Annotated in this window: 44 protein-coding genes (2 of these 44 only partly in view); 22 read left to right on the plus strand and 22 right to left on the minus strand. The window is 62.1% G+C overall.

Features of this window, described 5'->3' with window-relative positions; translation table 11 throughout:
- On the minus strand, nt 1-664 hold the 5' portion of the coding sequence (locus ACWEQQ_RS15475; RefSeq protein WP_452348659.1) for an alpha/beta hydrolase family esterase. 332 nt of this gene lie to the left of the window's left edge; 664 of the gene's 996 nt are visible here — the first part of the coding sequence; the start codon lies at nt 662-664; the stop codon falls past the left edge of the window.
- Between the two features lie 165 nt (nt 665-829).
- Here ACWEQQ_RS15475 and ACWEQQ_RS15480 point away from each other — a divergent pair, with 165 nt between their 5' ends.
- A complete protein-coding gene (locus ACWEQQ_RS15480) occupies nt 830-1,057 on the plus strand; it encodes a hypothetical protein (protein ID WP_452348660.1) in 228 nt (75 codons plus the stop codon).
- Nucleotides 1,058-1,299: 242 nt separating this feature from the next.
- On the opposite strand, the gene ACWEQQ_RS15485 is transcribed toward ACWEQQ_RS15480, so the two are convergent.
- Nucleotides 1,300-1,923 (minus strand): antibiotic biosynthesis monooxygenase family protein, encoded by a 624-nt coding sequence (locus ACWEQQ_RS15485; RefSeq protein ID WP_452344571.1) that lies wholly within the window; start codon nt 1,921-1,923, stop codon nt 1,300-1,302.
- 180 nt (nt 1,924-2,103) lie between these two features.
- Between ACWEQQ_RS15485 and ACWEQQ_RS15490 the strand changes: the two genes are divergently transcribed.
- Nucleotides 2,104-3,942: an AMP-dependent synthetase/ligase gene (locus ACWEQQ_RS15490; protein WP_452348661.1), complete on the plus strand. Its 1,839-nt coding sequence runs from the start codon at nt 2,104-2,106 to the stop codon at nt 3,940-3,942.
- Between the two features lie 39 nt (nt 3,943-3,981).
- Here the strand turns inward: ACWEQQ_RS15490 and ACWEQQ_RS15495 are convergent, their stop codons facing one another.
- On the minus strand, nt 3,982-5,115 hold the full coding sequence (locus ACWEQQ_RS15495) for a CapA family protein (protein WP_452348662.1): 1,134 nt from the start codon (nt 5,113-5,115) through the stop codon (nt 3,982-3,984).
- A 456-nt stretch (nt 5,116-5,571) separates the two neighbouring features.
- Here ACWEQQ_RS15495 and ACWEQQ_RS15500 point away from each other — a divergent pair, with 456 nt between their 5' ends.
- A complete protein-coding gene (locus ACWEQQ_RS15500) occupies nt 5,572-6,189 on the plus strand; it encodes a YbhB/YbcL family Raf kinase inhibitor-like protein (protein ID WP_452348663.1) in 618 nt (205 codons plus the stop codon).
- A gap of 159 nt (nt 6,190-6,348) precedes the next feature.
- Here ACWEQQ_RS15500 and ACWEQQ_RS15505 read toward each other — a convergent pair whose 3' ends face one another.
- Nucleotides 6,349-6,606 carry a hypothetical protein gene (locus ACWEQQ_RS15505; protein WP_452344567.1) on the minus strand — a complete coding sequence of 86 codons (258 nt, stop codon included), beginning with the start codon at nt 6,604-6,606 and terminating at the stop codon, nt 6,349-6,351.
- A gap of 778 nt (nt 6,607-7,384) precedes the next feature.
- On the opposite strand from ACWEQQ_RS15505, the gene ACWEQQ_RS15510 reads away from it, so the two are divergent.
- Nucleotides 7,385-7,675 (plus strand): hypothetical protein, encoded by a 291-nt coding sequence (locus ACWEQQ_RS15510; protein ID WP_452348664.1) that lies wholly within the window; start codon nt 7,385-7,387, stop codon nt 7,673-7,675.
- 7 nt (nt 7,676-7,682) lie between these two features.
- Here the strand turns inward: ACWEQQ_RS15510 and ACWEQQ_RS15515 are convergent, their stop codons facing one another.
- From ACWEQQ_RS15515 to ACWEQQ_RS15525, 3 genes are all read right to left on the minus strand, one after another.
- A complete protein-coding gene (locus ACWEQQ_RS15515) occupies nt 7,683-9,350 on the minus strand; it encodes a DUF262 domain-containing protein (RefSeq protein ID WP_452348665.1) in 1,668 nt (555 codons plus the stop codon).
- Between the two features lie 568 nt (nt 9,351-9,918).
- A complete protein-coding gene (locus ACWEQQ_RS15520) occupies nt 9,919-10,119 on the minus strand; it encodes a DUF397 domain-containing protein (RefSeq protein WP_452348666.1) in 201 nt (66 codons plus the stop codon).
- Nucleotides 10,116-10,997, minus strand: coding sequence for a helix-turn-helix domain-containing protein (locus ACWEQQ_RS15525; RefSeq protein ID WP_452348667.1), 882 nt, complete (start codon nt 10,995-10,997; stop codon nt 10,116-10,118). Before ACWEQQ_RS15525 ends, ACWEQQ_RS15520 begins: the two co-directional genes overlap by 4 nt.
- A gap of 1,154 nt (nt 10,998-12,151) precedes the next feature.
- Here ACWEQQ_RS15525 and ACWEQQ_RS15530 point away from each other — a divergent pair.
- Nucleotides 12,152-13,918 (plus strand): GmrSD restriction endonuclease domain-containing protein, encoded by a 1,767-nt coding sequence (locus tag ACWEQQ_RS15530; RefSeq protein WP_452348668.1) that lies wholly within the window; start codon nt 12,152-12,154, stop codon nt 13,916-13,918.
- A 912-nt stretch (nt 13,919-14,830) separates the two neighbouring features.
- Here ACWEQQ_RS15530 and ACWEQQ_RS15535 read toward each other — a convergent pair.
- The 6 genes from ACWEQQ_RS15535 to ACWEQQ_RS15560 form a co-directional block, all read right to left on the minus strand.
- A complete protein-coding gene (locus ACWEQQ_RS15535) occupies nt 14,831-20,176 on the minus strand; it encodes a DEAD/DEAH box helicase (RefSeq protein ID WP_452348669.1) in 5,346 nt (1,781 codons plus the stop codon).
- Between the two features lie 2 nt (nt 20,177-20,178).
- Entirely contained in the window at nt 20,179-21,201 is a 1,023-nt protein-coding gene (locus tag ACWEQQ_RS15540; protein WP_452348670.1) for a hypothetical protein, read from the minus strand.
- A gap of 11 nt (nt 21,202-21,212) precedes the next feature.
- Nucleotides 21,213-23,291 (minus strand): hypothetical protein, encoded by a 2,079-nt coding sequence (locus ACWEQQ_RS15545; RefSeq protein ID WP_452348671.1) that lies wholly within the window; start codon nt 23,289-23,291, stop codon nt 21,213-21,215.
- Nucleotides 23,288-24,832, minus strand: coding sequence for a hypothetical protein (locus ACWEQQ_RS15550; RefSeq protein ID WP_452348672.1), 1,545 nt, complete (start codon nt 24,830-24,832; stop codon nt 23,288-23,290). The genes ACWEQQ_RS15545 and ACWEQQ_RS15550 overlap by 4 nt, the downstream gene beginning before the upstream one ends.
- A 412-nt stretch (nt 24,833-25,244) precedes the next feature.
- Nucleotides 25,245-25,619, minus strand: coding sequence for a hypothetical protein (locus ACWEQQ_RS15555; RefSeq protein WP_452348673.1), 375 nt, complete (start codon nt 25,617-25,619; stop codon nt 25,245-25,247).
- The gene (locus ACWEQQ_RS15560) at nt 25,616-28,111 is read right to left on the minus strand and encodes an AAA family ATPase (protein WP_452348674.1); all 2,496 of its coding nucleotides are present in this window, start codon (nt 28,109-28,111) and stop codon (nt 25,616-25,618) included. The genes ACWEQQ_RS15555 and ACWEQQ_RS15560 overlap by 4 nt, the downstream gene beginning before the upstream one ends.
- 199 nt (nt 28,112-28,310) lie before the next feature.
- On the opposite strand from ACWEQQ_RS15560, the gene ACWEQQ_RS15565 reads away from it, so the two are divergent.
- The 5 genes from ACWEQQ_RS15565 to ACWEQQ_RS15585 are packed head-to-tail and all read left to right on the plus strand — an operon-like array spanning nt 28,311 to nt 38,316.
- Nucleotides 28,311-30,320 carry an N-6 DNA methylase gene (locus tag ACWEQQ_RS15565; RefSeq protein WP_452348675.1) on the plus strand — a complete coding sequence of 670 codons (2,010 nt, stop codon included), beginning with the start codon at nt 28,311-28,313 and terminating at the stop codon, nt 30,318-30,320.
- Nucleotides 30,317-32,314 (plus strand): type I restriction-modification system subunit M, encoded by a 1,998-nt coding sequence (locus ACWEQQ_RS15570; protein WP_452348676.1) that lies wholly within the window; start codon nt 30,317-30,319, stop codon nt 32,312-32,314. The genes ACWEQQ_RS15565 and ACWEQQ_RS15570 overlap by 4 nt, the downstream gene beginning before the upstream one ends.
- Nucleotides 32,311-33,513, plus strand: a complete 1,203-nt coding sequence (locus tag ACWEQQ_RS15575) for a hypothetical protein (protein WP_452348677.1) — start codon at nt 32,311-32,313, stop codon at nt 33,511-33,513. Before ACWEQQ_RS15570 ends, ACWEQQ_RS15575 begins: the two co-directional genes overlap by 4 nt.
- A 6-nt stretch (nt 33,514-33,519) precedes the next feature.
- Complete coding sequence (locus tag ACWEQQ_RS15580) at nt 33,520-36,684, plus strand: type I restriction endonuclease subunit R (protein WP_452348678.1); 3,165 nt, start codon at nt 33,520-33,522, stop codon at nt 36,682-36,684.
- Between the two features lie 42 nt (nt 36,685-36,726).
- Nucleotides 36,727-38,316, plus strand: coding sequence for a serine/threonine-protein kinase (locus ACWEQQ_RS15585; protein WP_452348679.1), 1,590 nt, complete (start codon nt 36,727-36,729; stop codon nt 38,314-38,316).
- A gap of 21 nt (nt 38,317-38,337) precedes the next feature.
- Here the strand turns inward: ACWEQQ_RS15585 and ACWEQQ_RS15590 are convergent, their stop codons facing one another.
- The 3 genes from ACWEQQ_RS15590 to ACWEQQ_RS15600 are packed head-to-tail and all read right to left on the minus strand — an operon-like array spanning nt 38,338 to nt 40,800.
- Nucleotides 38,338-39,195 carry a GmrSD restriction endonuclease domain-containing protein gene (locus ACWEQQ_RS15590; RefSeq protein WP_452348680.1) on the minus strand — a complete coding sequence of 286 codons (858 nt, stop codon included), beginning with the start codon at nt 39,193-39,195 and terminating at the stop codon, nt 38,338-38,340.
- Nucleotides 39,137-40,393: a DUF262 domain-containing protein gene (locus tag ACWEQQ_RS15595; RefSeq protein ID WP_452348681.1), complete on the minus strand. Its 1,257-nt coding sequence runs from the start codon at nt 40,391-40,393 to the stop codon at nt 39,137-39,139. The genes ACWEQQ_RS15590 and ACWEQQ_RS15595 overlap by 59 nt, the downstream gene beginning before the upstream one ends.
- Nucleotides 40,394-40,440: 47 nt before the next feature.
- Complete coding sequence (locus ACWEQQ_RS15600; RefSeq protein WP_452348682.1) at nt 40,441-40,800, minus strand: hypothetical protein; 360 nt, start codon at nt 40,798-40,800, stop codon at nt 40,441-40,443.
- 216 nt (nt 40,801-41,016) lie between these two features.
- Here ACWEQQ_RS15600 and ACWEQQ_RS15605 point away from each other — a divergent pair, with 216 nt between their 5' ends.
- Nucleotides 41,017-42,312 (plus strand): protein kinase domain-containing protein, encoded by a 1,296-nt coding sequence (locus ACWEQQ_RS15605; protein WP_452348683.1) that lies wholly within the window; start codon nt 41,017-41,019, stop codon nt 42,310-42,312.
- 338 nt (nt 42,313-42,650) lie between these two features.
- Here the strand turns inward: ACWEQQ_RS15605 and ACWEQQ_RS15610 are convergent, their stop codons facing one another.
- The 4 genes from ACWEQQ_RS15610 to ACWEQQ_RS15625 form a co-directional block, all read right to left on the minus strand.
- Nucleotides 42,651-46,406 (minus strand): AAA domain-containing protein, encoded by a 3,756-nt coding sequence (locus ACWEQQ_RS15610; RefSeq protein ID WP_452348684.1) that lies wholly within the window; start codon nt 46,404-46,406, stop codon nt 42,651-42,653.
- A 308-nt stretch (nt 46,407-46,714) separates the two neighbouring features.
- The gene (locus ACWEQQ_RS15615) at nt 46,715-46,864 is read right to left on the minus strand and encodes a hypothetical protein (protein ID WP_452348685.1); all 150 of its coding nucleotides are present in this window, start codon (nt 46,862-46,864) and stop codon (nt 46,715-46,717) included.
- A 137-nt stretch (nt 46,865-47,001) separates the two neighbouring features.
- Nucleotides 47,002-47,133, minus strand: coding sequence for a hypothetical protein (locus tag ACWEQQ_RS15620; RefSeq protein WP_452348686.1), 132 nt, complete (start codon nt 47,131-47,133; stop codon nt 47,002-47,004).
- Nucleotides 47,134-47,571: 438 nt separating this feature from the next.
- The gene (locus tag ACWEQQ_RS15625) at nt 47,572-47,934 is read right to left on the minus strand and encodes a YbaB/EbfC family nucleoid-associated protein (RefSeq protein WP_452348687.1); all 363 of its coding nucleotides are present in this window, start codon (nt 47,932-47,934) and stop codon (nt 47,572-47,574) included.
- A 180-nt stretch (nt 47,935-48,114) separates the two neighbouring features.
- On the opposite strand from ACWEQQ_RS15625, the gene ACWEQQ_RS15630 reads away from it, so the two are divergent.
- Together ACWEQQ_RS15630 and ACWEQQ_RS15635 are read left to right on the plus strand one after the other, a co-directional pair.
- A complete protein-coding gene (locus ACWEQQ_RS15630; RefSeq protein ID WP_354847673.1) occupies nt 48,115-48,432 on the plus strand; it encodes a WXG100 family type VII secretion target in 318 nt (105 codons plus the stop codon).
- Nucleotides 48,433-48,464: 32 nt separating this feature from the next.
- Nucleotides 48,465-48,770: a WXG100 family type VII secretion target gene (locus ACWEQQ_RS15635; protein ID WP_452348688.1), complete on the plus strand. Its 306-nt coding sequence runs from the start codon at nt 48,465-48,467 to the stop codon at nt 48,768-48,770.
- Nucleotides 48,771-48,788: 18 nt separating this feature from the next.
- Here ACWEQQ_RS15635 and ACWEQQ_RS15640 read toward each other — a convergent pair whose 3' ends face one another.
- Together ACWEQQ_RS15640 and ACWEQQ_RS15645 are read right to left on the minus strand one after the other, a co-directional pair.
- Nucleotides 48,789-49,241, minus strand: a complete 453-nt coding sequence (locus ACWEQQ_RS15640; RefSeq protein ID WP_452348689.1) for a hypothetical protein — start codon at nt 49,239-49,241, stop codon at nt 48,789-48,791.
- A 59-nt stretch (nt 49,242-49,300) separates the two neighbouring features.
- A complete protein-coding gene (locus ACWEQQ_RS15645) occupies nt 49,301-51,067 on the minus strand; it encodes a hypothetical protein (RefSeq protein WP_452348690.1) in 1,767 nt (588 codons plus the stop codon).
- Nucleotides 51,068-51,193: 126 nt separating this feature from the next.
- Between ACWEQQ_RS15645 and ACWEQQ_RS15650 the strand changes: the two genes are divergently transcribed.
- The 9 genes from ACWEQQ_RS15650 to ACWEQQ_RS15690 all read left to right on the plus strand — a co-directional run.
- Complete coding sequence (locus ACWEQQ_RS15650; protein ID WP_452348712.1) at nt 51,194-51,358, plus strand: HNH endonuclease; 165 nt, start codon at nt 51,194-51,196, stop codon at nt 51,356-51,358.
- A 398-nt stretch (nt 51,359-51,756) separates the two neighbouring features.
- The gene (locus ACWEQQ_RS15655) at nt 51,757-52,038 is read left to right on the plus strand and encodes a hypothetical protein (RefSeq protein WP_040863297.1); all 282 of its coding nucleotides are present in this window, start codon (nt 51,757-51,759) and stop codon (nt 52,036-52,038) included.
- Nucleotides 52,035-52,457, plus strand: a complete 423-nt coding sequence (locus ACWEQQ_RS15660; RefSeq protein WP_452348691.1) for a hypothetical protein — start codon at nt 52,035-52,037, stop codon at nt 52,455-52,457. The genes ACWEQQ_RS15655 and ACWEQQ_RS15660 overlap by 4 nt, the downstream gene beginning before the upstream one ends.
- 337 nt (nt 52,458-52,794) lie before the next feature.
- Nucleotides 52,795-52,932 carry a hypothetical protein gene (locus ACWEQQ_RS15665; protein ID WP_452348692.1) on the plus strand — a complete coding sequence of 46 codons (138 nt, stop codon included), beginning with the start codon at nt 52,795-52,797 and terminating at the stop codon, nt 52,930-52,932.
- Complete coding sequence (locus ACWEQQ_RS15670) at nt 52,926-53,081, plus strand: hypothetical protein (protein ID WP_452348693.1); 156 nt, start codon at nt 52,926-52,928, stop codon at nt 53,079-53,081. Before ACWEQQ_RS15665 ends, ACWEQQ_RS15670 begins: the two co-directional genes overlap by 7 nt.
- The gene (locus ACWEQQ_RS15675; RefSeq protein ID WP_452348694.1) at nt 53,078-53,407 is read left to right on the plus strand and encodes a hypothetical protein; all 330 of its coding nucleotides are present in this window, start codon (nt 53,078-53,080) and stop codon (nt 53,405-53,407) included. Before ACWEQQ_RS15670 ends, ACWEQQ_RS15675 begins: the two co-directional genes overlap by 4 nt.
- A 366-nt stretch (nt 53,408-53,773) precedes the next feature.
- A complete protein-coding gene (locus tag ACWEQQ_RS15680; protein ID WP_452348695.1) occupies nt 53,774-55,228 on the plus strand; it encodes a DUF3375 domain-containing protein in 1,455 nt (484 codons plus the stop codon).
- A complete protein-coding gene (locus ACWEQQ_RS15685) occupies nt 55,225-55,818 on the plus strand; it encodes a DUF4194 domain-containing protein (RefSeq protein WP_452348696.1) in 594 nt (197 codons plus the stop codon). Before ACWEQQ_RS15680 ends, ACWEQQ_RS15685 begins: the two co-directional genes overlap by 4 nt.
- Nucleotides 55,815-57,671: the 5' portion of an ATP-binding protein gene (locus ACWEQQ_RS15690; protein ID WP_452348697.1), read on the plus strand. The gene runs 1,512 nt beyond the window's last position; 1,857 of the gene's 3,369 nt are visible here — the first part of the coding sequence; its start codon is at nt 55,815-55,817; the stop codon falls past the right edge of the window. The genes ACWEQQ_RS15685 and ACWEQQ_RS15690 overlap by 4 nt, the downstream gene beginning before the upstream one ends.

The raw sequence follows: 57,671 nt of genomic DNA on the forward strand, positions 1-57,671 counted from the left end.
TGGGATCCGTCGGGTCGGTGCCTTCCCACGAGGTGACAGCGGCGAACAGGTCCGCGGCGTCGCAGGCCATCCGCTGAGACATGATCGCTCCATCGGACCAGCCGTCGGCGTAGACGCGGTGGGTGTCGACACACCAGGTCGATTCGATGTCGGTGACGACTTGCTCGAGGAAGGTGACGTCGACAGACCCCTGCTCGAAGTGCCAGGTTTTGTCGAACTCGGTGCCTTGCGGGTAGGCGACGATGAAATTGTGAGCCGCTGCGTAGGAACTCCATCCGGTTTCGCGTTCGATGCCTGCCGAGGTGTCACCGGTGCCGTGCAGGCTGATCAGCAACCCAACCGCCGGGCCTGCCAATCCCTGCGGCACGTTGAGCGTGTAACTGCGAGTGCCGATCATTCGTGTGACAGTGCCGCCGGTCGGTGCGAGCGTGCAGCCGGCCGCCGAAGCCTCCCCAGCGATCGGCCCGGTCGGCACAAGGACGGCAACAATCACCCCAACGGCTGTCAGGAAGGTGCTCAAAACACTGCCGACGCGTAGGGAACTCATCGCCGAACTCCTCCTCGTCAGGGCTGGCCGCCCAGTGTTGATCCAATAGGCAATCCCGCGGGTGATGATGATGACGACGAAAATATGGGTACGGGCGCGAGCATCCCCGCCGATCACATGTCGTAGTGATCGGCGATGTGGGTTCCCGTCGAGCTGGGATGATCGCCGTGCTCAGGCAGGTCTAGAAGGGCACTGCGGGGGCAAGTTTCGCATATGTTCGCCCGGAGTCAGCGGTGCTCGATGATCTAGAAACGCGTGTCGCGGGCCGGTCCGCTGCCAGTGATGCGGCTGGCCGAGCAGCCCAGACCGGGTGAGATGCAAGCGAGGAAGCTTGCGACACTGATCGCCCGGATGTGGGTGCGCACGGAAAGCATCGATGATGTCGACGTGCCGCACGGCGACGGCATGGGCAGGGTGTTCGACCGGGTGTATGCGCCGTCAAAGATCGGAACCTTGTTGCGGGAGTTCGGTTTCGGGCCTGACCGTCAATCAACTGGAATCCAGTGCTGATCGAGATTGCGGGCAAACATGTCCTGCGCAAAGAGCTTTCGCCACCGGCGATCGCGATCAGTCACCGGCCTCGCCGCGCCGCGCCGGCGATCGTGGAAATGCGGCTGCGCGCCGGGAAACTGCCCCGACCGACCGAGCACGGCCGCGCGCTGCGGCCGTGCTGCGGTGACCACCTGCTCGAGGACGGACCCGACGTGTCGAACCTCCGGTCTCGGCCTGCCGTTTCGCTGACCCGCTCGAGGTCAGACCAGTTCGGGGACACGCAAATGCGCCAATGCCAAGTCGAATTCGCGGACGTCGATGGCCTCGACGCGTGCCTGCCGGGCGGCGTCCACGCGCAACGCGGCCGACGCGATCCGGTTGCGTTCCATCGCCTCGGCATTCTCGTAGACGCTGGACGAGACGGCACGACCCGACGACCTGTTCACCATCAGGCTCGCGCTGCAGAACCCCTCGAGCTGCTGCTCCATACCGGGCAAGGTGTGGTCCCGGTAGACCTCGATGGCGTTGTCGATCCTGCTGGGATCGGTCTTCACCCAGGTGACACGCGCACACGCACCCTGCGGCGTCAGATGCGCGCGATGCATGGCCACGATCTCCCATTCCTCGACCATCGGACTGCCGCCGAATATCTCTGCCGCGCGATTGCGAAGCGGGATCGCCTGCTCAGCGCTGGCCCGCATGGCATCCTCGGATTCCCATGAGGTCGTCACGATGCACCGGCCGGTGTGCCGATCGACGAGCAACGAAAGCCCTATACAACCGGGAATGCCCTCCAGCCCCGGCATAACCTCGTCCCGCACATGTGCGATCCCGGATTCGAGAGCGGAAAGTTGCGCCTGAAGCGTGGTAGACCGTGCGAACACGATCCACCTCCTTTCTGCACAGAGGCAGCGCCCGGTGGCGCCACCGGTGCCTCTCACAGTGCCCCCTCCCGATCACCAGGGCAATAGCGGCCGACCCCGACGGCCTCGGGCAGTCCCCACTACACGATTTTCTCGTCCGAGCGCCTCATCGATCGGCCGGGGAATCCCTAGAATCAAGTGATGACGTTCCTCCGGCAATCCGAGGAACTTCCCGATCTCAGCAAGATCGAGGACCGGGCATCATCGGTTGCCCAGATACTGGTCGACCGCATCGCCGAGACTCCAGAGGCGGAGGCGTTCCGATTCCTCGAGGGCGAGCGCTGGACCAGTGTGTCCTGGAAGCAGTTCGGTGACCGCGTCGACATACTCGCCGCCGGGCTGATTGCACTGGGAATCCAGGCCGAAGAACGGGTCGCGCTTGCGTCGTCCACGCGTTACGAATGGGTGCTCGCCGACTTCGCCGTCATGTGCGCCGGCGCGGCCACTACCACCGTGTACCCCACCACCAACGCCCCCGGCGTCGCGTTCATTGTCGCCAACTCGGGCAGCCGGATCGTGGTTGCCGAGGATCAGGCACAGGTCGACAAGCTGATCGAGCATCGCGCCGAGTTGCCCGACGTGCAAAAGGTGGTGATCTTCGATGGCGAAGGCGACGGCGACTGGGTAATCACGCTCGACAACCTCGAAGAACTCGGATACCGACTGCTCGCCGAATCCCCCGACGCGATCGCCGACCGCATCCGCGGCATCCGGCCCGAGCACCTGAGCAGCATCATGTACACCTCTGGGACGACCGGCACCCCGAAGGGTGTTCGGCTGCCGCATTCCGCATGGACGTACAGCGCCGGAGCAATCGACGCGTTGAATGTCCTCCGCCCCGACGACCTGAACTTTCTGTGGTTGCCGCTGTCCCACGCTTTCGGCAAAGTGATGTTGGCGCTGTCACCGCTGATCGGATTTCCCACGGCGATCGATGGCCGGGTCGACAAAATCGTGGACAACCTCGCGATATTGCACCCCACCATCGTGGCGGCCGCCCCTCGCATCTTCGAAAAGGCGCATGCCCGTGTCGAGGGCATGATGGCGGAAGAAGGCGGGATCAAGAAGAAGCTCTTCGACTGGGCGGTCGGGGTTGGCCTGAAGGTCTCGCGTGCCAGGCAAGCAGGCAAGGATCCGTCGTTGCTGGTTTCCTTGCAGCACAAAGTCGCCGACAGGCTGGTGCTTTCCAAAGTCCGCGAACGCTTCGGTGGCCGGCTGAGGTTCTTCGTTTCGGCAGCGGCCCCCTTGGACCGCGATGTCGCGCAGTGGTTCGACGCGATCGGCATCATCGTTCTCGAAGGCTACGGCCTGACCGAGACCGCCGCCGCCTCGTTCATCAACCGACCGGATGCCTACCGCTTCGGAACCGTAGGCAAACCATTCCCCGGCACCGAGGTCGAGATCGCCGAGGACGGCGAGATCCTGCTCAGAAGTCCCGGTGTGATGAGTGGCTATCACGACCGCCCGGAGGCCACCGCCGAGGCTTTGGACGCGGACGGCTGGTTCCGCACCGGCGACATCGGCGAGATCGACGCAGCAGGATTCCTGCACATCACCGACCGCAAGAAGGACCTGTTCAAAACCTCGCAGGGCAAGTACGTCGCACCCTCCGCGATTGCCGCCACGTTCAAGGGAATATGTCCGTACGCGGCGGAATTCATCGTCTACGGAGAGACACGACCCTATTGCGTCGCGTTGGTCGGCCTCGACACCCAGAGCATCACCGAATGGGCCGGCAAGCACGGTCTGGCAGACAAACCGCTCGCCGAAATCGCACGGGACCAGAAGACCCACGACGTGATCGAGGCCTACGTCGCCCACCTCAACACCCAACTCAATCGCTGGGAACAGATCAAGAAGTTCGACATCATCGACCACGAATTGTCCGTCGAGACCGGTGATCTCACTCCGAGTATGAAACTGCGCCGCAAGATAGTCATCGAGAACCTCGCCGACAGCATCGACGCCCTCTATGTCTGAAGTCGATCGATGACTTTCGCTTCGAGGCGTGAGTTCGGCTCAGTCCCAGCGGATCTCGAGCAGGTCGTCGGCTCCGCGGTCGATATGGGTGTGGAATCGGCGGCTGATGTGAGTGAGCGTCTTACCCAGCCAGTCGGCCTCGGCCCGAGAAGCATGTTCGAGCCGCATGCGGCGTATCCGCATGGGCAGCATCCGGATTCCGGTCGGCTGCCCGCCGGGCTCGACCGAAACCAAGTAGAGCAGCCGCAGTTCGGGACGGTAGGACTCATATCCGGGGATGCCTTCGTAGTCGTCGATGACATCACCACAGCCGTAGAAAATCGGTCTGCCGTGGTAGATCTCGACGGGGCGAGGATGGTGCGATGAATGCCCATGCACGATGTCGACGCCGGCGTCGATGAGCCGTTGCGCGAATTGGATTTCGCTCCGTCCGATCCCGTAGCCCCAGTTCGGGCCCCAATGCACGGACACGATCAGAGTATCGCCGGGACGCTTGTGCGCCAACGCTTCCGCCGCGACATGGTCGGCGGCACTACGACCCAACGGATCACCGGGCAGCCACACTCCCGGCCGATCATGCTGCGCGGCCCACGCCAGCGGCACGCCGCTGCTGGTGCTGGCAACCGAGACGATGACCACCCGTAGCCCGGTGCCCAGCTCCACAACCACAGGGCGGCAGGCCGCGTCGATGCTCGTTCCCGCCCCGGCTGTGCCGATGCTCGCCGCGTCGAGCGCGGCGAGAGTATCGCGCAGGCCGCTGTTTCCGAAGTCGAGGACGTGGTTGTTCGCCAACGCGCAGGCATCGGGCCGAAACGCTTTCAGCGTCGCGATATTGGCTGGGTTCATCCGATAATGGATGCCCTTGGCGGGCGCAAATACGCCGTCGATGGTGATCGACGTTTCGAGGTTTATCAGCCGGACCTCGGGTGCCAATTGGTCGAGCATCGGCCCGACGTCGCCCCACGGCCAGTCGAAGTCGACCGGGTACGGTATCGGCCCGTTCGTTTTCTCGGCCAGCTCGACGTAGCGGCGGGCATCATCGACCCACGGTTCGTACAACAGCGGATCACCCGGATGCGGCTGGATCTGGTCGACGCCGCGACCGAGCATCACATCACCGCCCAGCAGCACGGTGACCGGACTCTGTTGCGGTGGACTACTCGTCTGCGTCATCGCTTATCGATCGATTCACCACCTCAGGAAGGGCACCGGGTTTCCCGGGCTTCAATGATTCACGGCCCCAACAGGATTCGCTCGAGCCGAAGGTCCCTCGACCCAGCGACCGAATGTCATCTGACCGTTCACGACCGACTCGAGAGCGGCTGGCCACGGTGATTCTCTGCCGCTGAGTTGGCGGGCGTGTGCAGTCCGTAATGGCCATTGTACCGGTGGGAATACCGTTCCGATGACCTTCGCTTCTGGGCGGGGTCGGGGCAGAAGCGCAGAATCTATGTATCGCACGAATCGATTCGCCCAGGCAGAGGTTCGGACGACAGTGTGGTCGACCGACAAGATGAGATTCCCCCAATGGCGCGGGAACGCCGCAGAATGATCCCACCGACGAGCTGTGTTGATTGCGTCCTCATCGCCATCGCCACCTGAATAGCGGAGGCTTTGCGGGCCGCATGAGTGGAAGGCATCGTTATGAAGGTCCGAAGTGATTCATTCGACGCTAATGCGCGCATTCCGGCCGCGTTCGCCTACGGCGTGCCTGATGCCGTGCACCATGTCCGGGCGGGCGCCAATCGCAACCCGCATCTGGCGTGGGACGAGGTGCCGGCGGGAACACGATCGTTCGCGGTCGTGTGCTGCGACCCCGACGTACCCCGCACCGGCTCGGACGTGAACATCGAGGGGCGAACGGTGCCGGAGGAATTGCCGCGCAACGACTTCTACCATTTGGTGCTGTTCGATATCCCAGCCGACGTGCGACAGATCGCCGCAGGCAGCCTCCAGACCGCGCACGGCGGGGCGGGTCCGGCTGCACCCCATCATGCGCGGTACGGCCTCAACGACTTCAGCAGTGCGAAAATGGATCATTACGGCTACGACGGCCCCTGCCCACCCTGGAACGACCAGCGCATCCATCACTACGTGTTCACCGTCTGCGCCCTGGATGTCGAACAACTGCCGCTACAGCAGGCAGTGACCGGAAAACAGCTGCGCCAAGCGATGATCGGCCACGTCCTGGGGCAAGCCGACCTCGTCGGCACTTACACGCTCAACTCCGCCCTGAGCTCGAACTGAGCCACCCGAGCGCATGGCACGCCGGAGCGACCGCCTGTTCAAGGGCGGGCGGGAGGGTCGCGGGGAGGAGTGCGCTGTGGACGGCTACTGGCTGAGCTTTCGCGGGCAGACCGACGCCATACCGCTGGTGACACACGGCTACTGCGTTGTGATCGCTGATCAGGGCAGCAGAATCTTGTGCTCGTGGTTCGCGACGGCTTCCTGGAGCCGGAACCGCGACAGTGTGTGCGGCCCGCACTCGCAGGAAGCGGGCAACGCGTCATCGACAAAGCCATCACCGGCAAGCAGATCCGTGAACCGGGTGCCATGCCCGCGAGCGCTGTGCGCAGCATCGACGAAATCACGCGACCCATGCGCGTGCGGCCCGGTCGCCGACTGATACACCGCACCGGCCGGCGTATCGAACACCGCCGCCACGCGGTGACCACAACCGCACCGCACCTGCGTCAACGTATGCCCCGCCCGGTCCGTCAGCGAGTCCAGCGTGTGCTGGGCCAGCTGGCGTCGTTCCGGCGCGGTCAGATTCGAGACATTTGTCATCAATCCACGATCACTCCTCTAGGTCTCAGCAGCAAGGCCCAAATGCCCGAGAGAAAGGACGATCGGCCCGCTTTTTCCATGTGACGTCGCTTGCTCCGAACCACGTCTGCTCGAGAGCCCCTTCGTCGAAGAGATCAACTGGGCTCTGGCCCGCCAGTTCGGCTACGGCAAAGACCCGAAGTAGGCCATCCACGCCGACGTCTTTCGGTCGCGGCTGGTCAGCCCGCCGCCTCCCACTGCTCACCGTCCACGATGAACCGGGCCTCCATCGCCGAGCGTGAGGAGCACGCAACGTACATCAAGGTCGGCGCTAGCTACGTTTAACACCTATAAAGTAAGTCAAGCGCAGAGTTGGTCGACTGACTCGAATGAGAACGAGTGAACTGGCCACCACACCGCAGCGAAGAGCGCGTCTGGAACCCAGGTCAGCGTCACAGCTCGCGGACGGATCGGACCCTTGATCGGATCACGGTCGCGATTCCGCCCAGAATAGGCGAGCTCGACTGCGATCCGACCGGGCCCGTTGCTCGTACCCGCGAAGCGGCGTTGATTGCGATAGCCCGTCTCGAGGCCGGGTACGGCGAGCACCTCATGCCACTGGCCAACTTCCTACTGCGCAGCGAGTCTGTCGCGTCCTCGAAGATCGAACATATCGATGCGGGCTGGCGAGCTTTCGGCAACGCTGTTGCCGGGGGTAAGGCCAGCGACGATGCGAAGGCAATCGGCGGCGGTCAAGGCTCTGATCGCGATGGTCGATGCGGCCGGTTCAGGCAGCATCGGGCTGGACGATCTGCTCGAAGCACATCGGATACTGATCCCAATCCCCCTCCGAGAACAACAGTTCCGGCTCACGGGCGATACGAACCGACCGGGCCTGCGCCAACTCGTCCAGGAATCCCGCAACCGCAACGACTCGATGTTCTCCGGGGCCAGCGCCCGGACGTAACCCGTGCCTACGACAGCGCGACCGCGTCCTCGACGATCCGGCGCGCGACCTCGAAGCGAACCCGCACGCGTTTCGGGTCGGCGGTAGAGGCGCTGATCGCGGCGATGTACTCGTTGTTCTTCGCCATGGCCGCGCGAGCCTCGGCGACGATTCGGGGTCGAGCGCGCTCGAGCTGGTCGGGGTGGTAGGCGGACAGAACGACACCCCAGCTTTCCAGCAGCGCCCGGTTGATCGGTGAGCGCCGATCGTTGCCGGCGGGCCAGCGCCGGAAGGCATAGTCGCCGAAAATGATTCGCGCGTTGATCATGCCGCGTTCGAAGGCGGCGAACCAGGATTCGAGGTGCGCGTCGGAGATCTGGCCGACGTCGTCGATGAGTTCGGTGGTGGCGTCGAGCAAGTTCTCCAACGACCCGTAGGAGTCGTACTCCTGCAGATCCGGAAGGGTGTAGAAGGCCAGGAAACGCAGGACGGCCTCGCGGTCGTTCATGCGGACGTGATTTCGCAACACGCCACCGGTCGCCGCGTGGAAGACCTCGGCGGAGGCACACCGTTTGAGCAGGTTCCGGCTGCGCGCACTGCTCATGCAGTGCCGGATCTCCATGGCGTTCAACGGCTCTCCACCGGTGTTGATGCGCTTGAAGATGTCGTATTTGACGCGGTTGGGCGTGGACGGCTCGATCACGTGCACCACGATCTGGGCGTTGTGAAGGCGGCGACGCAGTGGCGGATCCAGTTCCGCGAAGGTCTTCTCGCGCTCGCCATCGAGGTACTCGAGCTCGTCGAGAGCGAAACCGCCCTTCACGAACTCGTGCACCGTGGACAACCGCTGCAGGCCGTCCACCACGCGGAACATCCCGCCCCGGTCCTCGGCGAAATAGAAGGCGGGCAAAGGAATCTGCAGCAGCAGGCTCTCGATGAGCCGAGACTTCTGGCGGCCCTTCCACACTCGGTTGCGTTGAAAATCGGGGGCCAATTCGAGATCGCCGTCGTCGATCATGTCGAGGACATTGCGCAGGGAGAACGTGCGGGTCGAGATCCGAATCTGTTCGGGATCCCAGGGTGCCGCCGGGCGGCCGTCGAACGGGTCGTCGTCCCGCTCGATCTCGACACCGGTCGGCTCACCGTAGAAGACCTCCTCCACCACGGCTGGGGCCTGATCACGCAGGGTCACGGTGGTGTCGGCCGGTGATGTCGCGATTGCCGGTGCGCTGGAACGGAAGTAGTGATCGAAGACGCTGGCGGTGCGGGCGTCCAGCTCGGCCGCAGCGAGCCCGGCGAATGCCGCGACGTCACTCATGGCGGGCAGCCACCGGTTCTCCATCACCGCCCCCAGACGGTGCGCGAATTGCTGGCGCCGCTCGGCCTCGTCGAGGAACGGCGGCAGGAAGCAGCCGAAGATCAGCCGCAGCGAGGGGCCACCCAGACCGAGGAAATACAACCAGTAGGGAAACTCATCGTCGAGCCGTAGCACGAACTGACGGACCGGTTCCATCTCGAACAGTTCGGTCGGGATGTGCTCGTAGCCTTCGATGACCAGTTCGACTGCACCCATGAAGATTTGGGCGCGCTCCGGCGAAACGAAGCACGAGTTGAGAGCCTCGAGGGCGGGCCCCAGGTCCCCCCTTTCGATGTCCTCGCGGGGTATCACGACAACCAGCTGATCGGGAGAGAACACCAAGCTTCCTTATGGTTCGAGTAGTCCGCCGAACCACCCTACCGAGGCGGCCGCGCACACGGATGCTTCCGACAGCCGCTGACCGGAAAACACCAGCTCGAGCATCTTCCCGCTGAATCGGTCACCGTATCGGTCACCCGTCGGCGCCTTCGTAATTAGTGCCGGGCGGTTGGTCCCGACAACCTGACATGAGAGTCCGCCAACCTCCGAAACTCCACCCTTTCGACCTGATCATCGGGAACAATTGCCCCTGACTGGAGCCCTGTGGGCAACCGCCGAGCCCGAGGCGTCAACAGGCAACTAGGAGGCCGACCTACAGACGTACCTGAACCATGAACGGATCAAGTCCGTCATCGTCGATTCCGTCCGATACGCCAAGGTTCTGGCGGAGGGCAACCGATCCCCCGAGCAAGAGGGAGCGCTGGTAACCAACCGCAAAGGCAAGGTTGCTCTTGCACATCAGGTTTGGGGTCAGGATGCGCATTTCGAACCGGAGTTCATCGAGTCGGCGTTGCGTGCTTGCGGATGAATCTGCAGGTACAAAGCCGACTCAATCCCAATCTGCGACCTAACGCCGATCGAACCGTCCGGCCTTCACCGCGTCGTTGAAGACACCCCACTCCCCCGCCGGGAACATCAGTTCAGGCCCGCCTGGGTGCTTCGAATCACGGACACCCGTCCGATCCGCGAAGTGCGCAACTTCGATACACGCGTCTTGTTGTGCCGAACGGCTGCTCTTGAACCAGACCGCACCGGATCGGGTACTCATCCGATGTACTCCTTCGCTCTCTGCGCCAGCATGTCTCGTGTGTCTTGTTCATCCAACGCATGCCGTTTGATTTCCACAAGAGCACTCCGATAACTGTCGATCTCGCTGTCCTTCTCCAGGTACAGAGCGCCGGTGTAGCCCTCGACGTAGACGACTGGCGGCTCGACCCATTTGGTACGCAGGTCAGGAGATGTCCGCGCCGGGAACTCCAGCAAGACGAACGGTCCAGTCTGCAACCCCAGATGCGAGCCGACCTGTTGCGGTACAACGCGTATCGAAACGTTCGGAGACTTCCCGAGCGCCACAAGATGACTCAGCTGACCACCCATCACCCCTGGACCGCCGACCTGATGGTGCAGGACAGCCTCCGAAAGCAGCGCCGTGGTCACGAAGTCCGCTTCATGCAACCGTCCCTGCCGCTTCACGGTCATCTCCACCCGCTGCTCGACCGCAGCAGTGGGCATCCCCGGAAACACCGTCCAAATCATGGCGCGGCGATACTCAGTGGTCTGGAGCAATCCCGGCAGCAGGGTGACCTGCCACGTGGTGAGTCGTTTGGCGGCTTCCTCGAGTCCGAGGTACAGATCGAAATGCACTGGTACACAATCTCCGTACGAATGCCACCAGCCGGTGCGCTGCGCTTCCTCGATCAGCCCGAGCAGAGTCGCCGTATCGTCGTCCGACGCCCCGTATAGCCGGCACAACGCCTCGATGTAGACCACCTTCAGCTTAACCGACTGCCCACCCTCCATCCGCCACATAGTCTGCGGCGAAACCTCAATAGCCTTGCACGCCTGGGTCATACCCACCCCCGCCTTCTCACGGAGGTGGCGCAACTGGCGACCCAGCATCCTGCGCGGAACGGTCGAACCGGTCATTCCGTTAGCCTCACTATCTGCTCGGCGTCGTTTTGGAATGGTTTCTTCCTGAGATTTGGAAGTTTGAGAAGTGCCCTGGAAACCGCGGCACTGAAATCTTCCAACATCATCACGCCCCGTGTCTACTGAGATTCGTTCGGAAAGCAAGACCGATTAGCTCGAATAACAAACTCTTCCAACACGTTCTGCTCCACGAGAGGATGCCGCAATGTCTTGGGACGCATGGGCGCTCCTGTCGATCCTGACTCTCTGCACCGCCGTCATCGTCTGGTCTTGCTGGGGCTTCTACTTGGACAACCACTCGGGAAACCCCAGCTCCCTTCGACTTCCACTCATCGGAGGCGGACATCTCAATGTCCCCAATCGAAGCGACCACCCCACAGGAAGACACCGATCCCGGAAGCCGAAGGTGATCGAACAATGAACCCCTGCCGCGGTGGCCGTCCTGGCCGCACTCCACCCCGACAACACGCTGACCGCAGCTCCAACAGACCTCAACCCTGACCAGCTGGCGAACCTAAAACGCCCTCACCCAACTCGAATCCCGCGGCCTGATCATCCCCAGACCGCGGCGACCGCTGGCGAATCAGCCCGCGCGGCCGAGGCCGCCCTGATGACCAAGGGAGGGCGCTTCACCTTAGGACCGTCTGCAACTCAGCCCACCCAAGACCGGCCCTGACTCTCGACTGCTGGCGTGTAAAACCAGTTCAGTGGTGGACGAAACCAACACAGAGTCTGCCTGCGAGTTCAATACAAAAATTGGCGCAGGTCATCGGACTCGGAGTCGCTAGACCTGAGGACTCAATGGGACGCTGCATCGCACCTCTGGACAGATGTCTGCCCCAGATCTGCCCCACGCTTGTCTGTTAGCTGCCCCACGTTCAAACCGCCCTGTCTGCGGGTGTGCCAACAACCATGACCGCGCCGTCCTCAGGCGACAGTCACGAGTGGTCCGGCATCAGGCGAGATATGGGTACCCTGCTGAGCCGGCGCATGATCAGCAGCTGTCATGTCTCCCGATGTCAGCTACCTGCGCTTCCCCTGGAACGGAGCTTGTCCACCGTTCGCCGCCCATCGGGGTGGTCCGGAAATACTTGGAAGCTCCGATCGGCATAGCTTCGCCGTGGTACCGAGCGGCCCCCTAGAGTATTGGCATGGCCGAGATAGATGCGCAACCTAAATCCGTACAGGTTTTGTACGAATGGTATGTAAACAAACGCCTCCAGGTGAATCGGCGGTACCAGCGAAAACTAGTCTGGACGTTGGAAGAAAAACGCGAACTCATCGAATCCGTCAGAAGTAATTATCCAATCCCTTCTGTCTTGGTTGCGGAAATTTCCGAGAACCGATATGAGATTATCGATGGACTGCAACGCCTGTTTTCTATCTTCTCTTTTCTCGAAAATGCCTACTCAACCACAGACAACAAGTATTTCAATATAGATGAATTCCCGGCCGCCAAGTTGCGATCCGAAGAGATTCAATTTCCCGATACCTCAGACGGGGAGAAGATCTCCCGAGCCGAAGTAGTCGCTATCATCGGCTACAACTTCCCAATATCAATCATGCGAGATGCTTCAGAAATTGAAATTAATGAGGTATTTCGTCGAATCAACACTTATGGCCGCCGACTGAGTGAGCAGGACCGACGCCAGTCGGGCGTACAGGACAAGTTCGCAAACATGGTCAGAAGGATCTCCTGCTCATTCCGTGGGGATTCCTCCGCCGACCTTATTGATCTCGGTTCCATGCCCTCCATCAGTATTGACCTTCCGAAAACAAATCACGGATATGCGATCCAATCCGATCAGACATTTTGGGTCAGGGAAGGAATTCTTCGATCCACGGACTTGAGGGATAGTGAAGATGAACAATGTATCGCCGACATCGCAGCTTGCATCGTCGGCGGACAGCTAATTAACCGCTCGAAGGAGGCTCTCGATGATGTCTATCGCGAGCACAGCAGCGAGAACGTTCGCCTACAGGAAGCACTGGCGTACTATGGCGAAGAAAAGTTTGTTGAAGAACTTCAGTATTGCGTCCATGAGCTTGAAAAGTGCTGCGAAGCCGGTAAGCCTACAAAACTGAAAGCGCTCTTGTTTGAAACACCCAGCAATAACAGTTTTTCAGCCATATTTGCAGCTGTCATCATTACCCTTCACGGAATCCTGATAAAAGAGAAACGTAAGATATCAAATTATACGGCAGCAAAGGAAGCACTCAATAACCTGAATAAGCACATCGATACTGGCCGAGGGGCGACTACGGTCGCTAAGCGGGAACGCAATATTCAGATTATATCAGGCCTGATAAAGCCACACACAGTAGCCGACGACCTCGGCGCGGTGTACACGAACCACTCCTACATTCAGATAGACGAACTCATCCAACGCTCGCAGATAGAATCTTCCGGATACGAACTTAAGCAAGGTCTTTTGACACTTTCCGAAATCGGCCGAAAGAAGGATCCATCCATTATTGAAAAGGTTTGTATGAATATATGCGCGATTGCAAACAACGGACCCAACCAAGATGGTGTCGTAATGATAGGGGTTGCGGACAAGAAGCCAGACGTTGACAGGATTGAAAAACTCGACGGCATCAGCCCGAAGCTTGTGGGAAAGAAGTATGTGGTTGGCCTCAGTCGAGAGGCTAAACAACTAGTGATATCCAATGAGGACTATTTCTCCCTTTGGAGGGATGGCATTGCGAGTTCAGCATTGAGCGACCCATTGAAGTCGGACGTACTGTCTAATATGACTTGGAACAATTATCATGGTCTAGGTTTGATCGTCATAACGATACCAAAGCAGAAGGACACGTCATACTTTGATGGTGCTATTTTCACCCGAGTGGGGGACACTCTAAACAAGGTCACAACACCGGTGGATATCGTTAACGTGTCCAGGAGGTTTACATAGCAGGGATCATCTGTGTTTGGGTAGTTCACTGACTCCGCATCGGACAGCACCGATGCCGTCTCATCGCGCGCGGTGCTGCCCCGCCCCACGGCACGGTCCCTAGAACGCGATACTGGTTCAATCCTAGTATCGCGCACCAGAGTTCGACCAGATCAGGCCCGGTTTCCGCCGGGTCTTTCTGTTGTCGTGAACTCAACATGAACTGAGGTCTGTGAACTCAATCTGAACTGAGGCCCGGCTCTCAGGTTCGCTCTCGACCGCGAACTCCCCACCGCAGCTACCGCAGTAGATCGGCCCGGCTTCGAAGGTGGTTCGGGACACTCGGATCTTGCGCCTGCATAAGCACTCCGCGGACAGTCCGTTGTTGCTCGACCTGCGCCCGCCCCGCCGACTCGGCTCGCGCCGGCGGTAGGCGACGAGCGCGAACGCCAGCTCGTCCAGCGCCTCTCGGTAGCGCGACCAGTTGAAAACGGTCCAGACGAGGTGATGAGCCGACCGAGCGCAGTCGAGAGCAACAGCACCCAGCGTTCCAAGAACTCCCCAAATCTTCGAGGTCACTACATGCGACTTCCTGCGCAACCACACAGGTTGCGCACCGACTCTGCCTGCATCTACTTGATCCCAGAACCGACGCCTCACGCTGGAATTCGGGAACTGCCCGTGCATTGACAGGAACTCTCGATCAGCGGGTTCGGGGTTCAAGTCCCTGATGGCGCACCACAAGATGGCCCCTGACCTGGCATTCCAGTCAGGGGCCATCTTCGTTGCAGACGGTCTACGGGACTCGCACCAAAAACACCAAGAATTCGCTACCGAACATTCCGCCCGCTGGCCAACGGCCCGTCCAATTGCCCCGCACACGCACGCCGAGCGGTCAGGTCTCGCCGATGGTCGTTCAAAGAGTCTTCTATATTAGGCAAGTGGCGCGCCGCTGATCACATGGCGATGTACGGCAGGCAGATCACGCACAAGGGCAAAGTCCGGAATCGCGACAGCGCGTTCGCCGAGGTTAGTCGACAGGCGGAGTGACTCTAATGCATAGCCCTCGTCGAGCAGTGCGGGGTACGCGCCCACGACCACATTCGAGTTGCCATCAGAAACCGAAAGTGGCCGGGATGCAGGTCCATTGGAATCAACGGACCACCCTTCTAGCTGGAAGTACCGCTTCAGGGGGTCGAGTAGCTTCTCTTGCCGTTCTATTTCAGGAAGGGCCGGGATCGCTCCGCCGATCGAATAGTCGAAGAGGCTCAGCGCGAGATGCCGGTCGAGGCGGCCGTGCATGAATCTATTCCGGTAGTGGCGAAGGCACCGAGTGCAAGAACGGACGCATCCGGCGGGACAGTCGGCGAGTATAGATCGCACCTGCCGGATAACAGAGTCGATTTCGCGGCCGGCATCGGCGGAGTATCCGGCGCCACCCGACGCGGTGTCATATAGAAATATCTCGGAAACGCGCATTCCCGGGTCGGGAGAAATTCGATGTGAGTAACCGGCGCTGATTTCATTGGGGTCGATGTCGAGATGGATAGTTGCGCCCAGGGCAAAGGCCTCTGCGAGCGTAAGCAGTGCGTCGTTCACCCACGGCTGCGTCGGCCCAAGGGCTATGGGCCGCTTTGCGATGATCTGCAAGAGCAGTGAGTCGGTCCTAAATCGGTGAGAAAGGAATATCTGCTTTCGGATACGACCGTTACACGTCGAACGCAAAGCTTGATTTGTCGAAATCAAGAATGGAACACTATGTTTCCCGTCTGACGGAATAGTCGCGTTCGGCCATGCCGCACCGCAAACCTCACATATGCCGAAGCCTTCATCGTCGTCGCCGCGATTGACGACGATCAGTTCGACATCATGCTGGAAGCAAGTGCGAAGATTTTTCCCGAAGTCAACGCGCCACTGCAGTTTCGAGCGGTCCACGAACTCGGGCATCTGGGCGTTACCAGCATTGGTATAGATTTGAGTCTCATAACTTTCGTCGACCGGCGATGCACCCTCTGGATAGAAACCGCTGGGTGACAATAGGTCCCTTGGAATAAGATCTGCGCCACAAACCGGGCACTTTCCGGCCTGATTAGTACTGAGACGAGTGTCGTCGAGTCGAACATATGGGCATCGGGTGCATCCAATGTACTGCTCAAGCGGAGCCGCAAAATAGGGCGCTGCGGGTCGCCAGCGGTGCGTTCTATCTCTTGGAGGGAAGTAGAGTCCGCCACTGCGATAGGTCCGCTTGTTGACGACGATCGTACGTCCGGGAGCATATTCGCTCAGGGCTTGGATCTTGGCCAGTTGTGGACGCTCCTCGGTGATGATCCGGTTCTTTTCGTCTCGGCTCTCGATGTAGAACGAGCACACATCAGTCGGGAATGCATACTTAGGTAGCAGGCCGGCGTCGAATAGCACATCAAGAAGATTGATTCGGGTGCCTCCGTCCTGCGGAACGATGACCTCTGAACTGCCGACTTCCTCCAACGATTTCAGAAATTCGCGTGCGGTCTCTGCGACATAGTTGGCAAGTCCGGCTCGCCGATCGGGGCCAAGCAGATTGCCTGGGAGCCAGGCAGTTATGCGTAGGACCGCCGGCGAATCTATTGAGCCAAAGTTACGTTCAGTCCACTCTTTGAAAGCTTGAAACGATAATTCGTCATCCTCGTTTTTGAAGAAGTCGAGCGCTGAACCCAGAGATGACATGACCTCGCCGGACTCAACCCTCGGGTGGTTTGGGTGAATGGTTTCGTGGAAGAACGTTTGCAGGATGTAGGAGTGGACGTGCCGTCGCGCCAGTTTCTGGTTGTCATCTTTGATTCGAAGCGCTGAGACGGGCCCGCTGATCATTGCGTGCGGATTCTGGAAGTAATAGCTGTCGTGGGGTGCCCCGTCGGAGTAGGTGAGAACGGTCGATACGGCGCTTCCTCGTCGGCCCGCGCGACCTGCGCGCTGTTGGTAGTTCTCACGCATCGGTGGCATTGTGCGTAATGCGACAGCGGTGAGCCCACCGATGTCGATACCGACTTCCATTGTCGTGGTACAGCTCAGGACATCCACAGCTGGTGCGCCATCACCCAGCTCTACATTCTGGAATCGGAGTTCGAATCTTTCTGTGGTCGCGAACGCTGCAGTGTCGTCACGTTGTGAGAGTTGGGCCGTGTGCTCCTCCGCGTTGATGTGCATCGGTGTTCGTCCGTTGAGTACTTCAAGAAGGGGAGCCCGCAAGTGATTCTCGGGCGTCCATGCGGAGGGATGGTCGTGACCGCATTTCTCCAAATTGACCGATTTGCAGTCGTAGTTGAGGCACTTACCGAGGAGCCCCATCGGGGCGATATGTCCACAGTCTGAACAGCGGATCCAGGTTTTGTTGAGTGCGAGGTCAATTTGGAATCGGCTAGGATCCAGCACATCTGCTGATGCACTGTCTGTTTCGGTCGGTTGAGTAAATACGGCAAAAAGTTGCTCACGCAGTTCGTCGATCGGCCGCCCAAGTCGTTCACCGATCTCAGCGAAGAACAACTTGAATGCGTCGGCCCTCCGGAGTTCCTGGTAGTAAGGAAGTGTTTGGCGGCGAATTGCGTTCGGCAGACGTGGGTCGAGACCGCCATGCTCGAGCATCTGCAATGTCCATGCAGAAACTATCTCATCTATCGACGCCTCTGGTAACTGGATCCCTCCGTCGCGTAATTTCTTCAGCAGTAGACGCCTTGCATTCGGTGGCGGTGATAGCCGAACGGCATGAGCCATCGTGAGAGATTTCGTGGGGTGGCACAGCTGGCGGAACACCGCGCCACGGAACTTGAGTGGGGCGTTTGGTTGCCAGTCGAACTCGAATGCCGTCGCGAGGTCTCCTTCATAGGTCTCGGCGTACTCGGTCGTGTCGTTCTTCAGCCGGATTTGGTCGTCGCCATCGAAGAAGGAGAGGCTGTGCTGGTAGCAGATGGCAACGAAACCGGAGTAGAGCCTGTTCAATGTTGGCGGCTTGGTGCATGTGACAGTCAGTTCGCGGATGGCCAGAACGAGAGCTTCGCGCATCGTAGAATCTTCGACGTCCCATGGCAGGTCCCTAGCGAGGCGGGCCGCCTTCTGACGACCGTCGGAAAACACCAGTACCTTTCGTCCGCCATTTGGATTGTGCGGACTGCGCGGAAGGACAGCGGGTTGCGCTGTGAACTGTTGCCGGATGAGGTTTGCGAACGCTGACTCGCCTGTCGTGGCAAGGCTGGACAACGTCGAGTAGTTGGCGCGCTCTGCCGACTCGAGGCACCGCACACACCGAGAAAATTGTTCGGCAGCACCCTTTTTGGTCGGGTTGGCCCGGAATAGCACACGTGCGCCCGACGCGCCTGGCTCCACAAGTCGGCCCGTCCTTACATCCAGACCAACTGGAATCACACGTTTCAGGATCCCCGGATGCGGGTCTCCAAGGTACAGCTTCACTTCCTTGAGCGGTTTTCCTGCGCCGATTCGTCCACCTGGTTCGTGCCATAGGAACGTTGGCTCTTCGGTTGAGGTGTAGCCGCGGACATAGATTGCACCGCATTGCTTGTGCGAGAGGATCTCATAAACACGGCTACCGCAATCGCATTGGACTCGCGGGCTTTCATATATCTGTCCAAGAAGCTGGTCGATACGGGTTCCGGCAACGGCTGTGCAGTCAGAATTTATACAACCGAACAGTGCGGGCGCGGCTCGGTACATCATATGGATTCGCGAAGGAAGAATGGGCTGCTGTCCGCGGCCCGGCTGCGGGCGACGGGCAAACGCCCCGAGCACCAGCAGACCGTCGATAGCCTTGTTCTGGGCCTCGACTTCGGCGCTCTCGAAGATTTTGGTGGCGAGCTCCCGAAGCTCGATCGCATGGCCAGAGCACTCCTCGATGACCATGTTCGCAGGACCGAACTTGCCGAGGGCCTCGCCAACGGCCTGCCGTGCACTCTGGAGAGTTGCGTTCTCGTCGAGATTCACCAGGGCACTGAACTCACCGAGGGCCGCCTGTACTTCGTCAACTGACTCAGCAAGCGACAGTGCAGTACCGTCAACTGTCGCCAGCATCGCCGCCTCACGTGGAGTGGCCTTCGCGCTTCCGGCCACCTTCTCGACGGTCCCGCGCACCACTGCGTACTTCCTCGTCGTACTCTCAGCCGTTAGTGCACGTGCGAATTCGATCGCACCGGTGTCACCATCATTGACCTGTAGGCTCGCGCTTGTGAGTATGCACCGAATCCGGTCGCGAGTGATGCCGAGACGAGCGCCGAGGCGTCGAATCAAGAGTCCTACCTCGGCGCCGGTCGCGCCTCGGTACATGTGAGCTTCGTCGAGAACGAGAAGGAGCTGATTCCGTTCATCGGACTTCAGCCACGTCCGGGTCTGGTCGAAAATCGGACGCTCGATCGGGCGGAGCAGCATGTACTCCAACATCGAATAGTTCGTGACGAGAATATCTGGCGCGGTGAGCTGCATCTCGTGGCGGGTGAGCAGCTCTCGGTCGTAGGGGCCTGTCGTGTACTGATCTGCCCCACGTTTCGCGAAGCGGGCCAGATCCTTGGCCGGCCAGCGACCGCGGTCTTTCAGCTCCTTGACGAGTTTGTCTTCTCGACTCTCGAGCTCTGTGTAATACCGGATCAGATCTGCGAGCCGACGCTTGTCGCGTTCTGTGGTACGTGTGTTTGGGTATGGAGTCCGTCCCGTATACATACCGAAGTACGGATGTCGGCCGCCTCGGTCTCGAAAGTACTGAGCCACCCGTTCGTCGCCAAATAGTCTGCGTAGGCGAGATGTTTGGTCGCTGACGAGCGCATTGAGTGGATAGAGCAGTAGTGCCCGCACTCCGGGTTGTGTGAAGCTCGGTTGTTCAGCCTCGCACGCGAGCATCCCGAGGATCGAGTAGAGGAAGGTTTCGGTCTTTCCCGAACCAGTACCTGTCGCGACGATGAGATCGGAGGGCTTGTCGAGATCGAAGAAGCCTTCGAGTGCCTGGGTTTGGTGCAGATATGGCGGATGGATGCCGACACTCGGAGTGAACTCGTGCAGTTCGGCCAGTACTTTGCGGACGGCGCCAGGAACGTTGAGTTCATTGAAGTGCGGTCCGTACATGTACGACGGAGTGATCTCGATGTGTGGCGTTTGGGCGACAACGCCTGGGCATTCGAGTAGCCTTCGTCGGCGTTCGGCCAGGTCGGCGTCGTCGATGGGGGAACTGGCTTCGATTGAACGCAGGAAGCTCTCTCGAATCTGACGCACAACCTGAGTCGCGCCGATATCTCCTTCAGCCATTGCTACCTCCTCACCAATTGGATGCCTAAGTCCTCAACGGTCTGTCGTACTTGCTCTCGGTACGTCGCCGCAATGAATCTGTGCTCGAACTTCTTGGCGGGCAGCCGTTTCGCGAGTGCAGTCAAGAAGCGCATCTCCGGCGCAGGGACCGGGTTGTGAAGTATGAGTTCCGCACTGCTGCTTGCGGATTCGTTCCAAATGGCCGTCGTGGGATTGCCCGCCAGCATGTCGTAGCCAAACATCAATCGATGCGCATCCTGGCGATCGATCTCGCATGTACCCTCGACGGTCCCCGCTGTGACGTCAGCGAGACCATGGAGTCGCCAGTGGTTGAGCACCGTCTGCCGGTAAAGGTATGTGCCAGTCAGATTCCTGGCCGTTCGCTGCCAGCGATCGTGTTGGAGGCATCCACTTCGTGCGGTCTCGGGGAGATAGAACTCCAGCGAATCCGTCGGCGCACTGGCGACAATACGGATCGACTTGCCGAATTGTCTTGTCCACGTCTCGAGATCGGTTGACTGGCGACGGGCCCAGAGCTGAAGTCCTACTTTCGGTAGCTCTAGTTTGTCGGGGACGGAGCCCGTTGCGAGGTGGCGCGTGGCGCCCGAATACGTTATTGCATCCCTTATTTCCTGGTCCAATATTCGCAATGGAACCCCGCTGACGAATAGGCATGGTTGATCGTTTCCTAGTTCGACGATTACACCCTCGACGCTTACCCAGTAACCATTCCCGAGCTCGGCGAGATCACCAATGGAAGCCAGATCCTCGAGTTGCTCCCGGAGTATCTGGCGGCGATCGGTTTCAGAAATCCCGGCATCACCAAGATTGAGCAATTTGTCCACGGATACTACACGATCGAGAAGAACCCGGACGTAAACAGGTGTTTGAGCGTGCGTCGATGCCCACGCCACGGCGCGGAGCATTTCGTAGCGGCGCTCGTCGATTTCGAGTTCTGGTTTCAGTGCCAGACTTCTCTCCAACTCCCGTTTGGCAGTCGCGCGATCAATTGTTTCGAGTCTCATATGGAGGTGATTCATCCCAGGCGCATGCGCAGTCGCTTGGCCAGATTATGGTATCTCGAGGCCGTTTCGTCTACTAGGGAAAGATTCCTCGCCAGTCCGGCCACAAATACCTCGTATTCGCCCTCAGTGAGAGACGTAGCCGCGACTGGAAGAAGAATGCATTCAGCCACGGAACAGCTAATCTCTTCTTCAGTCTGGAGGGGGCTTAGCGCGGCTGCGAATCGTTCTGCGGCCTTTTCGATATCATCCGAAATCGGCCAGAGGGGTTTGATATCCGTCAGCAGGTAACTGACAACTTCGTCGTTCGTAGGCTCCGTCGATTCTGCGAGCCTGATATATGAGAACTCATTTGCAACTGGCCACGTGAGGAGCCGTGGTAAATCAACCGCTATCGCGTACCCCCATAGGTCCGGGCTGATGCGTGCCGAGGTCACCCCAGTCGCGATTGTGCCGGCGACTTTCAGATTCGGGTGCGGGTCCAAGGAGGTAAACGCTGTGTCTTCCCAGCGACTTTGCAGCCACGGGACGAGATAGGACTCTGTGGGGGCTTGGTTTATGCCTTCGAGTACGACCATGACCTCACCTGCCGCAGCTTCGGAGTTTGCGGCCTCGAGAATTCCATGGTGGATTCGGAATGCGCCGGGCTTAGCTGAGTGTAGCCCTTGCAGGTCCGCCGGGTGCAGGAAGTCGTGCGCGACCGGAATTCGAAGGACGCGGCCGCTGCACATAAGGGCAGCGATCGCCGACAGCGCGGCCGGACCGCCGTTGCCCAACGTAATCGGCAGGAGTCCCGCGCTGATGGCCGCGAAGAGGCGCCGGGCTTCAGTAGCCTTCATGCCCGTCGCCTTCGCGGCTGTCATCAATTGTTTCCTGACGGCACTCCTTTCCGCTAGAGGTGATTTGGCAATCGGCCTCAGGTTGATGGAAGTCTGCGATGGAGGGCTGGCCGCCTGCGCACCGGACCTGGTCAGCGCCTGCGCGATAATCGATGATGCGAGACGCTCCCGCGTGCCGGTGACTAGCTCCTCGACAGCAATCGCGACATCGCGTCGTAATTCCTCGTTGCGGGCGTTCACGATTTCTTGCGCGCTGATGACCTCGCGCCCTGCGTGGGCGATTAGGTCGTTCAGCTGCTGGAGTTCTGATTGCGCAGCGTGCAAATCCTTGTCGAGGTCGGCCAGCTGTTTGGTTCCCCCCGCGACCCTGTCGGCGATCTGATTGAGCTCGGCCCTCTCGGCATTGGCTCTTGCTTCTTCGATCGCCTGGTCCATCAGCGCCACAACCGTCGGCAGTCCACTCAGGGTGTTCGCGATCCGCGACGCCAGGCGGCGGGCGGTATCAGCGTCCTCGCACGCCTGCAACGCTCGCTGAACGCGCTGACTATCAAGAGAATCGCCATTCGTACTGGACCGATCGCTTATCCAGTCGCGGACCTTCGCTAGCGTCTCCTTCGTTGATTGAATGTTCACTTCAGCAAAATCGAGGCTGGTGAGTGTTGACACCGCCAGTTCGGCGACGACGTCCACAACCTCGTCGAGCGGGCGACAGTCGACGTAATCGACGACTGGCAGGCGGTCGATCCGGTCACCAACCATGTACCCGTCGAAGTCGGTAACAACCATGCCGGCCGAGCTGCGCATCTCGAGCTTTTCCGGGGATGGTGCGACGGTCTTTCGCTTGCCCAGTCGGAGCGGGCCGAGGAGAACTTCACCTTCGCACAGGGCGTGAATTTTCGTATTGCTATTTGCCCAACGAGGGACACGTAGCTCGCCGATCTCTTCGGCAATGCGGTGCGCCGGTCCTGCGGCGCGCCGATCGATCACCACATCGGCTGGCCGAACTGACGTAAGGCTAAATCGCTTCTGATCCTTACCGGGCAGCTTCAATTCTTCGACAAGTTCTGCAATTACAGGGGCCAGGTTTTCTGCTTGCAAATCACCCGGCGCCTTCAGTGGCGAACTTGACTTGAATGCGTCGACGTCGACTGGATCCCACTTATTGTCGACAAGAATAAATAACGGTTCTATTCGCTTGCTATTCCGAGTCTTGAGGATCTTGCCAAGCACGAGTGCTCCCGTTTCCAGAGTCATCGTTCGATTCTCCAATCCCCAGTCGTATCCCGCCGACCGTCTGACATCCAATAAGGCCTCGACAATTCGTCATCGGCGCGAAGAGCCATAAAGGCAGAACTCCATTGCGGTCGCTTCAACGCATCGAGTGCCGATCGTTGACTGCGGCGAGTTCCTGAGGTTGCCGTATTTCGAGGCAACCTGTGGCTCGCGCCGGAACCGTCATCCGTCTCAACAGGTTGGTGCGGTTGCTTAACGCTACTGATCCGTATTATGCCGAAGCTGCCCGCGTCCACTTCGAGCGAACACGCGGTCGAGTCAACGAGTTTAAGCCATTTTCTCAGTTCTTCCGAATTCACGTGCGACAGCCGTTTGACGGGCTTACTCGGGTACTGCACCGATGCAACGAAACGGAGAGAGATTTCAGTATCGACCTGAAGCTCCGGGGCCCTGATCTCGTCGATGTTGTCAGCCGAGTAGGGCCAGTGGTCTCGGCCCCCAATCGTGATGCACCAGAGTCGTGAGTGACCGAACGGCTGCCGCGACTGTGCGAGATTAGTGACATGCATTTGGTCGCCTGAACGGGTACGCAGGCGAGCATCGCGGAAGCTTCCGGACAATCTCACGAAATCGCCTGGTTCGCTCAGCTTCAGTAGATGAAACTCCTGGCTTGACTCGGCAACGATCGCAACAGCTGAGGATGACGGCGCAATGATCGCGCAATCATCGGCTCGAATGACGTGCGTCTCATCGTTCCGGTAGTCAATCGGTGGCGTCAGGAATGTCGATGGATCGCAAATTTCAGCGAGCGTGGTGCCAAGGCTTGTCAGCCACTGCGAGTAGCGAGAATCGGCATCCCGAGGGGCTACAAAGTGCCAGGCGGTGAATCCGTCGTGGCTCTCGAGTTCACGGGTCATGATCCACTTCGGCGGCGACACCGGCTGCTGAGCAAGGAACACCACTGATCTACCGAGGTAGACAGGCCGGCTTGCGGTGCACAGGATGTAGTCGCCGCCCATTTCTTGGCAGAACACGGCGCCCATCGCTGGGATGTTTTGGACGGCGTGGTTCCAGCGCATAGGATCCCCCGGCCAGTCCCCTCGAGGATAGGCACGGAGAATCTGGTTGGCAGGGTTGAAGGTAACAGTCGATCTGCCAGATCCTGGCCAGAGCTCGAGGCCGTTCACGATCGTTGGATCGCCGCCGTTCTCGTGCTGTAACGCAACAGCTAGGCCTTTTAGCAGCTGGGGAGTAACTTGCGCTATCTCGGTGGTCCGGAGTTCCGGCAATTTGATATAGAGGGTCCATTTGTCGTCAGCGTGGGCAAGTCGGAGAGCGAACCGCGAGTCATGCTGACTAGTCCACTGAGAAGAGCTGATGCCCGGGTGGTAGTCGGGGCAGCTTGGTGATTCGTCTGTGTGACGGAAGTAGGCCGCATTGATTTTGCCGCGCGCGAGTGTGACTTCTTTCCAGCAGTTCGGGCACTCGAACCCCGGATGGCTCTTCTCTGCAACTTCCGCATCAACCAGCGATCCGAAGTGCCAGTCTATTGCGTGCTTCAACTGTGGCGCCCTCCGCTCGTAGCCGAGCGATGCGTTCCGACCACTGACGATGACCGTTCCCTGTTCGGTTCCGACGCAAGGGCATGTAGCGTCGCGACTGCGTTTGCCGACGGGAATTCCTCGAGCGACCAAAGAAACATGCTGAACTCACAGAGGCCTTCTCTGGGCATAGTTCCCCCTGGGTTTGTGCTGCGGACATGTGACGTCCACGCCGAATCGTAAAGGAGGGCAACGTCGTTACCGGATGCGAGCGGCACGGTGTCGGGTCTCCGCATCGAACCCGTGGCGACCCGGGTTCGTCGCGCGGTAAACGTGTCTCGTTCGCCGGCCCGCGAGCACTCTAGACATGCTGACCGACGGTTCTGCCGTCTCATCAGCGGGTTGTCGATGCTCGGCACATGCTCGGAACCCATCAACGAGGGGCGGCCTTTCCTTCGGCGGACGGGACTTGCGGTCGGCTGGTCTGCAGACTGCGGACGATCTCGAGTAGGTGCTGCACTTCCTGGTATGTCGGTGACAGCTGGTACGCGTGCTGGTGGCACGCCTCGGACAACCGCGTCCACGCGTACTGAGATCGGGACGGGACGTCACTCTCATCGCGGTAGGCGATTTCGAGGCAGGCCAGGCGGGTCCGGCTGCTGGCCCTCCCCGGGTTGATCCCCTTCGCGCGCAGGAGTTCGTCAATGATCTGCTCGAGTGCGGTCCGGGTCAGCCAGGCCGCGATCCTGTTGCTGTGCGGGGATTGTCGGGAGCTCTGCGCAGCAGCCAAAGTCAGCAGGCTGGTCACTTTCCCGCCTTTTCGATGTCGTCAACCAGGCGCTGAACGTCCTTTGCCGCCTGGCGTGGATCGGAGGTCGGGGTGAGCCCGTCGTGCATCCTGGGCCCTGTGATGTATAGCGCGGACTTCTGATACGGCGCTCGTGCCCACTGTTCGAGCACATGGTGTTCCTGTGGTTCGCCGAACACTCCGAGGATTACCTTGGCTCGTGTGGTAGCCGCTGCTCCCCACTCGTTCTCGAGTGTTTCGAGCGACCGTCCGGCCCTGATGTTGCGCGTGAAATAGGTATGGCGGGCCACTGTTTCGACCGCGAACCGCAGCATACCGGGCAGCGTCCGGCGCATCGCCTCATCAGGGAGCTTGCCATTCTCGTATTCGAGCACCAGGCCGAAAGCGTCTTCGATATACCGTCGAGCGGGATCGGTGAGCGTGTTGATCGACACCTGAGAGTCCTTGCCGCGGTTGACTTCCACGATGGTGGCCGCGAAGTTTCCCCGCCGCACCGCGGCGGGCAGGCGGTCGTCGTGGGAGAGGACTACGACTTGCCGGGTCTGGGCGAGTTCGCTGAGCAACGTCACGAGTCCGTCCACCTTGGCCGGATCCATGGCTTGCACGGGGTCGTCGAGAATCAGGAATCGGAACGGTGATTCGGCCATGGTGGCGCGAGGCAGGAACAGGGCGAGTGCCAGTGCGTGGAGCTCACCCTGGCTCAGTACGGTGAGTCCATCCGCTGCGACACCGTCGACAAGCGAGTCGATGCGCAGCTTGCGCCGGGTCGCGGACCCTTCCAGACAGAGGTCACCGATCTCGACGTTGCTTTCCTGCCGCAGCGTCGCCCACGCGTGCTGGACGCCGACGCGTATCGGTGCGAGGCGTTCGTTGCGCAGTCGGCGATCGTTGTCCTGCAGCCACTTCTTGGCGTCGTTGAGCTGATCGACGACGGGTTTTACCGCCAGCCATTCCTCCCAAGCCGCGCACCAGGATTGGAGTTCGGCGTTCACCGGTTGCCATCGGTCCTCGCGCTCCGCGAGACATGCCGCCGCGGCCTTGTTGACCGCGTCGACCGCGTCGATGAGTGCAGCGGCGTTGGTTTCCAGATGGTCGGCGAGCTGTGTCATCGTCGGTGCGACAGGGCCGCGCGTGATCGCGGCCCACTGTTGCCACGTACTGCGGGCGGCGGCCACCGTCTCGTCGAGCTCCTGGGCAGGGGACCGGTCGATGATGGCGGGCATCGATTGCAGCACGTGAACAGCCTCAGCGTGTGCCAATTCCGTCAGTTTCCGGGCGTCGTTCAGGGCGGCCAGGCGTTGACGGTCCGCGCTCACCGCGGCATGGCTTTCGCGAGCCCAAGTCGCGTTCAGTGTGCCGTCGTGACATACCGGGCACGCCATGTCGCCGTGCTGTTCGTGTACCTGTAGAGCCTGTTCGAGCAACCGCAAGGTGGATAGCTTGCGATCACTGGCCACGTCATTGAGCTCGGTCAATTGGGCATCGCTGTCGCGCAACCGCTTCGCAATAGCAACGGCGCTGTTTGGTGTGACCGGGGCCGTCAGGTCTGCGAGCGCGCGCAGCTGCGGAACCGGTCCGCTGGCACCCGCTTCGGTCTCGTGCAGCAACGCGCGCAGCCGGACGAGGTCGGGTGCCGTCTTCTTCAGCAGCGGGGCCAGTGCGGCGGCCCGCTCGTCGTCAAGCTCTGCGACCGCATCAGCAAGCGCTTTACGCCGTTTCGTGAGGTCGTCACCGGGTGCCTTGTGTTCCTTGTGCCGCACCGAGATTCGATTGATTGCGTCGGTCAGCTGTTCGACTCCCAGGACTCGCGAGATCGCGTCGTGCAGATCGCTGGGGGTCCCGTTGAGCATCGCGCCGAGTTCGTCATAGGAGAGGATCGGGCGGAATCGCTGCAGCGGTCCGTCCCACCCGAGGTCGCCGCGACCGATCTGCAGCTTGCCACCGCGTCGTTGGGTGCGGGTGGTGTGCCGGTCCACGTCGGTCTCCTCGTCGGGCCAATCGAGGGTCACCATGACTGGCTCGTTGTCCTCCTCCACCAAGCTCACCGCAATGCGCGCGGTGGGATGGTGCAGGTTGCGCCACTGGTCGCGCCACTGCGTCGATTTCTTGCCGGCCCAGCGAAAAGCGCTGTCCGTGAGCGTGAGCTCCAGCGCCTCGGAGATGCTGGACTTTCCAGATCCGTTGCGCCCCGCCACAATCGTCAGTCCCGGCTCGGGCCGCAGATTCAAGGTGGTGGCCGGTCCGATCCCCCGAAAACCCTCAACCTGCACCGAAGTCAGGAATGTGCCGCGAGCATCTGATGGTGTTCCAGCGGCAGCTGGCTCCACGGCGAGCAAGGCCGGCGTACCCCCTCCGAGGTAGTCGTCGAGCGCCGGATCGCCCTCGAAGGCCGCCAGTATCAGTAGTCCCACCTCGTCGGGGAGGTCTGATCCGTCGATCTGTTCGGCAATCCATGGTGCGAGGCGTGTGCTGTGCGGAAGCGGATCGGGCATGGCGGTGGACCCTTTTCGTGTAGGTGATTCGGGTGGAGCCAGATGGAGCCCGCGCGACTAGCGCCATCGGTTGATGTACACATCATCATATTGGCTGTGAATGTTGTCAAGAAGATTGAGACGCCTTGATTTTCACAGGCGCATGCGCCAGGATCGTGATGTACACGAGAGGGGTGACATGTCGAACCTGGTTCCGCCCGTGACCGCCACTGAAATCTCCAAGCTGGTCGGCGTGACCCGTGCGACCGTGAGTAACTGGCGTAAGCGTCATGAGGACTTCCCGAAGCCAGTGGGCGGCACCGAGTTCCGGCCCGTGTTCGACTGGAACGCGGTGCAGGCATGGTTGGCCGACCGCGGCCAAGATGGCACTGATGCGCCGATCCTGTCGTTGCAGACACTGTTGCGTTCGTCGTTGTCCAGCGACGACGCACAGGTTCTGCTTGCCAGGCTGAAGCCGTCCGGATCTGGCTGGGTGTCGTCGGACTCTGCGACAACCGATGCCGTTTCTCGCGTCCTGAAAACATTGGCCCATGCTGCCGAGGTCGATGGGCCGCGTGCGGCACTTCAGGCATTGGCCGATCACGCGCACGGTGGTGAGCAGAACATCGGCCTCTACCGGACTCCAGAGCTGGTCGCCACACTCATGGCGGAACTGCTGCAGCCGCTCGGGGCTGGGCTGGTACGCGCGCTGGACCCTGCTTGTGGTGGTGGTTCGCTGCTCGTCGCGGCTGCGCAGCGCGGTGCCACCGAGCTTTATGGACAGGACATCTCGGAAACCCAAGCAGCCCTGGCTCGCCTGGTGGTGCGGGCCGAAACCAAGGTAGACGCGAACATCGCCACGGGCGACAGTTTGCACAACGATGCGTTCCCTGGCCTGGAAGTGGACGCGGTACTGAGCAGTCCGCTCAGCCTTCGTGACTGGGCCGCGGATCAGGTGCATGTCGACGACCCGCGGTGGGGGTATGGCACGCCAGGACGGATGGATTCGGACCTTGCCTGGGTCCAACACGCTCTCGCGCACCTCCGTCCTGGTGGACTAGCTGTTCTCCTTGTTCCCGCATCCGTCACGTCGAGGGCATCTGGCAGGCGAATCCGTAGTTCGCTGCTGCGGGCGGGAGCGATTCGCGCCGTCATCAACCTGCCACCGAGACTCCCTCAGCTTCTTTGGACGCGACTTGATCTGCAGATCTGGATCCTGCAGAAGACCGACCCCAACGCAGCCGTGCCTGACAGCGTGCTGCTGGTCGATACCGCGCCGGCTGCAGGTGAGGCCGCGCAGAGCGGTGCCGGCGATGCTGTCGATTGGCCGCCGATCGCCGACACGGTGCATCGAGTGTGGTCCGCTTTCGTCGAGGGTCGATCAGCGGAGGCTGAAGAGCCCAACGTTTCGACCGTTGTCAGGGTTGTCGACCTGCTCGACGAGGATGTCGATCTGACGCCCGGACCGCGGGTGAAGTTGGCGATCGACCCCGGAATCGTTGCCGGCGAAGCGGATTCGGCGCTCTCACGACTCCGCGCTTCCGTCGCGGAGCTGGCTCACGCGTCCGAGGCTGTCGGTCAGGTCGCGCAGATTTCGGGTACAGGGTGGCGGACTGCAACCATTTCCGACCTCGCATCGGGAGGAGCCGTACGTATCTCGCGTGCTCAACCACCGAGGTCGACCGTATCCAGCGACGAAGGTCTCCGGCCGGCCATCACCGGCCGCGACATCGCCACCGGTAGCCCGGCATCCGGCAAGGTCAAGGTGGAACCCGGAAGCGTGGCGGTCGAAGTCGAGATCGGTGACGTTCTGGTGCCGACCGTGCGCGGTCCCCGGGGCCATACCTTCCGGATCGCAGGCTCCGAAGAGGCGGGGATCGCACTCGGCCCGAATGTGCAACTCGTGCGCACGGACCCACAACGCCTGGACCCATGGTTCGTCGCCGGATTCATCGGCGGCATCGATGAGGGTTCTTCCGTTGGCACGACCGCGATTCACTCCGCTCTGCACAGAACGCGAATACCGTTGTTGCCGTTGGCCCAGCAACGGCGCTACGGCGAAGCGTTTCGCCGCGTGCACCAGCTTCGGGCTGCATTGAGTCAGGCCGGCGAGGCAGTAGATCAGGTCGCCGAGGTGCTGACCACCGGTCTCGTCGCCGGTGCGCTCGAACCGGCCACGTACAGCGCGACAAACGAAGACATCGGTAATCCTCGAGGAGGCAGTGAGTGAACACCGGCAAGCACAGCGAGCTGGCCAACCACGCGTGGTCGGTCGCGGACCTGCTACGCGGCGACTACAAACAGTCCGATTACGGCAAGGTGATCCTGCCGTTCACGGTGCTGCGACGCCTGGAGTGCGTCCTGGCGCCGACCCGGGACACGGTCCTCGCCAAGGCCGAGTCGCTGGCGGGGAAAGACCTCGACGTCCACAAGTTCTTGACCATGGCGGCCGGCGCGGTGTTCTACAACACCAGCGATCTCACCTTGAAGAAGATCGCCGCCGACCCGACCTACGCCTCGAAGAACCTGATCGCCTACATCGGCGCCTTCTCCGAGAACGCGCGTGAGGTGCTGGAGAAGTACGAGTTCGCCCAGCAGATCCGCAAACTCGACGCGGCAGGTCTGCTGTACCAGGTGGTCGGCAAGTTCGCGGACCTGGACCTGCGCCCGGAAGTGGTGTCGAACCATCAGATGGGTTACGTGTTCGAGGAATTGATCCGGCGCTTCTCCGAGCAGTCCAACGAGACCGCCGGTGAACATTTCACCCCCCGCGAAGTCATCGAACTGATGGTGAACCTGCTGATCGCGCCGGACGCCGAGCTACTCGGTGTGCCCGGCGTCGTCCGTCGCGTACTCGACCCCGCCTGCGGCACCGGCGGCATGCTCAGCTCCGCGGAAGCCCACATCACCGCCCTGAACCCGCAGGCGACGGTGGATCTGTATGGGCAGGAACTGAACCCGGAGTCGTGGGCGATCTGCCGGTCCGACCTGATGATCAAGGGTGAGGACTCCGAGAACATCGTGCTCGGTAACTCTCTCGACGACAACGATGGTCACTCGAAGACCAAGTTCGACTACATGCTCGCCAACCCGCCGTTCGGCGTGGAGTGGAAGAAGGTCAAGGACGATGTCGAATGGGAGGCGGCCAATCTCGGTGAAGCCGGGCGCTACGGCGCCGGGCTGCCTCGTATCAACGATGGCTCGCTGTTGTTCCTGCAACACATGATCTCGAAGATGAAGCCGGTGAACGCGTCCGGCGAGGGCGGCAGCCGGATTGCTATCGTCTTCAACGGTTCCCCGCTTTTCACCGGTGCTGCTGGGTCCGGCGAGTCCGAGATCCGTCGGTGGATCATCGAGAATGACTGGCTGGAAGCTGTTGTCGCGCTGCCCGATCAGCTGTTCTACAACACCGGAATCTCCACCTACTTCTGGATCCTCACCAACCGCAAGAAGCTCGATCATCAGGGCAAGGTGGTGCTGCTGGATGCGCGGGACTACTGGGTGAAGATGCGGAAGTCGTTGGGCGACAAGCGTAAGCAGCTCAGCGATGAACAGATTCAGGAAATCACGCGGCTGTATGGCGAGGCGCTGACGGTCGCAAAGGACCCGACCCACCCGCTGCACGGCAAGGTGAAGGTCTTCAACAATGAGGACTTCGGATACCACCGCATCACCGTGGAGCGACCGCTGAAGCTGCGGTTCGCACTCACAAGCGAAGGGTTGGACAAGCTGGCCTCCTCGGCGCCGGTCCGAAAGCAGTACGGGGACTCCGACGCGTTCCGCGTCCTCCTCACCCCGTTGGTCGGTGCTTCCTGGACGACGAAGGCCGAGGCTGTGGCTGCCATGCGCGGCGCCATTGTCGGGGCGGGTGAAACGTGGCCCAGCGGGGCACCTTTCGCCAAAGCCTTCCGTGAAGCGGTTGGCACGCAGGATTCGGAGGGTGAGGTCCAATTGGTGAAGGATGCCCCCGAACCAGACCCCGACCTGCGCGACTTCGAGAACGTTCCGTTGACCGAGGATGTCGATGAATACCTGATCCGTGAGGTCCTTCATCACGTTCCCGATGCGTGGATCGACCATGCGAAAACCAAAGTGGGATACGAGATCCCCTTCACGCGCCACTTTTATACCTACAAGCCGCCGCGTCGATTGGCTGAGATCGATGCCGAGCTTAAGGCGCTGGAGGCGGAGATTCAGGAGTTGTTGGGCGAGGTGACCAAGTGACTTCTGCTACGGTTCGTATCAAATCAGTGGTGAGTAACCCTGTCGAGAAGTCTGATGGCTCTGCCCGCCCGTTTATCGGCCTTGAGAATATGGCGGTCGGTACAGGTCGCCTGTTGGTTGAAAATCTCCCGATGAAGGCCGCTGAGGACAGCATTCGCCATCGCGCTGGGGACGTCCTCTTTAGCAAGCTTCGACCTTATCTGGCGAAGTCTCATGCGCCGACCGCGGAGGGTACAGGTACGGGCGAACTTCTAGTTCTGCGACCTACGGCTCAAATTGACGCGCAATTCCTTCTATACGTGACGCTCTCGGCCCCGTGGTTGGATTGGGCCAATGCGACGGCATACGGGACCAAGATGCCACGGACCTCGTGGGACCTTATGTGCGAGTACCGTACCTGGTTGCCATCATTGGAGGAGCAGCGCCGCATCGCCGACTTCCTCGATGCCGAAACCTCCCGCATCGACCGGCTGATGAAAGCACGTGAACGGCAAATAGTTCTCTTGAAGGATCGTCGATGGTCTCAATTTCAGGAGCTCGTCGATCGATCAGGCTCGCCGATGCTTCAGATTCGGCGGGTCGTAGAAAGTCTGACGGACGGTCCATTCGGAAGTGCGTTCTCGAGTTCGGACTACTCGGATGAGGGTGCTGCCGTAGTCCGACTGGGTAACATCGGGTTCGCCGAATATCGACCAGCTGACCAGGCTCGAGTGCCGATGTCGGTGTTCGATCGGTTCCGACAGTACTCTGTCCAATCCGGTGACGTGCTCATTGCAGGTCTCGGCGATGCCAAGAATCATGCGGGCCGCGCGTGTGTGGCTCCGGATCTGGGTGCAGCGATTGTTAAGGGCAAATGCTTTAGGATGCGCCTGAATGCCCAAGGAGATCCGGAATTCATTGCTACTCTCCTCTCCTCTCCGATCGGTGCGTCCGCTGTCGAAGGGAGAGGCTCGACGCGGTCGATGATCAACCTTGATGTTGTAAAGTCCGCACGGGTTCCAATTCCGCCGATGCCAGTGCAGCGCCGCATTGTGGCGGATCACGCAGATGCCTGGTCGCAGATGGAGCGGTTAGTTAATCGAGGGGCGGCCCAGATCAGCCTCCTGGCTGAGCGTCGACAGGCGCTCATCACCGCCGCAGTAACCGGCCAATTCGACGTCACCACCGCCTCCGGGCGGAATCTCACCCAGGGGGTATAGCGAACAATGTCTGTGCACAGTGAGCAGGTGTTCGGGGAGGCCATCGTCACGGCGATGGTGGAGAACGGCTGGCGGGAGGGGAATCCGCATGAGTACAACGCGGAGCTCGGGCTGGATATGGGGGAGTTGCTGACCTTCATCTCGCAGACTCAGCAGACGGAGTGGTACGAGCTGGTCGCTACCTACGGGGAGGATCAGGATGAGGCGCAGCGGGGGTTCGCGAAGCGGCTGGGGCAGGAGTTGGCTGCCAAGGGGCTGATCAAGGTTCTTCGGGAAGGGGTGAAGGATCGGGGGGTTTTGATCCGGGTTGCCTACTTCAAGCCGAACCTCGTCGGCTCCGAGGACGTGCTGAACGCTTATGAAGCCAATCGGCTCACGGTAGTTCGCGAACTGCCGTACGCCACGAAGCCCGGTGCTTCGCGGCCGCGTCTGGATCTCGCGTTGCTGCTCAACGGGATTCCAGTGGCGACTGCGGAGTTGAAGAATCCGCTGACCGGGCAGGGCATCGAGGAGGCGAAGAGGCAGTATCGGGAGGACCGGGACCCCACTGAGCTGATCTTCAAGCATCGGGTTATCGCCAACTTCGCTGTCGACCCGGATCTGGTGTTCGTCACCACTCAGCTGCGTGCGGCGAAGACGGTGTTCCTGCCGTTCAACACCGGTTCGGAGGGGCCGGGAAATGCTGGCGGCAAGGGGAATCCGTCGGCCACCCTGGAAGGCAAGTACGCGACCTCGTACCTGTGGGAGCAGGTGTGGCAGCCGGACAACTGGCTGGACCTGCTGGAACGGTTCGTGCACACCACCGAGAAGAAGGGGCCGGCGGGAAAGGCGACTCGCTCAACGATCTTCCCGCGGTTCCACCAGTGGGATGTGGTCAAGAAGCTCACCGCGCACGCCGCGACCCACGGGTCCGGGCACGACTACCTCGTAATGGCCTCGGCCGGCTCCGGCAAATCGAACACCATCGGCTGGCTCGCGCACCGGCTCAGTGACCTGCACACCGAGCGACTGGAGAATCTCGACGCGGAGGCGCGGGCGGCCGGATTGCAGCCAGGTGTACCGGTTTTCGACAAGGTCATCATCATCACCGACCGGCGCAACCTGGACTCTCAGCTTCGCGACACGGTCGGCGGGTTCGAGCAGGTGTCCGGCCTGGTGGTGAAGATCGACGACAAGGCGGGCGCGAAGTCCGAGCAACTGGCGCGGGCGTTGAGCTCGCAGAGCGGCAAGATCATCACCGTCACGCTGCACACCTTCCCGGCGCTGCTTGACTATCTGCGGCGCGAGCAGACCAAGCTGGCTGGAGGCCGCTACGCCGTCGTCATCGATGAGGCGCACTCATCGCAGTCCGGTGACGCCGCGGCGGCGGTACGGACCGCGCTGCGCGACATGGGGCTCGACGCGGACGATGAGGACCAGGGCGCCGTCGAGGTGAACATCGACGCACGTCTGCGGCGTAAAGCCGAGGCGCGGGCGAAGGCCTCCAACATCTCCTACTTCGCGTTCACCGCGACGCCGAAGGCGAAGACACTGGAGAACTTCGGTACTGCCGACGGCGCCGAATACCGTCCGTTCCATACCTATTCGATGCGGCAGGCGATCGAGGAAGGGTTCATCCTCGACCCGCTGCGCAACTACGTCACCTACAAGGCCTACTACCGGCTGGTGAACCAGAATCCCGACGATGTCGAAGTGCCCGACGCCAAAGCCTCGAGCCTGCTCGCACGGTTCGCGTTCATGCATCCGTACGCGGTGGAACAGCACGCGCAGGTGATCGTCGAACACTTCGTCGCGCACACCCGTGGGCGGCTCGGTGGCCGGGCGAAGTCGATGGTGGTGACCGCTTCTCGGCAGAGCGCGGTCGCTATGGCGCGGGCGATCAAGGAGTACCTGAAGGATCGGGAGTATGACAGCTGGTACCCCGATGTCAGTGTGCTGGTGGCCTTCTCGGGCAGCCTGCAGGTCGATGGCGAGGAAGTCACCGAGCCGTCAGAGAACGGTGGGCTCGCCGAATCCGCACTGCCCAAGGCGTTCCGGTACACGCGGGCCGATGACCGAGCGACCCAGGTGGGCGGCAAGGGGCAGAAGGAATATCGGATCCTGGTGGTCGCCGAGAAGTATCAGACCGGGTTCGACGAGCCGCTGCTCACCACCATGTATGTGAACAAGACACTCACGGGTATCGCTGCCGTGCAGACGCTGTCGCGACTCAACCGGACCCGCGAAGGCAAATCGCAGCAGGACCTGGTGGTGCTCGACTTCGTCAACGAGGCCGAGAAGATCAAGGAATCGTTCGCGCCCTACTACGAGGACGCGTTCACCCTGCCGACCGACCCGAACCTGCTATACGTCGCACGCGACCGGGCACTGGCTGCGCCGATCCTGATCACGCAGGAGATGAAGGATTTCGCGGCGGCCTATCTCGTCGCCGAGCAGAAGGCGGCCGGATCGGCCGCGAAGTGGGCCAAACTGCATGCCGAGCTGTATCGGCACCTGGCACCGGCTGTCGACCGATTCAGTGTGTTTCTCAACAGCGAGGAGGACGACGATGTCGCGCTCGCCGAATCATTCCGCGCCGACCTCAACGACTACGTCCGCAAGTACGGGTTCCTCGCACAGATCGTGCCCTATCAAGACCCTGATCTCGAGCTGCTGCACCTGTACGGGCGTCATCTGCTGAATCGGTTGCCGCGACGCGCCGATGGCGGCATCGACATCGGCGAGATCGACTTGAGCCACCTTCGGCTCGAGCAGACCGGGGAACACGATCTCGGACTCGCTCCTGAAGGCTCACAGGAATTGCGGGGGTTCGGTGACGGCACCGGGCCGGCCAAGGAGCCCGAGAAGTCGCTGTTGTCCGCGCTGGTCGAGCGGTTCAACGAACGGTTCGGCACCGAGTTCTCCGAGGAGCACCTCGCTGTGCCGTTCAACGCCGCCATGGATGAACCACAGGTGGAGCAGGCGCGGCTGGCGAACAAGAATGTCGACGACTTCGGAGTCGTCTTCGACAAAGTGTTTGCCGAGAAGATGGTCGAACACTTCGATACTCTCAATGACCTGGGCGAGCGGTACTTCGCCCGGGACAACGAATTCAAGAAGGACCTGGATCGGCAGGCGCGCACCGCGGCGTTCCGGCTGTTGGGGCGGCGGCATGGACTGCCCGAGATGTAGAGCGGCGGTGCATGGGTGCTGCCGGATGGCAGGGGGTAGACGGTGCCGACTCGGCGCATCGGTAAGCGGTACGACCTGATCGAAGAGATCGGGTTCGGTGGGATGGGGTCGGTCTGGCGCGGGTACGACACCGTGCTCGACCGAGAGATCGCGGTGAAGATGATCCGATTCACCCAGATCCACTCGCAGACCGATGCCGCCGAGTTCGCCGAACGGTTTCGTCGTGAAGCGCGGATCACCGCGCAGATCCGACACCATGGCGTGCCACAGGTGTACGACGCGGTCCTCGACGCGGACCTGAGCGAGGTGTACCTCGTGATGGAACTCGTCGAAGGCGCCAACACGTTGCGGCACTATCTCGACCCCGGCGCCCCGCTGCCGATCGAATGGGCAGTCGCGGTGACCGCGCAAATCGCCACCGCGCTCTCGTACGCGCACGCGCTGCCGGTTGTCCACCGCGATCTCAAACCCGATAATATCCTCGTAACGCCCAGCGGCACCGTGAAGATCATCGACTTCGGCATCGCCGCGCTGCTCACGACCGGCACCCCGAAGCTGACCATGACGGGCGCGATTGTCGGTTCGGTGGCATATATGTCGCCGGAACAGGCCATCGGCGCCAAGGCAACACCACGCACGGACCTGTATGCGCTGGGCTGCATCCTCTACGAAATGCTTTGCGGCTACCCGGTGTTCGACGGCGCGGCACCGATCGTGCTGAACGACCACGTTGCCACCGCGCCCGTTCCGCCCAGCGAACTGCGTGCGGAGGTACCTGCCGAATTGGACCGGCTGGTCTTGGACCTGCTGGCCAAGGAGCCCGAACAGCGACCAGCTGACGCCGCAGATGTCTACGAGCGACTGCTTCCGTTACTGCCCCCACCGGGGTCGACTGCCGGACCGAGCGCTGGGCATCTGTCCGGCGTGCCCGACCCGACCGCGATTTTCCGACGCCCCAACGGACCTCTGCGTCCGGAGCAGTCGACGCCCACTACCCGGTTCCGGAGCGCGCTGCCCGCCACCACCCCGATCAGCGATGCGGTGCTCGAGCAGCGGCTGGAACATCAGCTGGCCGAGTACCGAGACTTGCTCGCCGCGGGCCGCTCGCTGCAGGCAGCTGATGTCCTCAGCAGCATCCTCGAGCCGGCGGGCCACGCCTTCGGCACCGATAGCCCGCGGGTACTGGAACTACGGTTCGATATCGCGCTCGCTCGCTTCCTTGGTGGCGAATTCCGAAAGGCAAGAGCGGAATTCGACGCTCTTGCCGCGGCCTCTGCCCGGGTGAAGGGGTTCGCCGACGAGCTGACGATCCAATGTCGCAAGTTCGCCGCGGACTGCCGCATCGAGCTCGGCGAACTCACCGAAGCCTTGTCCGGAATGCGCGCGGTGCTGGACGACGTGCGCGTCACACAGAGCGACTGCAGTGAAATGGCGCTCGAGTTGAGGCTGGCGCTCGGGCGGTTGCTCGCGCTCATGGGTCATCGCGCGGAGGCGCGCACCACGTTGAGCGAGCTGTCCGAGGATCTACTGATCCTGCGCGGAACCGAAGACCCACTAACCCAGGAAGCCGCGGAAGCGCTCGAGCGGTTCATCGACGATGATCTGGCACCCGGCGTACAGGAACAATCGTGACCGCATCCGTCTATTTCGCCGTCAATGCACCAGATCTGAGGCAAGGTTCTGCGCGGCTATCTGCAGTTGTCCGAGCTCGTCGGAGGAAAGACGTTGGGCGGAGGCGGCTCTGCCGGTCGCAGAGAAACTGATTCCTTCGCTTTCGAGTAGTTGGCGCGGGTTCTCAGGGATGTCGCCGGGCCCATAGGAAATCATGCCGTGTGCGTCGAGAACGCGGTGAGCATTGGGCGCTGGGTGGGACCGCAGCCGGGTGCCGACGCGGTGGGCTGCGGTGCCGAGCAGGTTGCCGAGGTCGCCATAGGTTGTCCAACGGCCGACGGGCAACACCGTAAGCAATTGGTGCATGGCGGCCCAGGTGGGGTTGTCGGGAAATGCTGATTCGTCGGCCGGCCCGGGCCAGAATTCGATGATCCGCTCGGCCAATGCCAGGCCTCGCTTCTCGATTTGGCTCGGGCCCCACGATTCATGCGCGGCGATGTCTTGGTTCATGCGGATACTGCTGGCGCGCAGGGTCTCACGCTTGAGGGCGAACTCGTGGTTACTCAGGGATTCGTTGTAACCGGTCAGAGTGAGGTTGCCGAGGGTGTGGAGGTACCGCTCGTGCAGAACGTCGACCTCGTCCTCTCCGTACTCGGCGGTCAGCTCAGCGCGCCACTGCGCTGAAAGACTTTGTGGCATTACATGTTCGATCGACAACGATTCCGGTTGGACGGTTTCTTTCGAGAGAAACAATTCCTCGATCCAGGTCATCAGAATCTTGCGATGCGCGTTACGTCCATTCAGGTAGAGCGGCACGGTCACGATCGCCTCGGTCAGTTGCTTATCGGTCGCATAATGCTTGCGACCAGCCGAGAAGTGGACACGCAGCGCGGTGTCCACCGGCAGCGCGGTGTCGAGTTGCTGCGTGGCTTCCGCGAACAGGCGATTCAAACCCTGAGATACGCGACCGACAAGGAATCGCCGCACCAGCAACGATTCGATGTACAGCAGAGCTCGCGCAACCTGCTCGCTCGAGGCTTCGCCGCGGTCGCGTAGCAGCAGCAGGTGCAGAACCAACGGTGCAGGCGCGGTGGAATCCCACTCGGCGAGGCGGGTAAGCCGCACGCGAACCTCGGGGGTCGGGCTCGGCTTCTGGCTCGCTCATCAGCCGATACAGACGGCCGAGTCGGGCGATCCGTTCTATCTCGGCGACGATTTGTTCTTCCGAGGTCAGCTTCTCGAGTCTGGCCTGCTGCGCGGCGAAGGTCTGGCTCTGCTTGACGCTGGGACGCTTGTGCAGCATATCGAGCCAGAACAGTGTCTCGATGCGTTCGTTGTCCAAGGAGGCCTGCAACGGCAACCAGTGGGTGCGGTAGACCTCTTCACTGCGATGCGGCAGCCGCATGAACAGGTAGTTGCGCAGGAGGTCGCCCTGGGTAAGTTTCAGGCCAGTGTTATTGAGGGATTGGAAGATTCGGTGGACGTTATCACCGGGGTGCGCACTGATCGACACCACCGACAGTCCCGAGACCACAGCTTGGACGACCTGCGAAAGCCCAAAGGGCATGTCGTCGGCCGCTGTTAGTTCGTCAAGGCGACTGCGGAAGAAGCGATACGCACTGCCGATATTGCCGTCGTCATCGGTAGCGCTACCGTCGATGACGGCCGTGTAGGCCGGTCGGTCTACCTGTGTCGGAAGCAGTTTCAGGCGATCCGGGTCGTCGTGATACTGATTTGTCAGCAGCTGATTGTGGATGCGGTCGGTGTCGCGGCTCGCGGAACCGTCGACTGCCCGCAGGTAGTCGCGGATCGCCGCGAGTAGCAGAGTCAAGGTTGTGAGTCGCTGCTGACCGTCGACGACGAGAAAGCGGGTCACCGCGCCTGCGACACCCGCCGGCGTCGGAGCCAAAACCACAGACCCGATGAAGTGGGTCGACTCCGGCTCCTCTGTACGATCTTCGGCGAGCTGGATTACGTCGTTCCACAGCTCCCGCAGCTGCTCGTCGCCCCAGCCGTACGGCCGCTGATACAGCGGGACAAGGTACTGCGAGCTCCCCTCGAGGATCCGCTGCAGACTGGTTTCCTGCGCCGCGACCACTCACTTCTCCTTCGTTGTGACGCCACCGAACACCAACGAGGTGCTGTTCACTCGAACACGACGCCTCGCTCGGCTGCCGCCGCATCGATCGGGCGCGCCACGCTCGTCAGTAGCGCATCCGATTCCAATGCTCGTCCTGTTACCGACATGGGCGACCCCGTTCCAGTATCCGAACGTCGAGCGCGTGGGCTCGGCGGGCGACAGATCCGTTGCCGGACAGCGTGTAAGCCTCGACCCATTCCGCGTGCGGTGCCGAGCAGCCAGCGAACGACGGTGGTCTTGCCTGCGGCGGTTGTGCCGAGCAGCAGCACCTTTCGGTAGCCGTCGGCGCCGGCCAGCAGTGGTATGGATCGCTCGCGCAAGGCCGAGGAATCGGTCTCGGAAAGGTCCATGCCCCCGGCGGCCATGTAGCTGTCACCTATCTTGCTGCTGTAGTCGGCTGGAATGCCAGCCGCTCGGAGGACTCTAAGAGCGGCTGAAAACTATGTCAAACGATCTGCGCTGGTAACGGACGGCGCGAGATCGACCGAATGGTTTGACCTGCTTGAGGTTTGGGTACAGCAAAGCGCCGACCTTGCCCTCATCCGGTATTTTGATCCTTCGATGAGACGTACGGAGGGGTGATGGTGGCGCTGCAACCGCAGGTCGTCTGTGGTCGGTATGAACTGACCACCCAGATCGGCGCCGGCGGTATGGGCCAGGTGTTCGCGGGATACGATCGACACCTCGAGCGCCCGATTGCGGTGAAACTGACCCGGCCGGATCTCGCTGCGGATCCGCAGTGGACCCAGCGGTTCATTCGCGAGGCCAGGCTGATGGCTCGGTTGGTGCATCCGGGGCTGCCCGCGATTCACGACGCGGGAATCGAGCCGGGACCGCCCGAACGGCCTTATCTGGTGATGGATTTCGTGCACGGCGTGCCGCTGGATCGGACCGCCGGATATCGCAGCATGCTGCCTGTCGGGGTTGTCGCCTCGATCGGCGCGCAAGTAGCGGCGGTGCTGGCGGCGGCGCATCGGCAATCGATCTTTCACCGTGACCTCAAGCCGTCCAATGTGATGCTGTGCCCTGACGGGACTGTGAAGGTACTCGACTTCGGGTTGGCTGTACTGCTGGACAGCGATGTCTCGCGGCTCACGTCCACTGGCAAGACCCTCGGGACCCCCGCCTACATGGCGCCGGAACAGGTCAACGGTGATCCGGTAGTAGCGCAGACCGATCTGTATTCGCTGGGTCTAGTGCTCTACGAGCTCCTCACGGGTACTCAGGCGATCACCGGGAGTACTCCGTTCCTACTGTGGCGCAAGCAGATCGAAATGGTGCCGCCGGAGGTATCGAAGTTACGGGCAGATGTACCAACCGAAATCGGCGCGCTGGTGTCGAACATGCTCGCCAAGGATCCACAGCAGCGGCCGCGTGACGCAACCGCCGTGCACAGCACACTGCTGCGGCATGTGTGCGGGCTCGACGAACTCGACGATGTACGCGAACCTGCCAGCCCGGCACGCCTGTATGCGCAGGCCCTGGTGCCGCCGCCGAGCTACCGGACGGCGCGCACGATGATCGCACCGCCGATCGAGGTCGCCTTCGTTGAGCCGCGCACCGCACCTATGGTGCAGGTATTCGGTGACGATCGACGCAGCGGCGCCGACCGTCACTTCGACGCTGGCGAGTTCGCGTCGGCCGCCGAGTTGTACCGAACGCTCGCAGACGAACTCACCGCGGCCAACGGCCCTTACGACGAGCAAGCGATGTACTGCCTGCAGCGTCTCGCGATATGCCAACTGCGCCTTGGCAATCCGAAGGGAGCGTTGAACCGGCTCAAGCGGTTGCATCAGCAGATGTCGGTGCGATTCGGTGCGCAGGACGCTCGCGTGGTCGAGCTAGCGACCCAGGTCGACGGTATACACGTTCACTGAGCCATCGGTGGGCTCTGACATGTCAGTAAAGGGAGACTTCGGGTGATGAACACCTCGGGTGGGAACCGATTCCCGCCGACATTGTCGGCCGGGCTCAGCTTCGTCTGATTGGAGCTTCCTGAGCGAAGGCCGCGTCGAAAACGGCCTGCAGTCATTGACGATCGGGATACCTTGAGCCGGAACGGTTCCTCATATCTCGCTCTCCCCGGGGCCGCAAGAGTCGTTGCGGATGCGGATGATAGGGGCGTTGGCCGACGGGCTGACGTGCGTGCAGGCGCAACGGGCGTTCGGGGTGTCGCTCACCGAGCAGGGCATGGGGAAAGTGCTGCGCCGCCTGCCTACGACCAGTAGAGCCCCCAGTTGACACCGTCCGCACCGTGCACCGACCAATCCTCGGTATCGACGATTGTCAGTAGTCCGTCTCGATCGCGGCGACCATATCTGGCGAGAACCTGGAAGTTCCTGTGTTCGGCCCAGTCTCGGATGTCGCCGATAACCACCAACCGTCTGGCCGCACGAGTTACCGCGACGTTCAACAGGTTCGGGGTGTGTGCTGCCCAGTCACGGGATCCACGTTGATCTTTCGCCGTGCCCAGGACCAGGATCACGATCTCCGCTTCCTTGCCCTGGGTGGTGTGAATGGTGCCGACACGCTTCGGTTTGCGGGGCAAGCGGCTGCCTATTACCCGTTGCAGACCATGCACGACATCACGGAACGGGCTCACGATGAAGACCGCCGCCGAAACCCGGCGCTTGAGTTCAGCGGCTTTGGTCGCCTCGGATTCGGCCCAGTCGGGAAGCTCGTCATCGAGTTCGGAAAGCTCTTTTTCCATTCGGTCCCGAATTCGGCTGCGCACCAGGTTCAATGTGGCGAGAACGTACCGGCCGTCGGCCGGATTCCACTTCTCACCCGAAGGCGATGCGGGAATGTCGAGCCAGGTGTTTCTGGCCAGTAGATCGTCCTCACCTCCGCCGGAGGCGCCGTAAACCATCAGATTGTCGTACGCGATCTCATTGCTGACCGCGAACATGAGCCGATCGCAGCGCCGGTGCACTCGCAGGGGAGCCCCGACCCACAGTTGACCGCGGTTCTCCGGATCCGGCAGCCAGGTCCCGAACCGGTTCAGACGATCAGCGATCGACTGCACCGACGATCCTTGCGGTGTCCACTGTGCGTCCACCTGGAACTGCCGGCACAGGCGTCGCTGCCCCGACCACGGCAGCACGATGACCGGTTCCAGTTGCCGAGGATCTCCGACGACGACGGCGCGCTGGGTTCGCCACAGTGCGCCGACCGCCTCATGCGGGGCCGCCTGACCGGCTTCGTCGATGAACAACCAGCCGAGCGCCTCACGTCCGAGTGTGGTGAACATCCGTGAAACCGAGGCGAAGGTCGTCGAGATCACCGGCACCACGAAGAACAACATCTGCCAAGCGGCCCGCACCGTCTCGGCAGGCAGCTCCGCTGGAGCATCGCCGCTGACCACGTCCATGACGCAGAAAAGATTGTCCCGCACCAGTTTCGGTTCATTGGTGAACACCGCATGATGCAGGTTCAGCGCCGCGAGAAAGACTTTGGTTCGCGCGGTAGCGAATTCCTCATCCATCCACGGCGACGACTTCTCGCGGGTCGCCATGGCGTCGCGATCGTCCACGGCCGCGTCCCATTCCGGTCCGGGTACCGTCTCGGCCCAACGCTCGCGCGCCTGGGTGAGCAGCTGATCTTCACGGCGCAGCTGATTCTCCCGGTGACGGACGCTGCGATCTGTGCTGGTGAGTGCCGATGTAGCGGTGGCGAGTTCACGGTCACACGCTTCGAGCCGGGCATGAGCCGCCCGGACGGCGTGCGCGGCCTCATCAACGGCTCGCTGCCGTTCGCCGATTGTCGCGCGTCGATGCGCCTGATACCGCTCGGTCTCCGCGAGCCGCTGATCGGCCGCATCCACGGCGGCTGTGTAAGGAAGCGATTCCACCTCCCAGCTCTCTCTGGCTTCCCATGACAGCAACCGTTTGAGGAAGCCGGGTCGTTGCCGAGCATGTTCGCGCAGCGCAGTTTCCGCGAGCTGTACCTGGAAGGCGGCGTGGGCGACCATTCCGTCGGCGGCCCGCAGCGCGGTGCACGCGGTCTCCAGCGCGGCAACCGCGGTGTCGCGCTGTTGCTCCGCCTGGCGTACCTGCGCAACCACTACATCCCGGTGAAGCCGGAGCTCGGCGACGTACGCCTGGGCGTCGGCCGCACGGCCGCGCAACTGTGCGAGTTGTGGATCAGGCTCGGCACTGCGCTCCAGAATGTCGGCGATCCGTTGGCGTTCAGCTCCCAGCCGCTGCACTTCGGCCATCGCCTCCTCGAACTCGGCGACGGCTTCGTCCCAGGTGAGGGCTCCCTCGACTGCTTCCCCCGCCATGAGGATTTGGCGAAACGCCTCCAGCACGTCACACAAGCCGTATTCAGGTTCGTTCGAACCGGCTCCACTCGTCCACCAGAACCGCTGCACGAACTCGGAGCGATAGCTACGGCGTCCCAATCGCGCCGCTATCGCCGCCCAGGAACTCACTCCGGTCAGCCGGGTCGCGTGATATGACAGGTACTCCGCGTATGGAAACGATTCCTCATCAATGGCTTTGGTCGCCGGAACCTCCATCGTGACGTTCTCGACCGCGCCGTTGTTCGAGGAGGCCACCACCATCTCGTAACCGCACAGTTCCCCGATCAAAGGATGCAGCCGACGGGGGTAGGAAACGCCGCCGGTTTCGGCAGTTCGCCATGTGCGCGCGGTGGTTTCGAACGCTTGCCGCGGATCCTCGAGTTGCGCCAATCGGATGGCGCGCTCGACGACGATCGCCGCGATGAGATCGCGCAGCAGCGTGGTCTTGCCGGTGCCGGGCGGGCCATTGACGGCGAAGATGCCGCGCGCTTGCGGATCCCGCAGACCATGGTAGATCTCATTGACAGCGAACTGCTGACTCAGGGTGAGTGGATGCGCCGGCTTGGCAGGCCACCGCCCCGGCGGCATCGCATCCGGCGTGAGCCCTTGCAGCACTTCCCTGGGCGCGGTGCGGACATCGACGCGGCCGCGAACATCAATGCTCGCGTCGTCCCGCAGGTAGTCGCTCAACGCCGCGCCGACATCTCCTTCCGAGACCGCGGTGGTGACCCGCTCCAAGTCTTCGACGTAGAAACTGTTGAGAAATTCGTCCGCCCCGGCATCGTCGGCGTGGTTCGCGTGGACCTGCCGACTCTTGATGCGAATAACGTTGGGCTGCAATGCTTCCGCGACACCCAACCGCTCGGCCACCCAGCGGGTGAGGGCGGCCAGATCCTCCAGAGTCAGCGCCTTGGCACCGAGCAGCGGCGGCTGATCAACTTCCGACTCGGCGTCATCGCCGCCTCCGACCGCATCGGATACGACGTCACCGACCCGCCCGGCAATCTCCTCCCCGACGCAGGTCACCACCTGCGCGGCCACCGCGCCCACCAGCGGCACTCCGCTGCCGCTGATCACCGTGGCGATACCGCCCGCGATGGACTCCACAGCCACCCGCGACAGCATCCCGGCGACCGGCCCAAACACCGACGATGCGGCCCCACCGCTGATGATCGGCACCCGCCCGTCCCCGATCCCGAAGGCAACGCCGAGAATCTCCCGCTGTGTCGCCTCGAACCCAGTCAGCCACTGGTCATCGTTCGGCCCCGGATCGACGGTCCGCCCGATCGCCCACCCACACGACGACACTGTGACCGAATCACGAATCAAGAGCCCGTCAGCATTCACGGTGAAGCTCAGCAACGCACTGTGTCCGCCTGCGCGCGAATCCAAATCGAGTTCCTCGTCCGGCGCTCGCAGCACCGCCCCCAGCACTTCACGAACCTTGCCCAGCTCGAAGACCCCGGCATAGACGGTATGCCGCCAGACATTCTTCTTCTCCAACCGCTCATGAGCCCGCGCCCCGGGCTCCCAAGGCAGCGCCCGCCCACGTTCGGCTTTCCGCATCCCCTTGGCCGGGTCAACCGGGTCCACCCGCTGCGGGCTGAAGTATTCGACCGCCCGCCAGTACCGCAGGATCCGCGCCCGCCGTTCAGCCTCACGCGTCACACATCCCCCATTCTCCCCACACCCCGCAGCCACAGTGCCGCTGTTCTTCTACGGTACGACACGATAGCCGTGCCGAGCCGAAACCTCTTGAGAATCAGGGCCTTTGCGACACATGTCTTGGCGCCGCTTTCAATCGTCAACGTACACTCCACTTCTCGGCCCGCTCGACGGCCGCAGTCGTCAGGGCGCTCGCCCAGCCGGTCGACACCCCGATCCGTGCGAACGGCTTCGCCGGGTCCGTGTGCCTTCGTCACACCCACGTGCACTGAAGCTGCGAATCAACCACCAGAAGTCAGATCCTGCACGGGTCACGACCGGGTTTGGCCACGCCAGCGCCAGATTCGCCCCGAAAGCCCGTCGTCGCGGACACCGACCTGGTCACCGAACAGGATCACCACGCCCTCGGCTTTCGCGCGCGTGGCCAGTTCCGGAAAGGTGCGCTTCACCCACTCGGCCATCGCCTCGAGGTTCGCTTCGAGCGCACGGCGGTCCAGGCGCTGGAACTCATGCGGCGCAGCCCTTTCCCCATGTCCCGCTCGGCGAACAACGCCTCGAACAACCGCCGGGCAAGCTCGGCAGCCCTGCGCAACGTCCACTACAGCCCACCGACCTCGAACTGCTCCGGGGTGAACACGATCAACGCATCCGTCAGAGCCTCGGCCTGCGACGCCGGCAGCTTCGCGTTCTCGCCCGATCGGCGGCCCGATCGCTGCGCTTCCAAGCCCACCACGCCACCAGCGGCGAACCTGTTGCGCCAGTTACGAATATCCCTCCGACACCCCGAACACCCGCTACGCCTGCGCGTGTCCAACCGCAGTTGTCACCACCGAAACAACAAGAACCGCAACCGATCCGTTCCATGTCAATATCAATAAGGCATCCTCAGACCCCTTTTCTCCATCCTCTCTTGGTATGAGAGATCCATCCCTGCAACCGGCGCATCGGACAACGCGCATCACTTATACGTGGTGTGCAGTTTGCCGACGGTTCAAAGGATGGACCGGCCCAGATCTCGGTGACCTGGCATTCTCGGATCCACTCGGATGGCTTTCGCCGGCCGATCGGTGTGAAATGGACCAGGACTTCGATCGATTCTTTGAAACGCTCGACAAACTTTGGTGTCCATAGCGTGGCGGCGGGTGGCGGCCTCGTGGTCGAGGTGACGTCACAACGAATGGGTTATGCGGAGCGGAGTCGATTCCTCCCACTCCGCGGCCCCGGACCGTGGGTCCGATGAGACCTTCCCTCTCGACGCCTCGGGCCGATCCCGCAGCTCCGCGAAGACCCTAGTGGCCTCTGCCTGCGCTCGTTCCCGGGCGGCTTGGTGGCATTGCGTGATGGCCTGAGCCAACCGGGCCGGCTCGACCGACATCGCCGACCGCTCGATACGGAGGTCGGTGATCGTTCCGTTCACGTCGGTTTCGACAGCCACTGTGCCGCCGGGGGTTTCGGCCCGACCGCGAACCTCCACGATCGCGCTGTGGAGACGCGCGTTGTCTTCGGCCAGCTGTTCGAGTTCGGCACTCATCGGCAACCCCTTCGTCGAGGCACGAACCCGCGATCTCGTCGGAACGCGCCGATCAAGAACCTAGCGGTCCAGCCAAGTTCGCGACAAGCGCGATGCTGCCGATACCAGACCCTCAGCGCACCAATCGATTACGGGTAGGCTAACGCGGATTCGTTGTGCGGGTTGAACCAAGGGGGCTTCATGACATCGAGCTCGGCTACGCCCGGGGAGGGCTTCCACGTTGTACCCGCCGACGTGACCGATGCCGGCCGGTTCGTGCAACTGACAGCCGAAGAGTTGATCCGCGGAGTCAAATCGCTCGATGCCGAGGTGACGAGCCTGTTGACCACATGGAAGGGCAACTCCGCGGATCAGTACCGCCACGGCTGGGAAGAAGTCCATGCCGGAGCACACGACGTGCTGGAGGCCCTGAAATCCATGGCCGAACTGCTGGGCGTCTCGGCCACCATGTACACGGACATGGATCAAGGCAACTCCGGCGACTTCTGCTCACTCTGAACCGCTGCCGAACCGATCCCGCTGGGGAGGGAATGATGAACGACTCGCAAGCCTTTCAGGTGAATCTGTCTGAACTGGAAGGCATTCAGGATCAGATATCGTCCTTCACCAGCTTTCTCGCCGATAGCCTGTCGGGGCTACAGCAGCGGATCGCCTCGGTCCAGCGGAGCTGGACCGGACCCGCGGCGGACGCCCAGTCCGATGCGTTCCAGCAGTGGCTGACCGGCGCGGCCGAGGTCTCCGACGGAATCGAGGAGATGAAGCGGGCCGCCCGCGATGCGCATGCCCACTACAGCAGCGCGGCGAAAACGAACAGTGCGATGCTCGGTTGCGGATGAGGTTCGGATCCGCATACCTCACTTGCCACAGTTTCCGATGCTTACATCGATGACCACCTGTTCACCTTTGAACACGGCGGCGAGTTGCTCGGCGGACAGATGGAACTGTGATCTCCTCGCATCCAGATCCAGATTCGCGGGATATGAGACGGATGCCATGCATCCATCCGAACGCTTACCCTTCGCAACCACGCCCACCTTCGTATCGACGCCCGGCGGGCTGGAAGGCGGGATCGAACCGTTCAGCTGGATCGTCGGCACCGACGCGACCGCCACAGGATCCGGCTTCGGCGCGGGGCCGATGAAATAGACATGTGCGAAGGACCGATCGTCATCCGTATAGCTCGTTATCGCGGTGCGCGAAAACCCAGCGACAGTAGTCGCTTCAGCTATTCGCGTCGCTTCGACCGGAAGGCTGCGCCAGGATTCGAAACGCTGATAGCCACATGCCAGCAGCAGCACACCGATCATGAGCACGAAGGCACCGAGCCCCCATCGAACCCATCGTCTGTCGCCGCGCACCAGGCCCCTCACCGATACGCCCCGCTTCCGCAGAGGATGGTGTCCGCGAGCGCGACGACGTTGATGGTGCTCTTTCCGTGCTCTACCTCATGATGCTGGTCGTCCTCCAGGAACACACCTGCTCCCGTGGCGACCTCCAGCGAACGTTCCCAGGTACCACCGGCGTTGTAGCCGGACCCAAGGAACTGGTCCTTGGGCTGGCTCGCGCGCACTTCCGGCGTCGCTTGGGTGGCCGCGTCCTCGTTGAGCATTTTCAGATTGTAGGCAGCCGCCTTCATACCCAGGTCATCGTTTCCCACCAAATCCGACCATTCCTTTCCCTTGAACTGCTCCGGGTACTTTGCCTTGACCTCGTTGAACGGCGTCACCTTCATATTCGTGAGACCGATGGAGTTCCCGACACCGTTCTTGTCGATGCCCAGCTCGGAGGCTTTGACTCGCGCGGAGTCCCATATGTTCCCGGCATCAATGCCATTCTGGGACTTGGGCTTATAGGTCGATGGCCCACCCTGGAGGTCATCGTAAAAGTGGCTTCCCAGCCCGGAACGGAGCGGAGCTCCCTCCTGCAGCGCCATGGCGAGCACCAGCCGCGGATCGACTCCGGCCTCGTTCCCGTACTTCACCGCCAGCTCGGCCCATGACTTCATTTGGGGTCCATAGGCATCCAACGCGCCGAGATTCACGGGTGTCAACTTTGCCGTCGGGGAATACCAGGCGGCAATGTTGTCCCATTCTCCGATGAACGCAGTATTGTCGCCCTGGTTTCCAGATTCGGCCAGCAATGGCAACTTCGACAGCGCTTGAATCTGCGGAAGGACACTCAGCGCATCCGAGGCGACGAAACCGTTGGCGGCATAGTTGGTTTTGGCGAAGTCGGTGAACAGTGAGGTGTTGCGTGCCGTCACGTTGAAGGTGTTCGCGGCGTTGAGCACGTCGATCACGCTGAGCGTCGCAGCCACCGAAACCCGGAGCGAGGTATTACTCGTCGTCGGTGTCACCTTGACACCCGGATGGGTCGGGAACGCTCCCGGCGCGGCGTCGGACAGCTTCTGGCGCGCGTCGATGAGACGGTCCCGGTGGTACCCGGTCTGGATGGCGAGAGTGGCTGCGACATTGCCGATTTGCTCCACCCCTGTCTTCAGCGCATCCAATGCGGCCTCGATATCCTGCACTTCGGGCGCCTGCACACCGATGAAGGAATTCCGCACGTCCAACAGTGTCATCGGTGACGTCAGCAACTCGCCGCTGAAGGCGAAGGCATCCCACGCGGCAGACGCCGCGGAGAGCGCGTCGACACGCCCGTTCGGCGCTCCCGTCCACGGCGTCGGGCTCTGCCAGTCGGGCGCGATCACCAGCCCAGCGCCATTGTCGCCGCTGGGATCCGGGGTTTCGGGGAAGACATCGGCCCCCACCGGTTTCACCGTCCCCAGCGTTGGCTGCTGCGGCGGTGTCCCCTTGTTCGGACTCGGATTCGCGTTGTACTCAGCGGCATCCCAGTTGTATCCGGCGATATTGAGAATGTCGCTGAAGTGCGCCAGCGCGGCCGCACAGGTCATGATCGCGGTCCTCATATCGCCGACGTGCTTGCGATAGGCGGTGTTCCAGCCGGTCACCGCCGAATAGTTACCAGCCATCCCCGAACTGGCCGCCAGGCCCGGCACCAGATCGCGGGTGACGGCGGTGCCGATATCGCCCGCGACAGTGACGAGGCTCTTCGCCGCCTGGTAATACACGTTGGGGTCGACGGCCAGCGTCGCACCATCAGGTGGGGCCATCAGCGCTCACCTTGCCGCACACCGATTCCCATTGCTTCTCCTGCCCCCGACCTCGCATCCGATGTTCGACTCTAGCGAAGCGGGACCAGCCCGGTTCGCGGCGCGATCCTGGATGACGTCAAACAGCTGGTCTGGACTAGAGACCACGGATGCTGCCGACAGTGCGGAGCGAACATCGAGTTGCAGTTCGACCATGTCATCCCGGTGTCCATGGGCGGTGCTTCCACCCCGGAGAATCTCCAGATCCTGTGCGGACCGTGCAACCGGAGGAAGGGTGCGTCGATCATCTGAGCCGCTTGATGACAGCTGACACAGGGTCTTCGGCCCAGCGTCCGATTTCGCACGGTCGATCGACGTGACTGATTCTTGTCCGTCCCGACCCGTTCTCGGGGAACGTGCCACGCTCCAGCAAGGTCGGGTTCTCAGCGGGTGAGCGGTAGTCCGATCGGTCTGTCGAAATCGCGGAGTCGCCATTGGTCGGCGCCGGCGTCGACCACGTTTGCACTGTGGCCTCACCGACCGCGGTGCAGGGGACTACACCGAGATCCGGGCAGGTCTTGAAGCCGCAGAATGAGATTCGTGCAGATGGTCATCGTCGCGGTCGGCGTCCTCGCCTTCAGCTGGCACCACCATCCGGCTGGGCCAATCCGCACGCGGAATATTTTCACCATTATCGCTATAGTTTCAGCATGACAGCCGAAGACCGGGACACGAAGCGGTCCAAGACCACCATGTCGACGCTGGCGTCCACACGTGAACGCTTCGCCGACTTCGCGGAGCCCGACGAAACCGTCGATCAGACCCTCAATCGCTTGATGGATATCGCCCAGTCGGTGAAGACCCGTGCCCGAACTGCTTGGGAGACACGCAAAGCCGCTGCTCAGGCAGACCCCGCAGCCTGGGAAACCGGCGCCCGTCTGGCCGACATGCTTGCCGACCGTGCCTCCGCGCGGGGGGCTGCCCGCGGATGACGCACACCGGGTACGTACTCGACGACACCGTGCTCCATGCCTACGCTCACGACTCCCTCACCACCATCAGCCTCATCGCGCACCTCGCTGACCGGGACATCCGTATTGCCGTGCCCGCGCTGGCGCTGTCGGCGACGAAAGCCGGCCTCAACGAGGAGCAGCGCGAGGGACTCGACGGCATGATCGACAACAACCCCGCTATCGCCCTGGCCGGTCTGATGACCCTGGCCGATACCAATGAGCTCGCCGACATACTCGCGGCAACCGAGCACACCGATCCCGCTGCCGCGCAAACCATCGCCGTCGCCCGGCATTTCGACTGGGAGATCATCACCCACGACCGCAAACGCTGGGAGCCCATCGAGCGGGTTCTGCCCTGGCCCATCGAACTCGTCGAACTCAGCAACGACGAACCCTGACCTCCTGTCGGACCGAGCTACCACGACCTCAGATCCCAGCCTGTCCAACGAAAACTGGTGGATCCGATCGACCTCGTACCAGGCGCAGTCCAGTCGTCGAATCTAACGTTCAGCCAGCTCAAGCATCACATCCCGCACTATCGGACGGCCGCCGAATCGACACCTCTGCCGCGCACCAAGCATTGCTGCCGAATACCCTCCTAGCAGCCAAAGCCGCAGGGTACGAACATGTTTCGGTGGACGCAACCCTGATCGGCGTTGAACGGAAGCGATACCAGGGCGACTGTTCGGCGGCAAAACTGCCCACCAGGTAATACGAAGGTATTACGGTCGTGTCGTGGAGTACGAGTGGTCGCCGACTGCCAAGCAGTTCCTCCAGCGGTTCCAGGTCAACACCTGGGAGGTGATGGAAGTCCTGTACTCGGCTCGCCGGTGGCCACGGCCGGCCGGACCGACCAAGGTCTACCGGTGCTGACCACGTGGGGCCGCAGCTACGAGGGCCGTGGACTGGTCGTCATGCTCTGGCAATTACCGTCGCCCTCCACGTCATGGGAAATCCTGATGGCCGCGCCGATGGGAGAACACCAGCTCACCGAGTACAAGGCATGGGAGGCCAACCAATGAGCGACCCGACAGACCAGGGCTACCCGTGCACACCCGAGGAGGCCACCGCGTTCCTGGGCAACCTGACCTTCGACGACACCCCGTCCGCCGCGCCGCAGCAGCCCCCGACCGCCGACGAGATCGAAACCGGCATGGTCACCACCTCCCTGAAGATTCCCGCCGAACTGCGGGACCGCATCCGGGAGACGGCCGCCGAACACTGCATCACCGCGAGCATGCTGATCCGCCAGTACATCGAAATGGGTCTGGCAGCCGAGCAGCCCGAGCGCATGGTCCGACTCGCTGACGCGATCCGGGTCTTGTCCAGCCTGCGCGAAACCGCCTGACGACGAGAGAGGACGCACGACTCGAACTGGCCCGTACCTGACTCGATAGATCAATCCGGCAGCTCGAAGTCGGGCAGCCGTGCTACCGCTAACCCCGGCCCAACGACTGGTCATAGGGCAGCCATAGCCGTCTGAAACGATACGGTCTCCTGCCAGAAGCTCAGCTCGTCATTGCCCGGCGGAATCAGTTCTGCGACACAGCGGTTGGGATCAGAGCGCACCTCGAGCCGGATTCCATCGGCGCCCCGCGGCCAACGCAGTAGTACCCCTCGGCAATCTCGGGTTGCGGCAATCACGCGCCGACTCCTGTCGGAGCCGACGCCTATCATGCTTCACGTCCCTCCCCCGCCGGTCGAAAGCCCCATCATGCAGTTCGAGCATCTGGAGTCGCTGCGCAAACAGCATCCGGCCTGGCGGTTGCTGCGGGCCGATAACGCGCCGCTGGTCTTGTCATTCCTGGGCGCGGTGTTCGTCGAGGAGAATGCGCGGTCGATGGCGTCGGCGGAGTTGGCGGATCGGCTCGACGATGTGCTGTATGCGTTGAACGAGCGTCTGGGGGCGGGCACGTTTCCCAAAGCCGCGGCGGCGTATCTGAACGATTGGGCCGCGCCGGAGGCGGGGTGGTTACGCAAGTTCTATCCGCCGGGTTCGGATGAGGCGCATTTCGACGCGACGCCCGCGGTGGAGAAGGCGCTGGCGTGGGTGAAGGTGCTGGCCGAGCGGTCGTTCGTCGGGACCGAGTCACGACTGAACACGGTGTTCGAGTTGTTGCGGCAGATGGCTTTCGGGGCCGAGACCGATCCGGCGGTGCGGCTGGCGGAGTTGCGGCGCCGCCGCGAGGAGATCGACGCGGAGATCGAAAGCGTTGCCGCGGGGCGGTTCTCGCCGCTCGACCAGGTGGCGTTGCGTGACCGGTATCAGCAGTTCGCCACCACGGCGCGGGAGCTGCTCGCGGATTTCCGTGAGGTGGAGGCGAATTTCCGGGTACTCGACCGGGAATTGCGGGAGCGGATCGCCACCTGGGACGGGTCCAAGGCCGGGCTGCTCGACGATATGCTCGGCACGCGCGACGCGATCGCCGAATCCGATCAGGGCCGCAGCTTTCAAGCGTTCTACGACTTCCTGCTCTCGTATGAGAAGCAGGTGGAGTTCACCGAACTGCTGGCCAAGGTGCAGGAGCTGGCGGCCATCGGCGAACCGGATCCGCGGATGCGGCGCATCCATCACGGTTGGCTCGACGCCGGCGGCCGCACCCAGGCCACCGTTCGGCTGCTGTCGGAACAGCTGCGCCGCTTCCTCGACGATCAAGTGTGGCTGGAAAACCGTAGGGTCATGGACATTCTGCGTAATATCGAGTCGAATGCGCTGCGCGTCAGGCAGATTCGTGATCCGCGGGTCAGCGTCGAGCTCGACGCCACCGCCGCCGATCTGGGCTTGCCGATGGAACGGCCGCTCTACCGGGTCGCGGACAAGGCCGCGCTGATGACCACGGGAATCACCGACGCCGCGGAGGAGGTGGATGCGGAACTGCTGTTCCAGCAGGTGTTCGTGGACCCGGTGCGGCTGGCCGATTCGGTGCGCGGTGCGCTGCGGCAGCGGGCCCAGATCGGATTGCCGGCCCTGCTGCGCGAGCATCCACTCGAACAGGGCCTCGCCGAACTGGTCACCTACCTGTCGCTCGACGACCCCGATTTCACCGTCGACTTCGACGAGCGGCAGCGCGACCGGGTGCACTGGCAGGACGGCGACGGCACGGAACGCGCCGGGGTTGTTCCGCGAATCACCTTCGTGCGCAGAGGCATCGACAAGGAGGACGCATGACCGCCCCGGCCGAGACGGAGCTGTCGCAGGTGGTGACCCATCTGCTCAAGGGCGTGCTCTACCGCGACACCCACGACAAGCAGTGGCGGCAGCTGCTGGCCGCGCGTGCCCAGGTGCGCGACTACGTCGCCGTGATCGGGTTGACCGTGATCGTCGACGAAGCCGAGGGCTACGCGTTCCTGCGGTCGTTGCCCGAGATCGGCGAACCCGACGGACCGGCCATCCCGCGCCTGATCCCGCGGCGGCCGCTGTCCTTTCACGTGAGCCTGCTGCTGGCCCTGCTGCGGAAACGGCTGGCCGAGCACGACGCCAAGGACGGCGCCGCCAAGGTGGTGCTCAGCCGCGAGCAGATCGTGGAGATGGTGCGGGTGTTCCTACCCGAGAGCAGCAATGAGGCGCGGCTGGTCGAGCAGATCGACACCCATATCGCCAAGGTCAAGGAGCTCGGATTCCTGCGCCCGCTCGGCGACCGGAACCTGTACGAGGTGCGCCGCATTCTCAAGGCGTTCGTGGACGGGCAGTGGCTCTCGGAATTCGATCAACGGCTCGCCGAGTACGCGGCCACGCTGACCGGAGACGACCAGCGATGAACACTCCCGAACCCCACGACCCCGATGCCACCCCCGGGTTCCGCCTCGCCCGGCTCGAGGTCTACAACTGGGGAACCTTCGACGAGCGGGTGTGGTCGTTCACCCCCGACGGCCGCAACGGATTGCTCACCGGTGACATCGGCTCGGGCAAGTCCACCATCGTCGACGCGCTCACCACGCTACTGCTGCCCGCCAACCGGATCTCCTACAACAAGGCCGCCGGCGCCGAGACCCGCGAACGCGACCTGCGCTCGTATGTACTGGGCCACTACAAATCCGAACGCAACGAAGCCACCGGCACCAGCCGGCCGGTCGGGCTGCGCCGGCACAACAGCTTCGCGGTACTGCTCGCCGTCTTCACCAACAGCGACTTCGGGTCGAATGTCACGCTCGCGCAATTCTTCTGGTTCCGCGACCAGAGTTCGACCGGCCAGCCCGACCGGTTCTATCTCACCGCCGACACCGCACTCGGCGTCGCCGCCGACTTCACGGACTTCGACGGCGACATCGCGGTGCTGAAGCGGCGTCTGCGCAAGGCCGGCGCGAGCGTCCACGACGGATTTCCCGCCTACGGCAAGGATTTCCGCCGCCGCCTCGGCATCGAATCCGAGCAGGCGATGGAGCTGTTCCATCAGACGGTATCGATGAAATCGGTGGGCAATCTCAACGATTTCGTCCGCAACCACATGCTCGAGCCGTTCGACGCCGAAACCCTGATCCGGGGACTGGTCACCCATTTCGAAGACCTGACCGACGCGCACGACGCGGTCGTGAAGGCACGCGAACAGCTCGCCCTGCTCGACCCGCTGCTCGCGGACTGCGCGCAGTACCAGCGCTGCACCCTCGAGATCGACAGTCTCACCGCCCGCCGGGCCGCCCTGCCGTACTACTTCGCCGACCGCAAACAACAGTTGCTCACCGACATGATTGCGCACCGCGGCCTCGGACTCGCCGACCTGCGCGCCGAGCACACCCGCGCGGTCAGCGCCGTCACCGACCTGCGCACCGAACACAGCCGCCTCGAACTGGAACGAGCCGGGCACGGCGGCAACCGGTTGAACGAAATCGAAAGGGACATCAAACGACTCGCCGACGACCGGGTGGCGCGCGAGAGCAAAGCCAGACGTTTCGGCGAACTACTCGGCACGGCCGGACTGCGGCCGGTCCAGGACGCGGCGCAATTCGGCACGCGGCGGCGGGAAATCGGAGAGAACACCGCCACCGTGGACGACGCCGTCGCCACCCACCAGAACGAGCTGCAGCAACTGGCCTTTCAGCACCGCGACGCCACCCTCGACGCCGAGAGTGTCAACGGCGAACTGCGCAGCCTGCGCGATCGGCCCAGCAATATCCCCGCCCAGCAGCTGACCCTGCGCCAGCGGCTGTGCGCGGCGATCGGGCTGGCCGAAACCGCACTGCCCTACGCGGGCGAGCTGATCCAGGTCCGGCCGCAGGAGAGCGCCTGGGAGGGCGCAGCCGAGCGGGTGCTGCACGGATTCGGGCTCGCCCTGCTGGTCGCCTCCGAACACTATGCGGCCGTTTCGGATTGGATTGACGGCAATCATCTCGGTGGGCGCCTCGTGTACTTCCGGGTGGCCACCGCCCCCGCGCCGGAACGTCCCGCGCCGGTCGCCGACCGCGCCCTCTACACCAAATTGGAGATCAAGCAGTCGCCCTTCGCCGACTGGCTCGATCGAGAGCTGCGCCACCGCGCCGACTACGAGTGCGTCGACTCCATGACCGAATTCCGCCGCGCAAGAACGGCTCTCACCCGCAGCGGTCAGGTGAAGGGCGGCCGCGGCCGGCACGAGAAGGATGACCGGCACCGCATCGACGACCGCCGCCACTATGTG

The sequence above is a fragment of the Nocardia sp. NPDC004123 genome, assembly GCF_053603795.1.

Excerpts from the sequence above, each read along its gene's own strand:
- ACWEQQ_RS15480 (WP_452348660.1), top strand. The coding sequence starts at position 830 with ATGCGGCTGGCCGAGCAGCCCAGACCGGGTGAGATGCAAGCGAGGAAG.
- ACWEQQ_RS15490 (WP_452348661.1), top strand. The coding sequence starts at position 2,104 with ATGACGTTCCTCCGGCAATCCGAGGAACTTCCCGATCTCAGCAAGATC.
- ACWEQQ_RS15495 (WP_452348662.1), bottom strand. The coding sequence starts at position 5,115 with ATGACGCAGACGAGTAGTCCACCGCAACAGAGTCCGGTCACCGTGCTG.
- ACWEQQ_RS15510 (WP_452348664.1), top strand. The coding sequence starts at position 7,385 with ATGCGGGCTGGCGAGCTTTCGGCAACGCTGTTGCCGGGGGTAAGGCCA.
- ACWEQQ_RS15520 (WP_452348666.1), bottom strand. The coding sequence starts at position 10,119 with ATGAGTACCCGATCCGGTGCGGTCTGGTTCAAGAGCAGCCGTTCGGCA.
- ACWEQQ_RS15525 (WP_452348667.1), bottom strand. The coding sequence starts at position 10,997 with ATGACCGGTTCGACCGTTCCGCGCAGGATGCTGGGTCGCCAGTTGCGC.
- ACWEQQ_RS15530 (WP_452348668.1), top strand. The coding sequence starts at position 12,152 with ATGGCCGAGATAGATGCGCAACCTAAATCCGTACAGGTTTTGTACGAA.
- ACWEQQ_RS15535 (WP_452348669.1), bottom strand. The coding sequence starts at position 20,176 with ATGGCTGAAGGAGATATCGGCGCGACTCAGGTTGTGCGTCAGATTCGA.
- ACWEQQ_RS15540 (WP_452348670.1), bottom strand. The coding sequence starts at position 21,201 with ATGAGACTCGAAACAATTGATCGCGCGACTGCCAAACGGGAGTTGGAG.
- ACWEQQ_RS15545 (WP_452348671.1), bottom strand. The coding sequence starts at position 23,291 with ATGACTCTGGAAACGGGAGCACTCGTGCTTGGCAAGATCCTCAAGACT.
- ACWEQQ_RS15560 (WP_452348674.1), bottom strand. The coding sequence starts at position 28,111 with ATGCCCGATCCGCTTCCGCACAGCACACGCCTCGCACCATGGATTGCC.
- ACWEQQ_RS15580 (WP_452348678.1), top strand. The coding sequence starts at position 33,520 with ATGTCTGTGCACAGTGAGCAGGTGTTCGGGGAGGCCATCGTCACGGCG.
- ACWEQQ_RS15600 (WP_452348682.1), bottom strand. The coding sequence starts at position 40,800 with ATGGCCGCCGGGGGCATGGACCTTTCCGAGACCGATTCCTCGGCCTTG.
- ACWEQQ_RS15605 (WP_452348683.1), top strand. The coding sequence starts at position 41,017 with ATGGTGGCGCTGCAACCGCAGGTCGTCTGTGGTCGGTATGAACTGACC.
- ACWEQQ_RS15615 (WP_452348685.1), bottom strand. The coding sequence starts at position 46,864 with ATGGCCGAGTGGGTGAAGCGCACCTTTCCGGAACTGGCCACGCGCGCG.
- ACWEQQ_RS15625 (WP_452348687.1), bottom strand. The coding sequence starts at position 47,934 with ATGAGTGCCGAACTCGAACAGCTGGCCGAAGACAACGCGCGTCTCCAC.
- ACWEQQ_RS15630 (WP_354847673.1), top strand. The coding sequence starts at position 48,115 with ATGACATCGAGCTCGGCTACGCCCGGGGAGGGCTTCCACGTTGTACCC.
- ACWEQQ_RS15635 (WP_452348688.1), top strand. The coding sequence starts at position 48,465 with ATGATGAACGACTCGCAAGCCTTTCAGGTGAATCTGTCTGAACTGGAA.
- ACWEQQ_RS15640 (WP_452348689.1), bottom strand. The coding sequence starts at position 49,241 with ATGATCGGTGTGCTGCTGCTGGCATGTGGCTATCAGCGTTTCGAATCC.
- ACWEQQ_RS15645 (WP_452348690.1), bottom strand. The coding sequence starts at position 51,067 with ATGGCCCCACCTGATGGTGCGACGCTGGCCGTCGACCCCAACGTGTAT.
- ACWEQQ_RS15655 (WP_040863297.1), top strand. The coding sequence starts at position 51,757 with ATGACAGCCGAAGACCGGGACACGAAGCGGTCCAAGACCACCATGTCG.
- ACWEQQ_RS15660 (WP_452348691.1), top strand. The coding sequence starts at position 52,035 with ATGACGCACACCGGGTACGTACTCGACGACACCGTGCTCCATGCCTAC.
- ACWEQQ_RS15675 (WP_452348694.1), top strand. The coding sequence starts at position 53,078 with ATGAGCGACCCGACAGACCAGGGCTACCCGTGCACACCCGAGGAGGCC.
- ACWEQQ_RS15680 (WP_452348695.1), top strand. The coding sequence starts at position 53,774 with ATGCAGTTCGAGCATCTGGAGTCGCTGCGCAAACAGCATCCGGCCTGG.
- ACWEQQ_RS15685 (WP_452348696.1), top strand. The coding sequence starts at position 55,225 with ATGACCGCCCCGGCCGAGACGGAGCTGTCGCAGGTGGTGACCCATCTG.